General features: G+C 73.1%; 44 protein-coding genes, 1 tRNA gene and 1 pseudogene (1 of these 46 running past the window's edge). 28 read left to right on the top strand and 18 right to left on the bottom strand.

Annotated elements, in window-relative coordinates; genetic code table 11:
* Together AB0J72_RS43255 and AB0J72_RS43260 are read left to right on the top strand one after the other, a co-directional pair.
* Positions 1–420, top strand: a 420-nt coding sequence (locus AB0J72_RS43255) for a non-reducing end alpha-L-arabinofuranosidase family hydrolase (RefSeq protein ID WP_363410653.1), incomplete at its 5' end; no start/stop codon positions are given.
* Positions 421–572: 152 nt separating this feature from the next.
* Positions 573–2039, top strand: coding sequence for an endo-1,4-beta-xylanase (locus AB0J72_RS43260; protein WP_363410656.1), 1467 nt, complete (start codon positions 573–575; stop codon positions 2037–2039).
* A gap of 90 nt (positions 2040–2129) precedes the next feature.
* Here AB0J72_RS43260 and AB0J72_RS43265 read toward each other — a convergent pair whose 3' ends face one another.
* Positions 2130–2702, bottom strand: coding sequence for a methyltransferase domain-containing protein (locus tag AB0J72_RS43265; protein ID WP_363410659.1), 573 nt, complete (start codon positions 2700–2702; stop codon positions 2130–2132).
* A gap of 4 nt (positions 2703–2706) precedes the next feature.
* Positions 2707–2913: a 2TM domain-containing protein gene (locus tag AB0J72_RS43270; protein WP_363410662.1), complete on the bottom strand. Its 207-nt coding sequence runs from the start codon at positions 2911–2913 to the stop codon at positions 2707–2709.
* A 117-nt stretch (positions 2914–3030) separates the two neighbouring features.
* On the opposite strand from AB0J72_RS43270, the gene AB0J72_RS43275 reads away from it, so the two are divergent.
* From AB0J72_RS43275 to AB0J72_RS43325, 11 genes are all read left to right on the top strand, one after another.
* A complete protein-coding gene (locus tag AB0J72_RS43275; RefSeq protein ID WP_363410665.1) occupies positions 3031–3813 on the top strand; it encodes an alpha/beta hydrolase in 783 nt (260 codons plus the stop codon).
* Complete coding sequence (locus AB0J72_RS43280) at positions 3813–5960, top strand: MMPL family transporter (RefSeq protein WP_363410668.1); 2148 nt, start codon at positions 3813–3815, stop codon at positions 5958–5960. Before AB0J72_RS43275 ends, AB0J72_RS43280 begins: the two co-directional genes overlap by 1 nt.
* Positions 5960–7210, top strand: coding sequence for an MFS transporter (locus tag AB0J72_RS43285; RefSeq protein WP_363410671.1), 1251 nt, complete (start codon positions 5960–5962; stop codon positions 7208–7210). Before AB0J72_RS43280 ends, AB0J72_RS43285 begins: the two co-directional genes overlap by 1 nt.
* Positions 7207–8799 carry an FAD-dependent oxidoreductase gene (locus AB0J72_RS43290; RefSeq protein ID WP_363410674.1) on the top strand — a complete coding sequence of 531 codons (1593 nt, stop codon included), beginning with the start codon at positions 7207–7209 and terminating at the stop codon, positions 8797–8799. The genes AB0J72_RS43285 and AB0J72_RS43290 overlap by 4 nt, the downstream gene beginning before the upstream one ends.
* Positions 8800–8803: 4 nt before the next feature.
* The gene (locus AB0J72_RS43295; protein ID WP_363410677.1) at positions 8804–11188 is read left to right on the top strand and encodes a helix-turn-helix domain-containing protein; all 2385 of its coding nucleotides are present in this window, start codon (positions 8804–8806) and stop codon (positions 11186–11188) included.
* Positions 11189–11310: 122 nt separating this feature from the next.
* Positions 11311–11448: a hypothetical protein gene (locus AB0J72_RS43300; protein WP_363410680.1), complete on the top strand. Its 138-nt coding sequence runs from the start codon at positions 11311–11313 to the stop codon at positions 11446–11448.
* A gap of 43 nt (positions 11449–11491) precedes the next feature.
* Positions 11492–13735 (top strand): AAA family ATPase, encoded by a 2244-nt coding sequence (locus AB0J72_RS43305; protein ID WP_363410683.1) that lies wholly within the window; start codon positions 11492–11494, stop codon positions 13733–13735.
* Positions 13736–13771: 36 nt separating this feature from the next.
* Positions 13772–14113 (top strand): hypothetical protein, encoded by a 342-nt coding sequence (locus AB0J72_RS43310; RefSeq protein ID WP_363410686.1) that lies wholly within the window; start codon positions 13772–13774, stop codon positions 14111–14113.
* A complete protein-coding gene (locus AB0J72_RS43315; protein ID WP_363410689.1) occupies positions 14110–14661 on the top strand; it encodes a hypothetical protein in 552 nt (183 codons plus the stop codon). The genes AB0J72_RS43310 and AB0J72_RS43315 overlap by 4 nt, the downstream gene beginning before the upstream one ends.
* A gap of 101 nt (positions 14662–14762) precedes the next feature.
* Positions 14763–15098 (top strand): hypothetical protein, encoded by a 336-nt coding sequence (locus tag AB0J72_RS43320; RefSeq protein ID WP_363410692.1) that lies wholly within the window; start codon positions 14763–14765, stop codon positions 15096–15098.
* Positions 15099–15254: 156 nt separating this feature from the next.
* On the top strand, positions 15255–15668 hold the full coding sequence (locus tag AB0J72_RS43325; protein WP_363410695.1) for an STAS domain-containing protein: 414 nt from the start codon (positions 15255–15257) through the stop codon (positions 15666–15668).
* Between the two features lie 18 nt (positions 15669–15686).
* Here AB0J72_RS43325 and AB0J72_RS43330 read toward each other — a convergent pair whose 3' ends face one another.
* The 3 genes from AB0J72_RS43330 to AB0J72_RS43340 all read right to left on the bottom strand — a co-directional run bounded on the left by AB0J72_RS43330 (position 15687) and on the right by AB0J72_RS43340 (position 21659).
* Positions 15687–16877: an EAL domain-containing protein gene (locus AB0J72_RS43330; protein WP_363410698.1), complete on the bottom strand. Its 1191-nt coding sequence runs from the start codon at positions 16875–16877 to the stop codon at positions 15687–15689.
* A gap of 70 nt (positions 16878–16947) precedes the next feature.
* Positions 16948–21096, bottom strand: coding sequence for a PAS domain S-box protein (locus AB0J72_RS43335; RefSeq protein ID WP_363410701.1), 4149 nt, complete (start codon positions 21094–21096; stop codon positions 16948–16950).
* Between the two features lie 80 nt (positions 21097–21176).
* Positions 21177–21659: a MarR family transcriptional regulator gene (locus AB0J72_RS43340; protein ID WP_363410704.1), complete on the bottom strand. Its 483-nt coding sequence runs from the start codon at positions 21657–21659 to the stop codon at positions 21177–21179.
* An 86-nt stretch (positions 21660–21745) separates the two neighbouring features.
* Here AB0J72_RS43340 and AB0J72_RS43345 point away from each other — a divergent pair, with 86 nt between their 5' ends.
* Positions 21746–22324, top strand: a complete 579-nt coding sequence (locus AB0J72_RS43345) for an NAD(P)H-dependent oxidoreductase (RefSeq protein ID WP_363410707.1) — start codon at positions 21746–21748, stop codon at positions 22322–22324.
* Between the two features lie 71 nt (positions 22325–22395).
* A complete protein-coding gene (locus AB0J72_RS43350) occupies positions 22396–23400 on the top strand; it encodes a hypothetical protein (RefSeq protein WP_363410710.1) in 1005 nt (334 codons plus the stop codon).
* A gap of 76 nt (positions 23401–23476) precedes the next feature.
* On the opposite strand, the gene AB0J72_RS43355 is transcribed toward AB0J72_RS43350, so the two are convergent.
* Positions 23477–23731, bottom strand: a complete 255-nt coding sequence (locus tag AB0J72_RS43355; RefSeq protein ID WP_363410713.1) for a PspC domain-containing protein — start codon at positions 23729–23731, stop codon at positions 23477–23479.
* Positions 23732–23970: 239 nt separating this feature from the next.
* Between AB0J72_RS43355 and AB0J72_RS43360 the strand changes: the two genes are divergently transcribed.
* On the top strand, positions 23971–24393 hold the full coding sequence (locus AB0J72_RS43360; RefSeq protein ID WP_363410716.1) for a hypothetical protein: 423 nt from the start codon (positions 23971–23973) through the stop codon (positions 24391–24393).
* 131 nt (positions 24394–24524) lie between these two features.
* On the opposite strand, the gene AB0J72_RS43365 is transcribed toward AB0J72_RS43360, so the two are convergent.
* Positions 24525–25037, bottom strand: coding sequence for a hypothetical protein (locus AB0J72_RS43365; RefSeq protein WP_363410719.1), 513 nt, complete (start codon positions 25035–25037; stop codon positions 24525–24527).
* Positions 25037–26719 carry an Hsp70 family protein gene (locus AB0J72_RS43370; protein ID WP_363410722.1) on the bottom strand — a complete coding sequence of 561 codons (1683 nt, stop codon included), beginning with the start codon at positions 26717–26719 and terminating at the stop codon, positions 25037–25039. The genes AB0J72_RS43365 and AB0J72_RS43370 overlap by 1 nt, the downstream gene beginning before the upstream one ends.
* A gap of 299 nt (positions 26720–27018) precedes the next feature.
* Between AB0J72_RS43370 and AB0J72_RS43375 the strand changes: the two genes are divergently transcribed.
* Positions 27019–28830 (top strand): family 16 glycoside hydrolase, encoded by a 1812-nt coding sequence (locus tag AB0J72_RS43375; RefSeq protein WP_363410725.1) that lies wholly within the window; start codon positions 27019–27021, stop codon positions 28828–28830.
* Positions 28831–28881: 51 nt separating this feature from the next.
* Here the strand turns inward: AB0J72_RS43375 and AB0J72_RS43380 are convergent, their stop codons facing one another.
* From AB0J72_RS43380 to AB0J72_RS43390, 3 genes are all read right to left on the bottom strand, one after another.
* The gene (locus AB0J72_RS43380; protein ID WP_363410728.1) at positions 28882–29052 is read right to left on the bottom strand and encodes a hypothetical protein; all 171 of its coding nucleotides are present in this window, start codon (positions 29050–29052) and stop codon (positions 28882–28884) included.
* Between the two features lie 18 nt (positions 29053–29070).
* The gene (locus AB0J72_RS43385; protein ID WP_363410731.1) at positions 29071–29235 is read right to left on the bottom strand and encodes a hypothetical protein; all 165 of its coding nucleotides are present in this window, start codon (positions 29233–29235) and stop codon (positions 29071–29073) included.
* 81 nt (positions 29236–29316) lie between these two features.
* Positions 29317–30183, bottom strand: a complete 867-nt coding sequence (locus tag AB0J72_RS43390) for an aldo/keto reductase family oxidoreductase (protein WP_363410734.1) — start codon at positions 30181–30183, stop codon at positions 29317–29319.
* 117 nt (positions 30184–30300) lie between these two features.
* Here AB0J72_RS43390 and AB0J72_RS43395 point away from each other — a divergent pair, with 117 nt between their 5' ends.
* Positions 30301–30726: a helix-turn-helix domain-containing protein gene (locus AB0J72_RS43395; RefSeq protein ID WP_363410737.1), complete on the top strand. Its 426-nt coding sequence runs from the start codon at positions 30301–30303 to the stop codon at positions 30724–30726.
* 19 nt (positions 30727–30745) lie between these two features.
* Here the strand turns inward: AB0J72_RS43395 and AB0J72_RS43400 are convergent, their stop codons facing one another.
* Positions 30746–31042, bottom strand: a complete 297-nt coding sequence (locus tag AB0J72_RS43400; RefSeq protein WP_363410740.1) for a hypothetical protein — start codon at positions 31040–31042, stop codon at positions 30746–30748.
* A 196-nt stretch (positions 31043–31238) separates the two neighbouring features.
* On the opposite strand from AB0J72_RS43400, the gene AB0J72_RS43405 reads away from it, so the two are divergent.
* From AB0J72_RS43405 to AB0J72_RS43435, 7 genes are all read left to right on the top strand, one after another.
* Complete coding sequence (locus AB0J72_RS43405) at positions 31239–31868, top strand: hypothetical protein (protein WP_363410743.1); 630 nt, start codon at positions 31239–31241, stop codon at positions 31866–31868.
* On the top strand, positions 31865–37366 hold the full coding sequence (locus AB0J72_RS43410; protein ID WP_363410746.1) for an Ig-like domain-containing protein: 5502 nt from the start codon (positions 31865–31867) through the stop codon (positions 37364–37366). Before AB0J72_RS43405 ends, AB0J72_RS43410 begins: the two co-directional genes overlap by 4 nt.
* An 11-nt stretch (positions 37367–37377) precedes the next feature.
* On the top strand, positions 37378–40443 hold the full coding sequence (locus AB0J72_RS43415) for a family 43 glycosylhydrolase (protein ID WP_363410749.1): 3066 nt from the start codon (positions 37378–37380) through the stop codon (positions 40441–40443).
* A gap of 7 nt (positions 40444–40450) precedes the next feature.
* Positions 40451–41074, top strand: a complete 624-nt coding sequence (locus AB0J72_RS43420) for a hypothetical protein (protein WP_363410752.1) — start codon at positions 40451–40453, stop codon at positions 41072–41074.
* Entirely contained in the window at positions 41075–42055 is a 981-nt protein-coding gene (locus AB0J72_RS43425; protein WP_363410755.1) for a hypothetical protein, read from the top strand.
* Positions 42052–45384 carry a beta-L-arabinofuranosidase domain-containing protein gene (locus AB0J72_RS43430; RefSeq protein WP_363410758.1) on the top strand — a complete coding sequence of 1111 codons (3333 nt, stop codon included), beginning with the start codon at positions 42052–42054 and terminating at the stop codon, positions 45382–45384. Before AB0J72_RS43425 ends, AB0J72_RS43430 begins: the two co-directional genes overlap by 4 nt.
* A gap of 145 nt (positions 45385–45529) precedes the next feature.
* Positions 45530–47743: a DUF6055 domain-containing protein gene (locus tag AB0J72_RS43435; RefSeq protein WP_363410761.1), complete on the top strand. Its 2214-nt coding sequence runs from the start codon at positions 45530–45532 to the stop codon at positions 47741–47743.
* A 3-nt stretch (positions 47744–47746) separates the two neighbouring features.
* Here AB0J72_RS43435 and AB0J72_RS43440 read toward each other — a convergent pair whose 3' ends face one another.
* The gene (locus AB0J72_RS43440; RefSeq protein WP_363410764.1) at positions 47747–48430 is read right to left on the bottom strand and encodes a siderophore-interacting protein; all 684 of its coding nucleotides are present in this window, start codon (positions 48428–48430) and stop codon (positions 47747–47749) included.
* Positions 48431–48694: 264 nt separating this feature from the next.
* Here AB0J72_RS43440 and AB0J72_RS43445 point away from each other — a divergent pair, with 264 nt between their 5' ends.
* On the top strand, positions 48695–50224 hold the full coding sequence (locus AB0J72_RS43445) for a nucleoside hydrolase-like domain-containing protein (protein WP_363410767.1): 1530 nt from the start codon (positions 48695–48697) through the stop codon (positions 50222–50224).
* A gap of 129 nt (positions 50225–50353) precedes the next feature.
* A complete protein-coding gene (locus AB0J72_RS43450; protein WP_363410770.1) occupies positions 50354–52285 on the top strand; it encodes a HEAT repeat domain-containing protein in 1932 nt (643 codons plus the stop codon).
* A 58-nt stretch (positions 52286–52343) separates the two neighbouring features.
* Here AB0J72_RS43450 and AB0J72_RS43455 read toward each other — a convergent pair whose 3' ends face one another.
* Together AB0J72_RS43455 and AB0J72_RS43460 are read right to left on the bottom strand one after the other, a co-directional pair.
* Positions 52344–53792: a hypothetical protein gene (locus tag AB0J72_RS43455; RefSeq protein WP_363410773.1), complete on the bottom strand. Its 1449-nt coding sequence runs from the start codon at positions 53790–53792 to the stop codon at positions 52344–52346.
* A 33-nt stretch (positions 53793–53825) separates the two neighbouring features.
* A tRNA-Cys gene (locus AB0J72_RS43460) sits at positions 53826–53899 on the bottom strand.
* 139 nt (positions 53900–54038) lie between these two features.
* Between AB0J72_RS43460 and AB0J72_RS43465 the strand changes: the two genes are divergently transcribed.
* Positions 54039–55691 carry a DUF885 domain-containing protein gene (locus tag AB0J72_RS43465; RefSeq protein WP_363410776.1) on the top strand — a complete coding sequence of 551 codons (1653 nt, stop codon included), beginning with the start codon at positions 54039–54041 and terminating at the stop codon, positions 55689–55691.
* Positions 55692–55705: 14 nt separating this feature from the next.
* On the opposite strand, the gene AB0J72_RS43470 is transcribed toward AB0J72_RS43465, so the two are convergent.
* The 3 genes and pseudogenes from AB0J72_RS43470 to AB0J72_RS43480 all read right to left on the bottom strand — a co-directional run.
* Complete coding sequence (locus AB0J72_RS43470; RefSeq protein ID WP_363410779.1) at positions 55706–56422, bottom strand: hypothetical protein; 717 nt, start codon at positions 56420–56422, stop codon at positions 55706–55708.
* Positions 56392–57186 (bottom strand): hypothetical protein, encoded by a 795-nt coding sequence (locus AB0J72_RS43475; RefSeq protein WP_363410782.1) that lies wholly within the window; start codon positions 57184–57186, stop codon positions 56392–56394. The genes AB0J72_RS43470 and AB0J72_RS43475 overlap by 31 nt, the downstream gene beginning before the upstream one ends.
* A 251-nt stretch (positions 57187–57437) precedes the next feature.
* Positions 57438–57671: pseudogene (locus AB0J72_RS43480) on the bottom strand (IS6 family transposase); its annotated part runs 144 nt beyond the window's last position; the annotation flags it as partial.

The raw sequence follows: 57671 nt of genomic DNA on the forward strand, positions 1-57671 counted from the left end.
ATCGGGAACTTCCCCGGCAGCTTCGGCTCCAGCTACACGCAGATCATGAGCGACACGACGAACAACCTGTTCGAGGGCGTCGAGGTGTACAAGGTGCAGGGCCAGAACCAGTACCTGATGCTCGTCGAGGCCATCGGCAGCCAGGGCCGCTACTTCCGGTCGTTCACCTCCTCCAGCCTGAACGGCTCGTGGACGGCGAACGCCGCGACGGAGAGCAACCCGTTCGCCGGCAAGGCCAACAGCGGCGCCACCTGGACCAACGACATCAGCCACGGCGACCTCGTGCGCAGCAACCCCGACCAGACCAAGACCGTCGACCCGTGCAACCTGCAACTGCTGTACCAGGGCCGCAGCCCCAGCTCCGGCGGCGACTACGGCCTGCTGCCGTACCGCCCGGGTGTGCTGACCCTCCAGCGCTAGCAGTCCCCAGCGGCCGCACTGATCGAGTTTTTGCGAAAAACCTTGTCGGAACCGGTGCGGCCCCACATGATCGGTGTACATCAATCTCAATGCGACGTCCGGCCGTTTCCGCCGAAACGGCCGGGTGTCCCTGGTGACGTGAGGAGTTCAGGATGGCGGTAGCCCAGTTCGCGCATCGGCGGAGGGGGCGGCGGCGCCCGCTGGTGACCCGCGCGCTGATCGCCGGTGTGGTCGGTGTCGTGGCGGTGGCGGTGGCCGCGGTGATGGTGCCGGCGGCGGACGCGGCGGCGAGCACGCTGGGTGCGGCGGCGGCGCAGTCGGGCCGGTACTTCGGCACCGCGATCGCCGCCGGCAAGCTCGGCGATTCGGCGTACAGCACGATCGCCGGCCGTGAGTTCAACATGATCACGGCCGAGAACGAGATGAAGCCGGACACGACCGAGCCGCAGCGGGGGCAGTTCAACTTCAGCGCCGGCGACCAGATCTACAACTGGGCGACCCAGCGCGGCATGAAGGTCCGCGGTCACACGCTCGCCTGGCACTCGCAGCAGCCGAGCTGGTGGGGCGGGATCAGCGGCTCCACCCTGCGGCAGGCGATGATCGACCACATCAACGGGGTGATGGGCCACTACCGGGGCAAGCTCGCCTACTGGGACGTGGTGAACGAGGCGTTCAACGAGGACGGCAGTCGCCGGCAGTCGAACCTGCAGGGGACCGGCAACGACTGGATCGAGGTGGCGTTCCGTACCGCGAGGAACGCGGATCCGTCGGTGAAGCTGTGTTACAACGACTACAACATCGAGAACTGGTCGTACGGTAAGACGCAGGGCGTGTACCGGATGATCCAGGACTTCAAGTCCCGGGGTGTGCCGATCGACTGTGTCGGGCTGCAGACGCACTTCACGGGTGGTAGTTCGCTGCCGGGGAACTTCCAGACGACGCTGTCGAGCTTCGCCGCCCTGGGGGTGGACGTGGCGTTGACCGAGGTCGACGTGACGAACTCCTCGACGTCGCAGTACGGCGGGCTGACGCAGGCGTGCATGAACGTGCCGCGCTGTGTCGGGATCACCGTGTGGGGGGTGCGGGACAGCGACTCGTGGCGGTCCAACGAGAGCCCGCTGCTGTTCGACGGCGGCGGGAACAAGAAGGCCGCGTACACCTCGGTCCTCAACGCCCTCAACGGCCCCGGCCCCGGTCCGACGTCTGGCTCGCCGACCGGCGGCCAGTCGTCGCAGCCGCCCTCCGGCGCGAAGCGCATCGTCGGGGCCCAGTCCGGCCGGTGCATCGACGTGCCGAACAGCTCGCAGACCAACGGCACGCGGGTGCAGCTGTACGACTGCCACGGCCAGAGCAACCAGCAGTGGACGTACACCGGCAGCAAGCAGCTGACCGTGTACGGCAACATGTGCCTGGACGCCGCCGGGTCCGGCAACGGGTCGGCCGTGCAGATCTACAGCTGCAACGGCCAGGCCAACCAGCAGTGGAACGTCAACAGCAACGGCACCATCACCGGTGTGCAGTCCGGACGGTGCCTGGACGTCTGGGGCACCGGCAACGGCCAGCAGGTCCAGATCTACGCCTGCAACGGCCAGGCCAACCAGCGCTTCAGCCTCAGCTGAGCGCCCTGCAATGACATGTGGCCGTGCGGTTCTCCGCACGGCCACACTCATGAGGAGGTCGGCATGCTGCCTCATGACCGACCGCCCGGTTCATGTGGGTCGGCGGCAGTGGTACACCAGCGCCGGCGGAAGGTTCGTCCACACCGTCCGGCTGGTGACGACCTCGTCGAACAGCGACTCGAGCGAGCGCAGCAGGTTGCGGGCCGCTCGGGTGTGGCGCGCGTGCACGTAGGCGAACGTGGTGAACGCGCCCTGCGGCGACAACGCCTCGACCACGGCGGACAGCAGATCGCGCTGCCGCGCCGCGGTGAACGTCGCCCACGGCAGCCCGCTGACCACGACGTCGCTGCGGCCCAGGCCCCGCTGCGCGAGGACGCCGGCGAGGCCGGTCGCGTCCGCGTGCACGACGTCGACCGCCGGGTGGGTGGCCGCCAGCTGCCGCGCGAACCGTGCGTTGACCTCGACCGCGATGTGCCGGCCGCGGCCGGCGAGGCGCCGCTGGATGGCCGCGGTGAAGGCGCCGGTGCCCGGACCGAGCTCCACGACGAGCGGGGAACCGGTCCGGGGTACCGCCGTGGTCGCCATCCTCGCCAGTGCGGGACCGCTGGGTGTGATCGCGCCGACGGTCAGGGGATCGCGGACGAACTCCAGGATGAACGACACGGCATCAGCCGGTCCGGAGCGGCCTGGAGACTCCCCAGATGTGGAAGATCAACCCGATGCCCCAGGCCGCGATCGACCAGATGGGCCAGAAGTGGTTGTCGGAGTCGAAGATCCACCACACCAGCACCTGTACCACGTTGAGGACCACGTAGCAGAGCACGTGAATCCGAACGCCCCACTTCCGGGCCGCTTCGCTCTTCGTCGATGTCATGCCCGGCACGCTAGGCCGGCCGACTTCCTGGCGAGTGAATCGGCCGTTCACTGATCGTCAAGTGCCCGTCCTTAGGTTCAGCCGCACTCAGTCGGAGATGAACGAGAGGACACGACCATGACGACGACCCGCCGGGCCCTGCTGGCCGGAACCGCCGCGGCCGCCACCGGTGCCGTGCTCGCGGAACCCGCGGCGCTGGCACACCACCGACCCGATCCGACCGTGGTGCTCGTGCACGGCGCGTTCGCCGACGCCTCCGGCTGGAACGAGGTGGCCGCCGAGCTGACCCGCGCCGGCTATCCGGTGATCGCCCCGCCGAACCCGTTGCGTGGCGTCGCCGCCGACGCCGCGTACCTCGCGAGCATCCTCGCCACCCTCAGCGGCCCGCTCGTGCTCGTCGCGCACTCCTACGGCGGCATGGTCATGTCGAACGCCGCGACCGGCAACGCCAACGTGAAGGCGCTGGTCTATGTGGCGGCGTTCGCTCCCGACGAGGGCGACACCGTCCCGGGTCTGCAGTACCGCTTCCCGGGAAGCAGGGTCACCCCCGAGGCGCTCGACTTCCGCCCGCACCCGACGGGCGCCGACGCGTACATCAAGAAGGAGCTGTTCCGGGACGCGTTCGCGGGCGACCTGCCGAGGACGACGGCAGCGCTGATGTGGGCCGGCCAGCGGCCGCTGAACGCGAGCACGTTCGAGGAGCCGTCCGGGGTTCCGGCGTGGCGGACGATCCCGTCCTGGTATCTCGCCGCCCGCAACGACCAGGTGATTCCCGTCGCGGCGCAACGGTTCATGGCGCTCCGCGCCGGGTCGCGGATCACCGAGGTCGCCGCGTCGCACGTGGCGATGATGTCGCAGCCCGCCGCGACGGTCGACCTCATCAAGCGGGCGGCACGCTGATGTTCGAGCGTTGGGGACGCACCGTGGTGCGCCGCCGCTGGTGGGTGATCGGTGCCGCGCTGGCCTTCATGGCCTTCGGCGGCGTCTGGGGCACCCAGGTCTTCGGCGCGCTGACCACGGAGGGGTTCGACGACCCCCACAGTGAGAGCTCCCGTGCGGTCGTGCGGGCCGAGCAGACGCTGGGACGCACCGGCAACGACGTCGTGGTCCTCTACCGGAGCCCGACCATGACGGTCGACGACCCGGCGTTCGAGCGGGCGGTGAGCGGGACGCTGGCCGCGCTGCCGGCCGGCGAGGTGACGGCGACGGTCACCTACTGGAGCACGAACAGGAGTCCGGGCCTGGTCAGCCACGACCGGCGGGCCACCTACGCGGTGCTGACGCTGGCCGGCGCCGACGAGACCGAGCGCGGCGAGACGCTGGAGCGTGTCGCGGGTGGCCTGGCCGCGCCCGGCCTGGAGACGCAGGTCGGCGGCATCACCGCCGTCAGCAGCGACATCCGTGACCGGGTGGCGGCCGACATCGCCCTCGCCGAGACCATCAGCATCCCGGTGCTGCTGGCGCTGCTGGTCCTCGTCTTCGGCAGCGTGGCCGCGGCGAGCCTGCCCCTGGCGATCGGGGGCCTGGCCATCCTCGGTGCGTTCACCGCGCTGCGGGTGATGAGCGCCGTCACGGACGTGTCGGTGTTCTCCGTCAACGTGGTGACGATCCTCGGGCTGGGTCTGGCGATCGACTACGGCCTGTTCATGGTCGGCCGGTTCCGGGAGGAGATCGCCCGCGGGGCCGACGTCGAGGAGGCGGTGGCCCGCACGATGGCCACCGCCGGCCGTACCGTCGCGGTCTCCGGCGTCACTGTCGCGGTGTCGCTGGCCGGTCTCCTCATCTTCCCGATGACGTTCCTGCGCTCGATGGGGCTCGGCGGGCTGTCCGCGGTGCTGGTGGCGATGGTGGCGGCGCTGACCGTCCTGCCCGCCCTGCTCGGTGTGCTGGGCCATCGCGTCGACGCGCTGTCCGTGCGCCGGCGCCGGCCCGCTCCGAGACACGTTCAGCACGGCTTCTGGTACCGGCTGGCGCACAGCATCATGCGCCGCCCGGTCCTCTACGCGATCGGCGTGCTCGCCGTGCTCCTGCTGGCCGGCGCGCCGTTCCTCCGGGTCGAGTTCGGTGGTATCGACCCGCGGGTGCTCCCGGCCGGCACGCAGAGCCGCGTGGTCACCGAGACCGTCGACCGGGACTTCGTCCAGAACAGCCAGCTGCCGATCGAGGCGATCGTCACCGCGCCGGACCCGGCCACGCTGGAGCCCTACGTCGCCGCCGTCAGCGCCGTCGACGGGGTGGCCACCGCCGACGTCACCGGCCGGGCCGGCGACGTCTTCCGGGTGACCGTCACGTACCACAGTGACCCGATCTCGGCGCAGACCCGCGACCTCGTCGGCGACATCCGCGCCGTCCCGGTGCCGCCCGGCGGAGAGGTGCTCGTCGGTGGCCTCACCGCACGGCTGGCCGACCAGCTCGACGCCGTCGCCGACCGGCTGCCGTGGATGGCGCTCATCATCGTCGGCGCGACCTTCATCCTGCTGTTCCTGGCCTTCGGCTCGCTCGTGCTGCCGGTCAAGGCGATCGTGATGAACGTCCTGTCACTCGGCGCCTCGTTCGGCGCCCTGGTGCTGATCTTCCAGGACGGGCACCTGAGCGGCCTGCTGAACTTCACGTCCACGGGCACGCTGGAGGCCACGCAACCGATTCTCGTGCTCGCGGTCGTCTTCGGGTTGTCGATGGACTACGAGGTCTTCCTCATGTCGCGCATCCGCGAGGAGTACGACCGCACCGGCGACAACACCCAGGCGGTCGCGGTCGGGCTGCAGCGCAGCGGCCGGATCATCACCAGCGCGGCCCTGCTCATCCTGGTCGTCATCGGGCTGTTCTCCGTCTCCGGGATCACGTTCATCAAGCTGATCGGGGTCGCGCTCCTGATCGCGGTCCTGGTCGACGCCACCATCGTGCGGGCGTTGCTCGTGCCCGCGACGATGCGGCTGCTCGGCTCGGCGAACTGGTGGGCACCGGCACCACTGAAACGCTTCTACGACCGCCACGGCTTCAGCGAGTCCGAGGCACCACCGGCTCCGGTCCCCGTGGGCGTCTCGTGATGCACGGGCACGCGTACCACGGCCAATGCGTCGCGGAGGAGCGGCGGCACACCGCCGCGACCGCCCGCGTCCGCAGCCCGCGGCTGGCACTGTTCGCGCTGGCGCTGGGCACCTTCGCGATCGGCACCGGGGAGTTCGGCAGCAACGGCATCATCCAGCTGTTCGCCGCCGACTTCGACGTGTCGATCCCGGCGGCGACACACGCGATCACCGCCTACGCGGTCGGTGTGATGATCGGCTCCCCGGCGATCGTCGTGCTCGCCGCCCGGATCAACCGGCGAACGTTGCTGCTGGGCCTGATCGGGCTGTTCCTCCTCGGCAACGGGCTGTCGGCGGTGGCACCGGACGTCACCTCGCTCGTCGTCTTCCGGTTCCTCGCCGGCTCCGTGCAGGGCGCGTTCTTCGGTGCGGGTGCGGTCGTCGCCGCGTACGTGTACGGTCCGGGCCGCAGCGGCCGGGCGTTCGCGACCGTGATGAGCGGACTCACGGTCGCCGCGATCGCCGGATCGCCGGTGGGCACGCTCATCGGCCAGCACGCCGGTTGGCGGGCCCTGTTCTGGGTCGTCTCCGGGCTCGGCCTGCTCGCCGGTGCCGCGCTGCTGGCCTGGCTGCCCCGCACCGACGACCTCCGGGGACGCTCCATCGCCAACGAGGTCGACGCGCTGCGCCGAGGCGGGGTCTGGCTGATCGTCGCCGTCGCGGCGCTGGGCATATCCAGCATCTTCGCCGTGTACACGTTCATCGGCCCGTTCGTCACCGACGCGGCGCGGCGGGACGCGGCGCTCATCCCGGTGACGCTCGCCGTCTTCGGGATCGGCATGGCCGTGGGCAACCACGTGGGTGGACGCATCGCTGACCGGTACGAGCACCGCGGACTGGTCTGGGGCTACGGCGGGGCGCTGGTCTTCCTCGTGGTGATCGGCGTGGGCGGGAGCGACGTCACCGTCCTGCTGCCGTGCCTGTTCGGTGTCGGGGCGACCATGATGGCGGCGATCCCGACCATTCAGGTCAGTCTGACCCGGGTGGCGCCCGGGGCTCCGACCCTCAAGGGCGCGCTCAACCTGGCGGCCCTGAACCTGGCGAACGCGCTCGGCGCGGTCGGCGGCGCCGTCACACTCGACGCCGGGTGGGGAACCCTGTCCACCGTCTGGGCGGGCTTCGTCATGACCGCCGCCGGTCTGCTCCTGTACGTCGTGACCGTCGCGCGGGTGAAGCCGGTGCGCGCCGCGGTAGCGGTGGGCGCGACATGATGGCGCCACGGGGTCCGGTCCTCGACGACGAGCAGTTCCGGCGGCTCGCCACGTACGGCGACGTGGAGGACGTCGGCACCGGCCGGAACCTGTACGTCTCCGGCGACGGCTCCTACGACTTCTTCCTGGTCGTCACCGCGGAGGTCGACATCCTCCGGGACGCGACGGCGATCGAGCCCGAGCGCGTGATCTACCGGGGTGGCCCCGGCGACTTCCTCGGCGAGCTCAACCTGCTGACCGGACAGCACGTGTACCTGACCGCGCGGGTCGTGACGGCCGGCACCGTCGTGCGGATCGCGGCGGCGACGTTGCGCCGGGTCCTCGCCGAACAGGACGACATCGCCGACCTGCTGCTCGCGGCGTTCCGGAGCCGGCGCGAGGTGTTCCGTGCGATGGCCGGCAGCGCACTGGTCATCGTCGGCCGGCCGGACGCCGCCGAGACGCTGCGGTTGCGCGGCTACGTGACCCAGATGCTCCTGCCGCACTCCTCGCACGACGCGGACTCGGCGAGGGGACGCTCGGTGCTGGCGTCGGCCGGGCTGACACCCGACGATCTGCCCGTCGCCGCGGTCAACGGGTCGATGCTCCGGCGGGCGACACCGGGCACCGTCGGCGCGGCGCTGGGCCTCACCTACCGGGCCGACGGGCGGCCGGTCGACCTGGTCGTGGTGGGCGCCGGTCCGGCGGGGCTGGCCGCCGCCGTCTACGGGGCGTCCGAGGGCCTCGCCACGGTGCTCGTGGACCGCGACGGGGTCGGTGGCCAGGCCGCCCGCAGCGCCCGGATCGAGAACTACCTGGGTTTCCCGTCCGGGATCAGCGGCGAGGAGCTGACCCGGCTGGCGATGGTGCAGGCGCTCAAGTTCGGCGTGCGGATCCACGCCCCCTGCGCGGTGACCGGCCTCGACCTCGCCGACGAGCGGCGGCCCGCGGTGCTGCTGGCCGGCGGCGAGCGCATCGAGTGCCGCGCGGTCATCGCCGCCACGGGTGCGCACTACCGACGCCTCGACATTCCACAGTGGACCGCGTTCGAGCGGTTGGGCTGCATCCGGTACGCGGCAACCGAACAGGACGTGCGGAGCTTCGCCGGCGCGCCGGTGACGGTGGTCGGCGGCGCGAACTCGGCCGGGCAGGCGGCCCTGTCGCTGGCGGCGTGCGGCGCGACGGTCGACCTGGTCCTGCGCGGCGCGCACCTCGGTGCCCGGATGTCGTCGTACCTCACCGACCGGATCGGCGCGCATCCACGGATCCGGGTCCACACCGCCGGCACGGTACGCGAGCTGGCCGGCGGCGAGACCCTCACCTCGGTCGTCATCGAGCAGGCCGGCGGACGGTGGATCCGGCTGCACAGCCGGGCCCTGTTCTGTTTCATCGGGGCCACGCCGGCGTCGGCGTGGCTCACCGGTGTCGCCGCGGACGACGACGGGTTCGTCGTCACGGACAACGCGTCCCTGCCGTTCCAGACCAGCGCGGCGCGGGTCTTCGCCGTGGGCGACCTCCGCTCGGGCGCCACGAAACGCGTGGCCACCGCGGTGGGTGACGGCGCGGGCGCCGTCTCCTCCGTCCACCGGGCGATCGCCGATCTACCATGATGGGGTGCCAGGCCAGACGTCCCCGTTCGGCGACCGCCTCCGGGCGCTGCGGCGGTCCGCCGGCCTGACCATGGAGGAGCTGGCCGGCAGGTCCGGCGTCAGTGCCCGGGCCATCTCCGACATGGAACGCGGGTACAGCCGCGCACCGCAGGCCCGCACCCTCGCCGCGCTCGCCGACGGGTTGGGCCTCGACGATGACGCCCGGGCCGGCCTCACGGGCGCGGCGAAGGGGGCCCGCTCCCCGAGCGCGGCCGGCCGGCCCCGGCTGTGCGAGCCACCACGCGGTGTCACGGACTTCGTCGGCCGGCAGGCCGAGCTCGAGATCGTCCGGCACGCCGCGAAGCACGCCGTCGACGGCGACGACCCGCCGCCGGTCCTCGTCGTGCACGGGCAGCCGGGACTGGGCAAGACCGCGTTGGCGGTCCGGGCCGCGAACGAGCTGCGCGACGACTTCCCCGACGGTTGCCTGTACGTCGACCTGCGCGGGGTCGACGCCACGCCGCTCCCCACCGCAGACGCCCTGTTGCGCCTGCTGCGCGCGCTCGGCGTCAGGCCCGACCAGGTCGCCGACAGCGACGACGAACGCTGCGCCCACCTGCGCGGGGTCCTGCGTGATCGGCGATGCCTGCTGGTCCTCGACAACGCCGGTTCGGAGGCGCAGGTCCGGCCGCTGCTACCCGCGGGCGGCAGGTGCCTCGTCGTCGTGACCAGCCGGCGCGCGCTCGGTGGCCTCGAAGGGGTGCTGCGGATCGCGCTGCCGCCCCTCACACCGGAAGAGTCCGCCGGCCTGCTGCGTTCCATCGCCGCGCAGGCCGCCGACCCGCAGACGGCGCAGCAGGTCGACCGGGTCACCGACCTGTGCGGGCACCTGCCGCTGGCCCTGCGGATCGCCGGGACCCGCCTCGCCAGCCGTCCACAATGGACCGTCGGGCAGCTGGTCGACCGGCTCGCCGATGCCGGCCGCCGGCTGGCCGCGCTGTCCGCGGGCGACACCGGGGTGGCGACGGCGTTCGCGTTGTCGTACGCGCAACTGCCCGCCCCCACCGCCCAGCTGTTCCGCCGCCTCGCCCACGTGCCGGCCGCCGACTTCGCGGCGCCCCTCGCGGCGACGCTCATCGAGGCCGCGCTGCCGGACGCCCAGGACCGCCTGGAAGATCTGGTGGAGGTCGGGCTCCTGCAGACGGAGGGCGCCGACCGGTACCGGTTCCACGACCTGATCCGGCTCTACGCCGACGACCGGCTGCACGCCGAGGAGCCGCCCGACACCCGGACGGAGACCACCGAACGGATGAACACCTGGCTGCTGGACACCGTCGTCGTGGCCGGCCGGTGGTACGAACCCGGGTACGGCCGGCTGCCCGACGGCTGGGCCGGCCTGGCGCCCCTGGCCACCCTGGAGGAGGCCGACGCCTGGCTGCGGGCGGAGGTCGACAACTGGCTGCCGGCGTTGCGCACCGCCGCCGCCGAGGGCCGGCACCAACTCGTCGCCGACGTCGCCGCGTCGACCCGCTGGTACTCCGAGTCGACGCTGCGCTGGCGCGGCTGGTACGAGGTGCGCCGGATGGCCCGCGCCGCGGCCGACGCGCTGCCCGACCGGCGCCAGCAGGCCTTCCACACCAGCCTCTACGCCTGGACGGCGGTGTATCTGATGGCCCTGTACGAGGAGGCCGCGGAGGCGGCGATGGAGGCATACCGGCTCGCACAGTCGATCGGCGACCTCCAGGAGCAGGCCCGCGCCCTCGGCTCGGCCGGCGCCGCCTGGCTGAACCTCCGCCGATTCGACGACGCGCTGTGGGCCCACCGCACCGGATGCGAGCTGGCCGACCGGGCCGGCGACCACGCCCTGTACGCGGACCACGTGGTGGGCGTCGGCTACGCGTTGGAGTACCTGGGCCGCTACGACGAGGCGGTCGGCGAGTTCCGGCGGGCCCTGGCCGAGCTCGACCGGCGTCCGGTCGCCGCCCGCCCGGCCCTCACCACCCGGGCCGGTGCGGTGTACGGCGTGGCGGCCTCCTTCGACCACGCCGGGCGCCACGAGGAGTCGCTGCACGCGGTCGAGCTGGCGCTGCCGGTGCTGATCGAGAACCGCGACGAGGACGTGGTGGCCTTCGCGCTCGTCCTGCGGGGCAAGGCCCAGGCGGCGCTCGGCCGGCCCGCCGAGGCCCGCGCCGACCTGACCCGCGCCCTGGAGATGCTCGCCGACAGCCTGCCCAGCCGGCTCGAGGACGAGGCCCGGGCGATGCTGCCCACGCTGGACGGCACAGGTCAGGCCGAGGCCCGGGCCGACCTGACCCGCGCCCTGGAGGCGCTCGCCGACAGCCTGCCCAGCCGGATCGAGACCGAGGCCCGGGCGACCCGGGCCGTCCTGGACGGCACGGATCCTGCCTGACGTTCTGCGTATTTTCCTTCGTTGTCCGGCCCTGGCCACCTTGTTTGGATGGTCGCATGGTCACGTCACCGACTGTTGCCGGGACATCGCTCCACCGGGGGCTCGCGTCGGGGCAGATCGGGATGCTCACGGTGGCCGTGAGCATGCTGTTCGTCGAGCCGTTCCGGGTCGCGTGGACGGTCGGCGCGCCGACCGGGGTGGTGATCGTGCTGACGTATGTACTGACCCGGACGGCACGGCGCACGCGTGTCCACGATTAGCCGAACGGCCCCGGGCGACCGGATTCAGCCCGGCAACCCTGTCATGTCCATCGCGGGCCAGCAGTCCCTGCGGCTGCAGGTTCTCGGACCGCTACGGCTGTGGCGCGGCGGCGCCGAGGTGGACGCCGGCCCCCGGCAGCAGGCGTACCTGCTGGCCCTGCTCCTGGCCCGGGCCGGCCGGCCGACCAGCACCACCGAGCTGATCGACCTGATCTGGGGCGACGACGCTCCGGCCAGCGCCCTCAACGTCATCCACAAGTACGTCGGCTCGTTGCGCCGGGTGCTCGAACCGCAGCTCCCCGTCCGGGGAACCGGGGCGTTCGTGCACCGCCGCACGAACGCCTACCTGTTCACCGCCGGCCCCGGCACGCTGGACCTGGTCGCGTTCCGTGAGCTCGTCGCCCGGGCCAAGGCCGCCGCGGGGCACGCGGCGCTGGACCTGTACGCCGAGGCGCTCGGCCTCTGGCGGGGGCCGGCCGGCGGTGGCATCGCCACCGCGGCGGCGGCGCCGGTCTTCGCCGCGCTCGACGACGAGTTCCACGACGCGTGCGCGGCGGCGGCCGGGGTCGCGGCGGCGCTGGGCCAACCGGAGCGGGTGCTTCCGGCGGTGCAGCTGGCCGCGTCGATGGCGCCGTTCCATGAGCCCGTCCAGGCGAGCCTCGTCCGCGTCCTCGGCGCCGCCGGGCGCCAGGCGGAGGCACTGGCGGTGTTCTGCGCGGTCCGCGACCGCCTCGCCGACGAGCTCGGCGTCGATCCCGGCCCGGCGCTCGTGGACGCCCACCGGCAGGTCCTGACCTCGTCGTCGTTCCCTTCCGCCGGCCCGGCGCCGGTCCCGGTCGCCGCTCCGGCATCCTCCGCCGCGGCACCCACCGCCGCGCCGGCCGGCCTCGTCGGACGGACCGCGGAGCTCGCCGTGCTGCGGTGGACCGTGGAGCGGGCCCTCGCCGGACGGACGGCGATCGCCTTCGTCGAAGGCGAGCCCGGCGCGGGCAAGACCCGCCTGCTGGAAGAGACCGCCGCCTTCGCCGCCCGGCACGGCGCGCTCGTCGTCTGGGGCTCCGGCCTGCAGGGCGACGGCGTCCCGTCGATGTGGCCGTGGGAGCAGGCGCTCGGGCCGGTCGTCGACGGCCTGCCCGCGCCGGCACGGGAGAAGTGGCTCGCCGGTGAGCTCGGCGGCCTGCTGGAGCAGCGCGGCGAGGCCGCCGGCACCCGTTCGGTCCCCGACGGCAACGCCCAGTTCCGGCTGTTCGAGCAGGTCGTCGCCGTCATCGGTCAGGCGTCGGCGCAACGGCCGACCCTGCTCGTGTTCGACGACCTGCACTGGGCCGACGCCGCATCGCTGCAGCTGCTCGGCCACCTGGCGACCCGGCTCCCCGACCGGACCGCGATCGTCGGCGCGCTCCGCGACCGCGCGCCCCTGCCCAGCTCGGACCTGTCCCGGGTCCTGGCCGCGGCGGGCCGGTCGCCCGATCACCGCCGGTTCCGCCTCGGCCCGCTCGGCCTGGCCGACGTCGCCGAACTCATCCGCCACGAAACCGGCACCGATCCCGAGGACGGCGTCGCCCGCTCGATCTACGCCCGCACCGCCGGCAACCCGTTCTTCGTCCGGGAACTGTCCCGGCTGCTCGACGGCGACTCCCCGCCCGGCGCCGGGGTGCCGTCGACGGTCCGTGACGTCGTCCGGCGCCATGTGGCCGGCCTCGACCGCGACACGTCCGAGCTGCTGGACGTGGCCGCGCTCATCGGCCGCGACGTCGACCTGCGGCTGCTCTCCCGCGCCGCCGGCGTCGAGCCCGCCGACTGCTTCGAACGCCTCGAACCGCTGCATGCGCTCGGCCTGCTCGAGACCAGCCCGGACGACCCGTCGGCGGTGCGGTTCGCGCACGACCTGGTCCGCGAGTCGATCTCCGAGACCACGACCCAGCAGCGGGCCCTCCGGCTGCATCTGCGCGTCGCGGACGCGCTCGACCACATCCACGCCGGCGACGAGGCCGTCGCCGAGCGCCTCGCGTTCCACCTCTGGGCCGCCGGCCCCCTCGCCGACCCGGGCCGCACCGCGGAAGCGCTCGCCCGGGCCGGCCGCCGCGCCGCGTCGAAGCCGGCCTACCTCGCGGCCGACCGGCAGTTGCGGCAGTCCGCGCAGCCCGCGCGGGCGGCGGGAGTGATGGATCTGGAACTGTCCGCCGTGGTCAGAAGGCACTCCGGATACGACAGCTCCACCTTCGACCTGCTCGACCGCGCCGAGTACCTGGCCCGGACCCTGGGCCGGGACGCCGAGGCCGCCTGACCTTCTTTCATCCGGATGATGGGTGCCTTCACATCCGTGGAGCAGGATCGCGGGGCGTTGGCACGCCGGATGCACCGGCACGGCCAGGAGTCCTCCGATCCGGCCGTACAGGCGTACGGCTGGAACGCCTGGGGCCTGCACCAGTGGGACACCGGCCACATCGGCGCCGCCTACCGGTCGTTCACGGCCGCCGACAGCGCCCGTCCGGACGCCCGGGATGCCGCCGCGCCGGACCACGACACCCCGCTCCGGCGGGACGGCAGCATCCCGGGCGAGGGACCCGGCTGGCGGGCCGTGACGACCGCCCTGCACGGCGACGTCGCGACGGCCCTGACCTTCGTCGACACCTGGGACCGGCCGGCGACCCGTACGCCTTGACCGTCTGGGTCTACTACACCACCATGATCGCCTCCATGGCCGGCGACCCGGCGGTGGCGAGGCAGGCGTGCGAGCGGTGGGCCGAGGCCGGTCTCGACCGCCTCCACACCCTGACCGACGAGTACATCCGCCAGTACCGGTGCTGGGCGCGCGCCCTCACCGGCGACGACCCGGCCGCCGCCGCGGCCGAGGCCGAACAGCTCCTCGTCGCCGGCCTGCTCAACCCCCCGCAGTGGGGCATCGCCTACCACTACGGGCTGATCGCCGAGATGTGGCTGGCCGCCGGGAGGCACGAGGAGGCCACCGTCTCGCTGAAGCGGGCCGACCAGGCCGTTCGGGACCACGGTCAGCGGTACGCCGAGGGGCTGATCCTGCTGTTGCGGGCACGTCTGCTGCAGGCCCGCGGCGAACCGGCGGCCGCGGTCCGGGCCTCGGCAGAGCTGGCCCGGGCCCGGTCGGCCCAGCGCGAGGCCCACCTCTTCGCGGAGCGGGCCACGAGACTCCTGGCGAACCTCGACCGCAGGAGATCTGTGGAGAGCGCCTCTTGACTTTCGCGCCCGTCGAGCCGGCGAGCAGGCGCCCCGGTCGAGTGGTTCGGCTTCCACGCTGCGCTGCGGGCGTTCGGGCCGGCGGCGGCTCCAGTGGTGCCGTGGCTGCTCGCGACGCCGCTCGACGGCCGGTCCGCCACCACGCTGGGCGGCATCGGCGCGGCCGCCGCCGAGGCGGTGCCGGCGCTCCGGACCGCCGCGGCCGGCAAGGATGCGAGCGGGTCGCGCCGGCGCTGAGCGGCGCGTGGCGCGGTCATCCGGCCACCCGCCCCGAGATCGCCGCCGCTGCCGCGACCGACGGTGGGCTCGCCGGCGCGCTGGAGCCGTTGCTCCGCGCCGAGATCGCCGTGCCGCGCCGGTTCGGTGGGTTCGCCGGCCGGGTGACCGAGGACGAGCGCCTGCTCGTCGCCTGCCGCACCGCCCTCACCGCGGGATGAGGGCCCGGGAAGAACAGGTGGCGGCGGGTGCGCGGGCGGTGGGTTCGCCGGGTTGGCGAACGCGGTGAGCGCCGTCATGCGGTAGGTCGGTTCGGCGGTCGTGTCCTTCAACCACGTGGGAGCGGTCCACCACCTCACCGCGAGGGGCCACCCCGCATGGACTCGCAGCGCGCACCCACCACGTTCATCTCCGCCTCGGACCACCTGCAGGTGCAATCGCTCGCGGCGCCGCCCGGTGAGTGGCGGCACCGGCTGCTGATCGCCGGTGACCTGGACTCGCCGACGGCGGCGGCGCTGCTGGTGGCGGGTGCCGACACGCTGAGGCTCGTCCCGCGGGCGGTCGTCGCCGTCGACATCGCCGAGGTGCGGCTGCTCGGCTCGCAGGGCATCCGCTGCCTGCTGAATTTCCGCAAGTACGTGGAGCATCGCGGCGGCCGGATGATCGTCGTCGGCCCGACGACGATCGTGCGGCAGGTCCTGGAGCTCACCGGGCTGCTCGACCTGTTCGAGGTGCCGGCCGAGGCCGAGCCGGACGGTGTCGGGCCGGTCGGGGCCGCGGCAAGGGGTTGAGCGGCGCACCGGGCCGGGTCAGACGAACGAGTTGAGCAGCGCCCGGCCGAGCTGGACCGCGAGGGCCAGGTCGTCGGTGAAGGTGATGTCGAACGCGCCGTCCGGTCTGGGCCTGGCGCGCAGCACGACGGCGCTGTGCGCGGTGACGGCGACGGCGGTGAGCGCGTCGTCGTCGGTGGTGACGAGGTCGGGGTGGCAGACGCGGACGCCCGGCACGGCCGCGGGCAGCGCGCCGGCGACGCCGCGGAAGGCCAGGTCCACGCCGCCGAGGGCGGCCGCCCAGCGGGTGAGGGTGGTCGTGTCGCGGCCGGCGCACAGCACCGACGCGGGGGTGTGCCAGCGCCGTGCGCGGCGCAGCAGCGCCTGCCACAGGTCGTCGACCGTGTCGGCGCCGCCGGTGTGCGTCACCGGGACCACGCCGGCGGCCGGTTCGGCGGTGTGGAGGTCGACGGCGCCGGCGAACCTGGCGCTGTCGAGCGCGTCGAGCGGTCCCGGACGGCCGAAGAGCCAGCCCTGTCCCCAGTCGGCGCCGAGCGCGGCGGCGGTCGCGCGGTCCGCCTCGGTCTCGATGCCCTCGGCGATGACGGTCGCGCCCACCCGGTGCGCGTAGCCGGCGACGGCGACGGCCGTGTCCACGGTGTCGGGCCGGTGCGGGGAGCGCAGCAGGCTCATGTCGAGCTTGACGACGTCGGGCGCGACGAGCGGCATGAACGCCAGCGACGCCGGCTCGACGCCCACGTCGTCCAGGGCGATCCGGTTGCCCCAGGAGCGGGTCACGTCGGCGATCTGCAGCATCCGGGCGGGCTGCCGGGTCAGGGCGCGCTCGGTGAACTCCAGCACGATCTTGAACGGCAGGCCGCTGTTGATGACGGCGATGAGCTCCGGGGTGAGCGGCCGGTCCAGGACCGCCGGTTCGGCGTTGACGAACACCAGCGGCGGGGTGGCGGCGGCGTCGCGGGCCTGCTCCAGCGCGCGGGTCGCGCACAGCTGGTCGATCTCCGGCAGCAGGCCCGCCGCCGCGGCGGCCGCGAACAGCTGGGCGGGCATGTGCAGGTCGGAGCCGGCGGGCCCGCGGGCGAGCGCCTCGACCCCGACGACGTCGCCGGTGGTGAGGTCGACGATCGGCTGGTAGATCGGGCACACGTCGCGGTCGCGCAGCAGCCGTACGACGGCGGCATCGGCAACCGGGAGGGTCGTGCTGCGAGTCAAGGTGCCCACCAATCGTCCGCGGGTTCGTGCAGGCTCGACATCGTCCGCCGATGCAGCGACCTGAGGGATGTTACGAGACGGGCGCCTCGAGGGTGACGACGAACACGGACCCACCGCCGGGGTTGGGCTCGTGGTGGACGTCGCCGCCGTTGGCGCGCACGAGGCTGTGCACGATGTAGAGGCCCAGTCCGGTGCCCTTGACCCGGCTGGCGTCGCGGTCGGCGCGGGCGAGCCGCTGGAACAGCCGGTCGCGGAACTCCTCGGGCACGCCCGGCCCCTCGTCCTCGACCCGGATCTGGACGCGCCCGTCGCCGGGGTCGACGACGCGCACCGCGGTGGCGCCGCCGCCGTACTTGCCGGCGTTGGAGATCAGGTTGGTGAGGATGTGCTGGAGGTGACCGGCGTTGACCAGCGCGTCGACCGAGGGCCCGAGGGCCGGGACGTCGGCGCCGGCGGCGGTGAGCGCGGTGTGGATCTGCTCGTGCAGCCGCACCGGCTCGCGGTGGGCGTGGATGGCGCCGGCGTCGATGCGCACCATCGTGAGGACCTCCTGCACGATGTCGTCGAGGCGGTGCGCCTGCCGCGAGATCCCGGTGATGATCTTCGTCTTGCGGGCGTCGTCGAGGGCGGCCCAGTCGTCGAGGAAGATCTCGGTGTAGCCGAGGATCGCGGCGAGCGGGTTGCCGATCTCGTGCCCGAGCATGCCGATGAGGTCGAGCTTGAGCCGGTTGGCGTCCTCCAGCTCGGTGTTGCGGTCGGCGAGCTCGGTGGCGGCGGCGTCCCGGGCCCGTTCGGCGGCGCGGCGGCGGGTGGTGTCGGTGACGACGCCGATGAAGTGGTCCGGCCGGCCGTCGGGGTCGCGGACGAGGGTGACGCTGGCCTCCACGTCGACCCAGTGCCCGCGGGCGTGCCGGATCCGGCCCTCCAGGGTGAACGCGGCCCGGCGACCGGCGAGCAGGTCGTCGAGGCGGCTCGCGACGGCGGGCAGGTCGGCGGGGTGCATGCTGTGCAGGCTGTTCGTGCCGAGCAGCTGGTCGGGCGGGTAGCCGAGCATCGCGGCGTAGGCGGCGTTGACCTCGGCGAGGCTGCCGTCGAGGTTGCGGACGATCTGGCCGACGGCGGAGTTGTGGAACTGGGCCCGGAAGCGGGCCTCGCTCGCCGCCAGGGCGTCCTCGGCGGCGCGTTCCGCGGTGACGTCGGTGTTGACCTCCAGGACGGTCCCGGCGAGCCCGGGCTGGTCGTCGTGCTGCAGTACCTGCCGGCTGAGCACGATGGCGGTGCGGCCGGCGGCGGTCACGTGCTTGAGCTGGCCCTCCCACCGGCCGTCGCGCAGCAGGGCGGCGGTCTGGCCGGTCTCGTTGCCGCCGTCGGGGAAGCCGGTCGCGAGCAGTTCGTGGGTGACCTCGCCGGTGGCGGCGGCGAGCGGCCACCCGTAGAGGTCCTCCGCGCCCTGGTTCCACCACAGGATGCGGCCGTCGAGGCCGCGGACGATGACGGCCGCGGGGATCAGTTGCAGCAGCGTCGCCTGGCGGTGCAGCTGGGCGAGCTCGGCCCGGCGCTGGGTGACGTCCTCGACCTGGTTGACCAGGTAGCGCGGGATGCCGTGCTCGCGGACGATCGCGACGTGCACGTTGGCCCAGATGGTGTGGCCGTCCTTGTGCCGGTACCGGCGTTCGACCATGAGCGTCTCGCGCTCGCCGGAGAGCAGCTGGGCGGTGAGCCCGTCGGTGCTGGCCACGTCGTCGGTGTGCTGCAGGTCCCGGAACGTCATCGTCATCAGCTCGGCGGTGCTGTAGCCGGTGATGGTTGCCATGGCCGCGTTGGCGTGCAGGTAGCGGCCGACCTGGCCGGGGTCGAGGCTGGCCAGGACGACGCCGAGCGGCGAGTTGTCGAACGCGAGCTTGAACCGGGTCTCGCTGACCTCCAGCGCGGCGAGGGCCCGGGTGCGTTCGGCGAGCAGCTCCGCGCTGTGCGCCGCGTCGTCGGCGTGGCGCAGCGCCGAGCTGAGGCTGTCGGCGAGCAGCGCCAGCTGCTGCTCGTCGGTGTCGTCGAAGGCGCGGGGGTGGACCGCGGCGACCTTCAGCGCGCCGATGACGGTGTCGCCGGCGAGCAGCGGCGCGATGAGCATGGAGCCGATGCCGAGCCGGGCGCAGGTGGCCCGGTTGACCCGCGGGTCGTCGCTGGTGTCGGCGCAGGCCGCGGGGGCGCCGGTGGCCAGGACGGTGCCGCTGAGCGAGCCGACGACCGGCACCCGGGTGCCCAGCGACCGGCCGAGCGTGCCGGCGGTCGCGGCGTAGTACAGCGCGTCGCCGTCGAGGAGCTCGACGACCGCGCCGTCCGCGGCCGGGAACAGGTGCACCGCGCGGTCCGCGACGACCCGGATCGCCCCGTCGCGGTCGGCGGCGGCCGCGGTCACCTCCCGCTGCACCAGCAGCGTGTCGCGCAGGCGCTGGAACTCCCGCTCCGTCGAGCGGGCGGCGGCCCGCTCGGCGCTGACGTCGAGCATCTGCAGCACCGCGGACGCCGGCCCGCGGGCGTCGGTGATGACCGACGTGTGGGTGGCGACCTCGATCCGGTGGCCGTCGCGGTGACGCAGCACCGACTGGCGCACGGCGCGGCTCGCCCGGCCGTCGGCGAGCGCGGTCAGCGCCTGTTCGAGGGCCGCCGACGGCTCGGCGAGCAGGTCGATGACGGTCAGCGCGGCGGCCTCGCCGGCGCTGTACCCGAGCAGCCGCGCGAACGCGGGGTTGGCCAGGGTGATCCGGCCCCGGTCCGCGCCGCGCAGCCCGACGACGACCTTCGCGACCGGGCTGTGGTCGAACACGTCGGCGAAGCGCCGCTCGCTGTGCTCGAGCCGCTCCACGGCGGCGAGGGCCTCGCCGCGCTGCGCCTGCAGCTGCGCGTTCGCGGCGGTCGTCGCGCGCAGCAGCGCCTGGTTGCGGGCCGCGTCGTCGGCGTGGCGCAGCGCGCCGGCGAGGGCGTCGGCGAGCAGGGTCAGTTGCTGCTCGTCGGCGTCGTTGAACGCCCCCGGCGCCGGGCTGCTGACCAGCAGCGCCCCGAGCGGGCCGGAGACGCCGAGCAGCGGCGCCACGATCAGCGCCCGGACGCCGACGGCCGCGCTCACCGCGGCCGAGATCCGCTCGTCGGCGCGGGTGTCGTCGCAGCGCTGCGTCGAGCCGGTCAGGATCGCCAGGCCGGACAGCGACCCGTTCACCGGGATCCGCGGCTCGTCGGCGCCGGCCGTGCCGGACCCGGCCGCGACCTGCAGCGCCGCCCCGTCGGCGTCGAGCAGCGCGACGACGGCGGCGTCGCCGCCCGGGATCACCTGCAGTGTCCGCTCCGCCATCAGCCGCAGCACCGCGGCCCGGTCGTCGGCGGCGGCGGTCACCTCGCGCTGCACGGCGATGGTCGTGCGCAGCCTCGCCGTCTCCCGCTCGGCGCGCCGCTGCGCCTCGACGGCCGCGGTCACGTCCCGGGCGATGCCGACGACGAGATCCTGGCCGGGCAGCTCGGCGCCGTTCCACTGCAGCCACAGGTAGTCGCCGCCGCGGGTCCGGTACCGGTTGCGCAGCCCGACGGCCGGCCTGCCGCTGTCCGCGGTCGCCCGGGCCGCCGCCATGCTCGAGGCGACGTCGTCCGGGTGGATCAGCGTGGTGACGTCCATGCCCCGCAGGTCGGCCTCGGTCCAGCCGAGCAGCCGCTCCCACGAGTCGTTCGCCCGCACCACCTGCCCCTCGGGCGTGCTCACCAGCAACAGGTCGGGGGTGGCGGACACGATCGCGTCCAGCAGCGCCTCGGTGTGACCGCCGGGGGCCGTGGTCGCCGTGGCCGCTGTGGTCCGTGCGGCGAACTCGGCGGCCACGTGCGCCCCGCCGAGCGCGTCGTGGATCACCGTGGCCCGGATCGTGACCGGGACCAGCTCGCCGTCCTGCCTGCGCAGCTGCCCGTCGAGCACCAGCTCCCGCCGCTCGTCCCGGGCCAGGGCCGCCAGCGCCGCCACGACCGGCGGCCGGTCCGCGGCGTCGAACAGCACGGCGCAGGACCGTCCGAGCAGCTCGTCGCGGCCGTGCCCGACGAGGTCGCAGAGGGCGGCGTTCACCTCGACGAGGTCGCCCAGCGCCCCCTCGACGAGCGCGGCGACCGCCTTCGCCGCCATGCCGCGCTCGAACGCCTGGGCGAGCAGCCGCAACCGCGCCTGCTCACCGAGCCGCCCCAGCACGCCGACTCCCACTATGACGTCATCGGCGTGGGAGCGGCCGACCTGAGCAGGTCCGGCCCGATGTCAGGGCACGGTGCCGCTCAGGTGGGGCCGCCGGTGCGGGCGGTGCCGGCCGAGCCGGCGACCTCGACGACCCGCTCGGCGATCGCGGTGAGCCGGACGAGGTCGTCGGGGTCCAGCTGGTCGAGCAGGACCCGGCGGACGGTCGCCACGTGCCCGGGCGCGGCGGCGGTGATCATCGCGCGCCCCTGCTCGGTGAGCCTGACCATCGTGCCGCGCCCGTCGGTGCGGCACTCGGACCGCGCGACGAGCCCGCGCTGCTCCATCCGCCGCAGGTGGTGGGCGATCCGGCTGCGGTCCCAGCCGATGCCCGCGGCCAGGTCCCGCACGCGCAGCACCTGCCCGTCGCTCTCGGACAGCGGCGCGAGCACGTCGTAGTCGGCGGCCGACAGGCCCGCCTCGGCGAGCTGCCCGTCGATCGCCACGTCGAGCGTCCGGCGCATCCGCAGGAACGCCAGCCACATGCGCTCCTCGTCCCGGTCCAGCCACCGTGGTTCGGTCATGCGTCACATCGTACCGATGGATGCTGACACGTCAGCAAAACCCGGCTACATTTGTTGACACGTCAGCAATTGAACGAGGGAGAACCGTGCAAACCCTGCAGATCATCATCGCCAGCACCCGCCCGGGGCGGGTCGGCCTGCCGGTCGCCGAGTGGATCCACGCCGCGGCGGTCAAGCACGGCGGCTTCGCGCAGGTGGAGCTCATCGACCTCGCCGAGCGGAACCTGCCGCTCATGGACGAGCCCAACCACCCGCGGCTGCGCCGCTACGAGCACCAGCACACCCTCGACTGGAGCGCGACCGTCGACCGGGGCGACGCCTTCGTGATCGTCATGCCCGAGTACAACCACGGCTACACCGCGCCGCTGAAGAACGCCCTCGACTACCTCTCCCAGGAGTGGGCCCACAAGCCTGTCGGCCTGGTCAGCTACGGCGGCGTCGCGGCCGGCGCCCGCGCCGTGCAGTCGCTGAAGCCGGTGCTGACCGTCCTGAAGATGATGCCGATCCCCGAGGGCGTGCACATCCCGTTCGTCGCCCAGTTCGTGGACGAGGACGGCACGCTGCGCCCCAACGAGACGATGGAGGCCGGCGCCGTCACGATGCTCGACGAGCTGGTGCGCTGGGCCGGCGCCCTGGCCCCGCTGCGCGCCCCCGCGGCCGGGTGACCGCCGCCGCCCGCCGTTGATACCGTCGCGGGGCGCCGGGCCGCCGGTCGCCGACCGCTGGGAGTGTGCCCGTGCGCGATCCGCTCGGCCCGCCGTTCGCCGTCCGTGACGGGTGCTGGGGCGACGCCCAGGACGGGCTGTTCGGCGCCGTCGCCCACGGCCGCCCCGTGCTCGTCCGGGTGGGCACGGCACTCCCGGGTCGCCAGATCACGGTGTACGACGCGGCGACCGGCGTGACGATCGGGGCGGCGGGTGTCGGCGAGTGGCACTCGATGGGCGGATTCATCACGTCGCACGTCCGTCCTGACCGCGGCGGGCCGGTGCTCGTGACCGCCCTCGACGGTGAGGTCGTCCGGCAGTGGCGGCTGCCGCACCCGGCGCCCGCGGCGCCCGAGCTCCGGCTGGCCGAGCCCGGCGATCTGAAGGCGCCGTGGGTCTGCGCGGTGACGTCGTACGTCCACGACGGCCGCACGGTCCTCGTGCTCGGCGACTCCGACGGGGCGGTCCGGCGGTTCGACGCGGCCTCCGGGGCCGAGGTCGCCCCGCCGCTGGTGCACGACGGCGGCATCCACCGGATCGCCGCTTACACCGCGGGAGGCCGGACCCACCTCGCGTGCGGCGAGGACACCGGCCGCCTGTGGCGCTGGGACGCCGTCACCGGCGCGCCGGTGGGCCCGCCGGTGTCCGCGCACCTGGAGCTGTACCACGCGATCGTGCCGTTCGAGACCGGCGGGCGCACCCTGCTCGCGACGTCCAGCGGCGACCAGTCGATCCGGCGCGTGGACCCGGTCAGCGGCGACCTGGTCGGCGACTTCCGGGCCTTCGCGGACGGCGCCGCCGTGTGCCTGGCGCCCGGTCCGGTCCTGGCCGTGGTCGAGGGCGGCAACCTGTGGCGCTTCGACGCCGCCACGTTCGAGCCGGTCGCCGCCCCGGTGTCCTTCGGCGCCGAGTGCCTCGAGGCGGTCTGTGCGCTCGACGTGGACGGCCGCGCCGCGCTGTTCGTCGCCGGCGAGAAGGCGATCCACCGCTTCGACGCGACCACGGGCGAGCCGTGGCCCACGGACCCGGCAGCCTGACCGGCTCCGGCCCGGCGGCAGCGGTGGCGGCAGCGGTGGCGGCAGCGCGGCGGTGGCGCGGCGGTGGCGGTAGCGGTCAGACGCTCGTCAGGGTCGGCTCCGGCTCGGCGAGCTTCGGCGCGGTCTCGGCCGGCATGAGGATCCACAGGATCGGGTAGGCGAGGATCTGCGTCCCGGGAATCGCCAGCAGGATCAGCGCGAACAGCAGCCGCGCCGGCCACGGGTCGATGCCGAAGCGCCGCCCCAGCCCGGCGCAGACGCCGCCGAGCACCCGCCCCTGCACCGGCCGCACCAGGTCGTGCTGGCGCATCGTGCCGTGAACGGTCTCCATCTCGTTTTCTCCTTCGCTCGTGTTCGACCGTTCAACTGTCGCGTCCGGGAGGGGGCCCAGGCATCGGGGAGCGCCCCGGGCCACCCCCGGATCCGGACCACCTACGGGTCGGCCGTGCGGCCGGGGGTGCGCGGCACGTAAGGTCTATTTCCGGCATTTAGGGCATGGCTGCGGAGGGGTCCGTGGTGTCCTCGTGGGGAGGAGGCGTCGACGGCGACGCCGGACACGGGGGAGACACCATGGGACGCATCGCCCGCAACACCATCGTGACGCTGGTCGCGGCCTGCGGGGTCGCGGCGCTCGCGCCGGCCGCGCCGGCCGCGGCTTCACCGGTGCCGTTCGGCTCCGCCACCAAGATCGTGCTGGACCGGTCGGGCGGCTTCGCGGGGCAGAAGGACTCGTTCGTGGTGGACCGCACGACGGTCGGCGGCCGGCCGGTGCTGCGGACGGCCGGGAGCTGGAAGTTCAGGTGGCTGCGCAATTCGTACCAGCCGCAGAACCCCTGCTGCGACCGCTACAGCTACCGGGTGACGGTGTCCTACCGCGGCGGCCACCGCAAGACGGTCACGACCGTCCAGGGCGCGAAGGCCCCGCGGATCCTGTGGGACGTCATCAACGAGACGGAGCGAGTCGGCGTCCGCCCGTTCACGCCGGCACCCTGACAGCGGTGCGGCCTGACAAGCGGTGTGGCCGGACCGTCGCCGGCCCGGCCACACCGAACTCACACCGCTACTGCGGCAGAATCCAGAATTGCGCGACGGTGTTGGCGACGCAGTCGTAGATCTGCAGGGCGCTACCGGGGCTGGGCCGGCTGCTGCCGCCAGGACAGGCCCGCCACCAGCGCGAGCGCGCCGCCGCCGGCGAAGCCGACGAGCAACGGGCCCCACCAGTCGAGCTCGTCGAAGCCGTCGTACAGGGCCACGACGCACGCGCCGCCGAACAGGCCGCAGGCCGGCACGAGGGCGAGGACGCGGGTCAGGCGGTCGAGCACGGCCGGTCCGGGCCGGGCCAAGCGATACCCGCGGAGCGCGGCGGCGGCGAGCAGCAGGATCGCGGACACCTCCTGGACGGACTCCAAGTGCGTGTCGGGCGGCAGCACGAACGCCACGAGCGCGGCGATCAGGGCCGCGACGAGGCCGACGGTCTCGGCGGGCCGCTTCGGCAGTTTCGGCAGTTTCGGCAGGGTCACCGGTGGGTCCGCGGGCGCGGGCCGGGCGGTGGTCGCCGCCCACGCGACGACGGCGCTCGTCGCGGTGACGGCGGCGGCCGCGGAGGCCACGTCGTAGGACGAGATTCCGGCAGCCATCAGACCATCCCCGAGATGCGCATGAAGGTGTGCACGACGAGCAGCAGGGCGCCGGCCGCCGCCGCCGAGAACGCCAGCCAGTCGGCGCCGCGGGGGCCGTGGTGACGCAGGCGCCAGCCGCGCCACAGCAGGCCGGCGGTGAGCAGGCCGCCGCCGATGAGCCAGAACCCGTTGCCGCTGGCTTCCAGGTAGCCCACGAGCAGGACCAGCACGGCGAAGCAGGCGGCCACGAGTCCGAACAGCTCGCGTGTCCCGGTCCCGACCCCGGCCACGGGTACGGCCGCCGCGGGTACGGGCGCGGTGATGGGGGCCGACGGCGGCCAGGACGGCTCGTCGACCGGCCCCGCGGTGGCGGCGGTGACGACCGGCGCCGAGGACGGGACGGTGCCCTGCATCGGCGCGACGACGGGAGGCGCGGAGACGGGCGGTGCGGAAACAGACGGTGCGGAGACCGGTGGTGCGGAAACAGGCGGCGCGGAGATGGGTGACGCGGAGACGGGCGCGGCGGCGAATGGGGGCGCTGCGAAGGTCGCGGGCTCGGCGGAGACAGGCGCGGCGGCGACCGAGGGCGCCGCGAAGGTCGCGGGCGTGGCAGCGGGTGGGGCGGTCGCGGTCAGGCTCGCCAGGTTCAGGGCGCCCTCGGCCACCACCAGCTGCGGCTCCTCCAGGACCGTCGGTGCCACCCCGGTCGCCCGGTGCAGCATCGTCGCGATGAGCGGGGTACGGGTGCCGCCGCCGACGAGGAACCAGCCCGCGACCGCCTCGGGCCGCACGCGGGCCTCCTTCAGCGTCGTCAGGGCCAGGTCGACGGTGCGGCGCAGCAGCGGCTCGGCGGCCGTCTCGAACTGCTGCCGGGTCAGCAGCACCTCCTCGTCGGCCGCGGGGATGAACAGGCTGGCGGACGACTCCCGCGACAGCGCCTCACGCAGGTGCTTCGCGTCGGTCCACAGCATGGTCGTGTGGCGCAGGTCCGCGGCCGACGACGGCGCCTCCAGCCGCTGCCACAGCTCCGGCGCGCGGGCCGCGACGACCGTGCGCGCGTGGGCGACGACCAGCGCGTCGAGGTCGATGCCGCCGACGTCGTCCAGGCCGCGGCAGGACAGGTCGCGGAACCCGTCGGCGGTGCGCTGCACGACGCTCGCGTCGAACGTGCCGGCGCCCAGGTCGTACACGACGACGCACTGCCCCGGCGCCACGGCGTGGCCGAGGACGGAGGCGAAGTAGGTGGCGGCGGCGACGGGCTCGGCCACCAGCGCCGGCACCGGGAGCCCGGCGAGGGCGGCGGCGTCAAGGAGCACCTGGCGGCGGGCGGCGCCCCAGGTCGCGGGGCACGTCATGGTGATCGTCGCCGGTGGGCCGCCGAGGGTCCGCAGGGCCTCGGCGCGGACCCGGGTGAGCACGGCCGAGATCAGCTCGGGCACCGGCACGCCGCGGTCGCCGAGCAGCACGTCGAGCTCGTCGATGCGTCGCTTGGGGTGCGGCTCGTAGCGGGCCGGGTCGAGCCGCGCGGAGTTCTCCGCGTCCCGACCGACGAGGAGCCGACCGGCGCTGTTGGCGAACACGGCGGACGGCAGTAGCGGCGACGAGTCGAACAGCAGCGGCCGGATCCGGCCGTCGGTGTGGCGGACGACGGCGACCGTGCTGGAGGTCCCGTAGTCGATTCCGAGGGCGGTGTCCGGCACCCCCGCAGCCTAGGAAGCCTGGGATCCGCCCGCGATCGTGCGAACGGATCACGCCCGCTGCCCCGTTCGGCGGCGAATCGGGGCCGTGTCGGAGGTTCCGCGACCCGCCCGGCCGAGCCGGACGCTGCCGGTACATCCTGCAACAAACCTGCACACGTCACGCCTTGTCCTCAGGAAAGCGCTTGCCTTACGGTGACGGGCGTCGATGTGGATCCGCCCCGCTCCCGCCGCCCCGGAAGCGCCGCCGATCGCACTGCCGCACGCCCGTAGTGCGTGCGCGCCTGTCTTCCGGAGGAACCATGAGTGCACAAGTCCGAACCCGGCCGCGGGCGCGCCGGTGGCTGGCCGCGTCCGCGGCGGTGGCCGCGGTCACCGGTGTCGCGCTGGCGGCGCAGGTCGCGTTCGCCGACACGGCGTTCAGCGCGACGTTCGAGGACGGCTCCACCAGTGCCTGGTCCAAGTCCGGCGGCACCTGGAGCGTCGTCACCGACGGCAGCAAGGTGCTGCAGCAGTCCAACGCTGGCAGCGAGAACGCCCGCGACTTCGCCGGCGACAGCGGCTGGACCAACTACACGGTGCAGGCCGCGGTGAAGCCGCTGTCGCTGGGCTCGGGCGGCTTCGTCGGCCTGCTCGCCCGGTCGACCGGGGCCACCACGTTCTACCGGCTCGCGCTGCTGCCCGGCAACCAGGTGCAGCTGCAGGCGGTCAACAGCGGCTCCGTGACGGTGCTCGGCAGCGCCTCCCGGACCGTGTCCACCGGCACCTGGTACACCCTGGCCATCACCGTCAACGGCGGCGCCATCAGCGGCTCCGTCGACGGCACCCAGGTCGCGGCCGCGAGCAACGCGTCGATCGCGAAGGGCCGCATCGGCCTGCAGACGGCGTACGCCAGCGCCAACTTCGACAACGTCACCGTCACCACCGGCGGGACCACCCCGACCCCGACGGCGACCGTGTCACCGACGCCGTCCCGCTCGCCCTCGGGCTCGCCTTCGAGCTCGCCGTCGCAGTCACAGCCGCCGTCGTCCGCGCTGTACGTGGCGCCGAACGGCAGCGCGGGCAACCCGGGCACGCAGGCCAGCCCGACGACGCTCGCGTCGGCGATCACCAGGGTCACCGCCGGCGGCACGATCACCATGCGCGGCGGCACCTACAGCCTGTCCTCGACCGTCACCATCGCGGTCGGCAACAACGGCACGTCGGGCGCGCCGAAGCGGATCACCGCGTACCCCGGCGAGACCCCGGTGCTGAACTTCGCCGCACAGAGCGAGGACCCGGCGAACCGCGGCCTCGCGGTGAACGGCAACTACTGGCACATCACCGGCATCGTCGTGGAGCGGGCCGGCGACAACGGCATCTTCGTCGGCGGCAGCAACAACACCATCGAACGGGTCGTGACCCGCTTCAACCGCGACAGCGGCCTGCAGATCTCCCGTGCCGCCTCCGACACCCCGCAGTCCCAGTGGCCGGCCAACAACCTCATCCTCTCCTCGGAGTCGCACGACAACGCCGACTCCGACGGCGAGGACGCGGACGGCTTCGCCGCCAAGCTGACCAGCGGCCCCGGCAACGTGTTCCGCTACACCGTCTCGCACAACAACATCGACGACGGCTGGGACCTCTACACGAAGACCGACACCGGCCCGATCGGCGCGGTCACCATCCAGGACTCGCTGTCCTACAACAACGGCACCCTGAGCAACGGCACCGTCAACACCAACGGCGACCGCAACGGCTACAAGCTCGGCGGCGAGGGCATCGGCGTCAACCACGTCGTCCAGCGCAGCATCGCCTACCGCAACGGGCACCACGGCTTCACGTACAACAACAACCCCGGCTCGATGGCGATCTCCAGCAACCTGTCCATCGACAACGCCGAACGCAACTTCTCGTTCGACGCGGGCACCCACACGTACCGCAGCAACACCTCCTGCCGGTTCAGCAGCGGCGGCTCCAACGACAAGACCGTCGGCAACGCCGACAGCAGCAACCAGTTCTGGACCGGCACGAACGGCTCCCGCTGCGCAACCTACAGCGGCGCCCTGGCCTGGTCGTTCGCCTCCGACGGTCACCTCGTGGTGACCCTCGGCGGCCGCACGGTCAGCCTGTAGCACCTGCTCCCGGGGCGGGCCGTGGTTGACGGCCCGCCCCTTTGCGCGGCCTCAGCCGATGGGGTCGCCGCCGGGGCCGCTAGGGCCCCCTGGGTCGCCGTTGACGAGCGCCACTTTGGGATTCGGGTCAGGGTCGCTCTCGTGCTTCGGATCGATGGCATACATGGACGCGATGGACAACGCGACCAGCGCCGCGACGGTGAGCCGTCTCGCTGGGATCATGCCGCTCTCCTTCAGGCCTCAGCCGACAGGGTCGCTGCCGCTCGGGCCGATCGGGTCGCCGTTGCTGAGCGCAACGGTGGGGTTCGGATCGCCGGTGGTCTCGTGCTTCGGGTCGCTGGCGTACAGGGTCGCGACGGCCAACGCGACCAGCGCCGCGACGGTGAGCCGTCTGGTACGAACCATGTTCGTTCTCCTCGATGAGTTGCGCGTTTCCCGGCATTCTCGGTGACCCGGTCCAACGCCCGCGTGCAATCCGGTTGCAGCTCAGCGGCCGATCTTGTCGAGCTCGGCCAGGTCGTCGCCGGAGAGCTGAAGTCCCGCGCCGGCGGCGTTCTCGCGCAGGTGGGCCGTGGCCGAGGTACCGGGGATCAGCAGGATGTTCGGCGAGCGGTGCAGGAGCCAGGCCAGGGCGACGGACTTCGGGGTCGTCCCTAGGCGCGCGGCGACGCCGGAGAGCGCCGAGGACTGCAGCGGGGTGAAGCCACCGAGCGGGAAGAACGGCACGTAGGCGACACCTCGCTCGGCCAGGCGGTCGATCAGGTCGTCGTCGTGGCGGTGGGCCAGGTTGTACAGGTTCTGCACGCACACGATCGGCGTGATCGTCAGGGCCTCCTCGACCTGCTCCGGGGTCGCGTTGCTCACGCCGAGGTGCCGGATCAGGCCCTGCTGTCGCAGTTCGGCGAGCGTCCCGAGGGCCTCGGCGAGCGAGCCGGGCCGGGGACCCTCGGCGTCGCCGAGCCGGAGGTTGACCACGTCGAGCGCGTCGAGCCCGAGGCTCTCGAGGTTGTCGTGGACGGCCCGGCGCAGGCTCTGCGGGTCCCTGGCCGGCGGCCAGCCGCCCTGCTCGTCGCGGGTCGCCCCGACCTTGGTCACGATGTGCAGGTCCGCCGGGTACGGGTGCAGCGCCTCCCGGATGAGCTGGTTGGTGATCCGCGGCCCGTACGCGTCGGCGGTGTCGATGTGGGTGATGCCGAGCTCGACGGCCGCGCGGAGGACGGCGACGGCGCCGTCACGGTCGGCGGGCGGCCCCATGACCCACGGGCCGGCGAGCTGCATGGCGCCGTAGCCGAAACGGCTGACGGTCAGATCCCCCAGCGTCCAGGTGCCGCCGGGAAGTGCAGTGGACGACATGCGTGCTCCTCTGTTCTGCTTCCTGACAGGTGCCGCTCCACTCTCAGGGGGTAACTTCCTATTGGGAAGTACGCACCTCAAGGTGCGTAACACACCCCGCGGTTGGAGGAAGGGTCGATGGCGACGACGACGGCGGCGCAGCAGCGGGCACAGACCAAGGCGGAGTACGACGCCTTCCTCGCGGTGTGCCCGAGCCACAAGCTGCTCGAGCGGATCTCCGGCAAGTGGGTCGCGCTGATCCTGACCGCCCTGGGCAGCGGCCCGGACTGCGGCGGCGACCCCCGCCCGATGCGCTACTCGGAGCTGTCCCGCCTGCTCGCCGGCGTCAGCCAGAAGATGCTCACCCAGACGCTGCGCGCACTGGAGCGCGACGGCCTGATCAGCCGCACCGTGACGCCGACCGTCCCCGTCACGGTCACCTACGAGCTGACCGACCTGGGCCTGTCGATGTACGGCCTGGTCCGCGGCCTGAAACTCTGGGCGCAGACCCACATGGACGACGTGCTCGCCCACCGTGCCTCGTACGACGAGACCACCGCCTGAAGCAGGAGCGCCGGGGCCGTCAGTCGCAGCCTTCCAGCTTGCCCGTCAGGGGGTGGAAGGTCAGGCGGAGGTCCTCGGTGGGGGAGTCGAACCGGGCCTCGGTGGGAGTGGTCAGGGTCATGGTGCCGCGGACGTATTCGGGGCCGCGGTCGACGAACCTGGGGTGGTAGTTCGGCTGGACCTGGTCGGCCTGCCACGGGGAGCGGCCGAAGTCGGCGTACCGGATGCCGCATGACCTTGACGGGCCAACCCGGCTTTCGCGGTAAAAGCGGCGAATCCGGCGCGCAATGGGGTGCTGATACATATTCGCGGACATCGGTGCCACCCGTCCGTCGCCCGGCGCATCGGGGCACGTCAACGCGGTCGCCCGAAAAGTTTTCGGCCAGCGCTCACAGAAAGATGGCTGTCACTCTTGTAACAAGCGGCTCGAACGGCTGAAACGAACCGTTGACACGGCCGCAATGTGTTGCAACCATTCCCGAAAAGGTTTTCGACAATGGAGTTGGTGGTCGATGGCGGTGCGCCGGATGCTGGCCGTGCTCGTGGTGGCGGCCGTGGTCCTCGCCGGGTGCACGGCCGGCCCGAAGCCCACGCCGTCACCGCCCGTCGACGGCGCCGACAGCGGGGGCCGGCTCGCGCTGTGGACCCGGTCGCAGCTGGAGGTGCAGGCGACCCTGCTCGTCGACGCGTACAACGCGACCCACACCAACCAGGTCGAGCTGACCCTCGTGCCCGACCTGCCGGCCCGCGTCGACGCCGCCGCCGGCACCGGTGCGCTGCCCGACCTGGTCGCCGGGCCCGTCGGCGACGTGCCGGGCTGGACGGGTCGCGGGCTCTACCAGGACCTGGACGGCAGGATCGCGCGGCTGCCCTTCGCCGGGCAGCTCGACGAGCCGTCGGTGCGGGCCGGGACGAAGGACGGTGCCCGGCACGCGCTGCCGTTCGTGCTCAACCGGCTGGGTGCCGACGGCATCGGCATCACCCGCGACTCAAGGAAGGCCGACCAGGCCTGGAACTTCATCGCCTGGGTGCTCTCCGAGGAGGCCCAGATCCAGGTGCTCGCCCGCAACGGGGACGCGGTCGCGCGGGCCGACCTGCACGCCAACGAATTCGCAACCCCGCAGAAAGGTGCCAGCTCGTGAGATCCCGCGCCGCGGCCGCCGCCGCGATCGCCGGCCTGCTGCTGACCGCCCTCACCCCGGTGCCGGCGCACGCCGCACCCAACACCGCCACCCCCTACCCGACCTTCACCGGCAGCGCCGACCCCGTGCCGGACGAGCGGACCGGATACCACGCCCGCAACCAGCTCCAGGCGATCTTCGACGCCGACGTCGCGGCCGGGGCGGGATCCGCACCGGGCAACGACTTCTGGATCGACCGCATGCTCGCCCGGACCGGCAACCAGCCGGGCGGCTCCAACGGCGACGCCAACCAGTACCTGTTCAGCCGCGGCCGGGCCGCGTTCATGAAGACGCACGCCCCGGGCGTGCTCGGCTTCGGCGGCGAGGTCGCCTACATCGAGTCCATCGCGGGCGGCCAGGGCGCGTACACCATCACCGCCTCCGTCAACGGCGCCGACCTCGCGCTGACCGAGGACGTCACCGCGCGCCGGCAGACCCCGAGCTACTTCCGCACGGTGTTCACCAACGCGGCGAACGGGCTGCGGGTCACCGAGACGAAGTTCATCACCGACGCCAACGTCGCCGTGACGAACCTGGAGCTGGCCAGCACCAACGGCGCGGCCAAGACCGTCACCCTGACCGCGGGCTCGGCGTTCGCCAGGACGGTCGCGGACGACAGCGGCGAGCTGACCGGCGCGGCCCGCGCGTTCAACCAGCTCACCACGCTCTTCCCGCGCTTCTCCGGCGACGGGTTCGCGGCCGTCGACGGCACCCTCAGGCAGGCGGTCGCGGTCCCGGCGACCGGCGCCGCCACGACGAAGGTGCAGCTGGGCTTCGTCACCAGGGAGCAGCCGGCGTCGGCGGCGGAGTACGCGCGCTACCGGGCGCTGTCCCCGGCGGCGGCCTACACCGACCAGGTCACCCGGTACAACCGGTGGTGGGCCGACAACGTGCCCTACCTGGACACGCCCGAGAACAACATCGACAAGACGCTGTTCTACCGCTGGTGGCTCATGCGGTACAACTTCCTCGACGCCGACCTGCCCGGCAACGACTACCAGTTCCCGACGTCGATGGAGGGCGTGCTCGGCTACAACAACGCGATCGTGCTGACGGTCGGCATGTTCGTCGACGACCTCAAGTACTTCCGCGACCCCGTCTACTCCTACGGCCCGTGGGTCTCCGCCGGCGAGGTGTCGAAGAGCTCGAAGTACGTCGACAACCCCGGCGACCCGGCGAACTGGTCCAACTCCTACACCGAGTACATCTCCGAGGCCGCCTGGCGCTCGTACCAGCTGCACGGCGGGCCGAAGGCGATCGCCCGGAACCTCGCCGGCTACGCAGAGAACGACGTGAAGGGGCTGCAGCAGGCGTACGACTTCGACGGCAACGGCCTCATCGAGTACAACTGGGGCGCCATGACGGGCAACGACGCTGACGCGGTGTCGTTCCACTGGAAGCCCGGCTACATGGACCGCACCGAGAACGCGTACCTGTACTCCAACGCCAAGGCAGCCGCGGCCGCGTACCGCACCGCCGGCGACACGGCCAAGGCCGCGGAGATGGAGGCGTTCGCCGCCCGGATCAAGGCGGCCGTGCTGCAGTACCTGTGGGAGCCCGCCCGCACCACCCCCGACGAGATGGGGCTCAGCGGCAACCTGCTCAAGCACCGCCTGGTCACCGGCAACCAGCTCGTGCCGTGGAAGGAGATCAACAACTACTACCCGTTCTCGGTCGGGCTGATGCCGAAGCCGGGCGACGCCGACTACACCCAGCCCTACGTCGAGGCGCTGCGGCTGTTCGGCGACAGCGCGCAGTACCCCATCTTCCCGTTCACCACCGCCAACCAGGCCGACAAGGCCGCGGCCGCGGCGGCGGGGGAGCCGGGCAGCAACAACTTCTCCGTCATCAACTCCACGGTGACGTTCCGGATGCTGTCGTCGGTACTGCGGAACTACCCGACGAGCGCCATCGACGCCTCCTGGTACAAGAAGCTGCTGTACTGGAACGCCTGGGCGCAGTACCAGAACAACGGCGACAACCGCTACCCGGACCAGAACGAGTTCTGGGCCGACGGCTCGGCGGGCGCCGGGACGATCGGCTACCGCTCCTGGATCCACCACACGATCCTGGGCGCCACCAACTTCACCGTCATCGAGGACGCGATGGGCCTGCGCCCGCGCGCCGACGCGAAGGTGGAGCTCGACCCGATCGACATCGGCTGGGACCACTTCACCGCCAACAACATCCGCTACCGCGACCGCGATCTCAGCATCGTCTGGGACGCGCCCGGCGGCACGCGGTACTACGGCACCGACGTCCCGGAGGGCTACTCCGTCTACCTGGACGGGCAGCTCGCGTTCACCGCGGACCGCCTCGGCAAGCTCGTCTACGACCCGGCCACCGGCACGGTCGAGGCCGCGCCCGGCGTGCAGGTGCTCGCCCACACGGCGATCGCGGTGAAGGCGCCGCAGGACGTCACCTACGCCGCCGACGCGCGGATCGTCGACGTGATGGCCAAGGCGGGCGCCGACATCAGCCCCGCCAGCACCGGCTCGGAGAACTTCGCCCAGGGCCGCCCGGCCACCGCGACGTTCTCGGCGGCGGGCCGCGCCCCGGCCGGCGCTGTCAACGGCACGACCGTCAACGAGCCCTTCTGGGGCACCGCCGGGTCGCCCAACGCGACCGACTCGATCGACGTCGACCTGCAGGGCGAGCGGTCGGTCGACGACGTGCGGGTGTACTTCTACAACACCACGACGACCGCGACGGTCCAGGGCTACGCGCCGCCGGCCCAGTTCACGGTGTCGTACGACGACGGCTCCGGCTGGAAGCTGGTCCCGCAGGAGTTCCGGGCGCCCGCGTACCCGCGCGGCAACCTCAACCAGGTCCGGTTCCCCGCCGTCACGGCGAAGAAGCTGCGCATCACCGTGCAGCACGCGCCGGGCGCGAAGACCGGCGTCAAGGAGGTGCAGGCGTTCGGCACCGGCGTCGCGGCACCGGCGGCCGTGAACCACCCGCCGCTGGCCGACGCGTGGCTGGACTCCTCCTACAGCCAGGCCGGCTCGGCCCGGCTCATCGGCCTCGCCCAGGACGACGGCGACCCGGGCGCGGCGCTGACCTCGGCGTGGACGGTCGCCGACGCACCCGACGGCGGCTCCGTCGCCTTCGACCCCGCGAACGCGCCCGGCACCGTGGCCCGCTTCACGAAGTCCGGCCGGTACACGCTGCGCCTGACCGTCTCCAACGGCCAGGCGACGTCCACCAAGGACGTCGTGGTCAACGCGACCGCCCTCGCCGAGGGCGAGATCAACGTGGCGTCGACCGCGACCCCGTCGGCGAGCTTCACGGCCGGCTGGAACGCCGTCAACGCCGTCAACGACGGCAAGCCCGCCCTCTTCAGCGGCGGCGCGCAGACCGACCTGTGGGGCACGTGGACCGGCAGCGAGCCGGCCACCCGCTGGCTGCAGTACGACTTCCCGTCGGCGGTGCGGGTCGACCGCGCCTCGATCGACTTCTGGTCCGACAGCACCACCGGCGGATCCGGCGTCGCGGTGCCGAGGTCGTGGAAGCTGCAGTACTGGGACGGCACCGCCTGGCAGGACGTGACCAACGCGGCCGGCTTCGACCCGGCGGTGCGCGGACGGACCAACCCGGTCACGTTCGACCCGGTCACCACCACCCGGCTGCGGGCCACGTTCAACGCGCTGCCCAACGCCGCCGGCACCGCGTACTCGGCGGTCGGCGTCTCCGAGTGGCGGGTCTTCGCCGCCGCCGCGAGCTCCGTGCGGGGCGTCGACGCGCGGACCCAGGTCGGCGTCGTGCCCACCCTGCCGTCCACGGTGGACGTCACCTACGCCGACGGCACCACGCTGCCGGTCGCGGTGGCCTGGGGCGCGGTCGACCCGGCGAAGGTGGCGGCGGTCGGCGACTTCACGGTCTCCGGCTTCGTCGCCGGCACCACGCTCACCGCCACCGCCCACGTCTGGGTGCGCGGCCCCGACCCGGTGCAGATCAACACCATCGACCCGGTCGCCGTGCAGACCAAGGTGGGCGTCGCCCCACGGCTGCCGGCCGGGGTCACCGTCGGGTACAACGACGGCTCCCGGCAGAGCGGCATCGCGGTCACCTGGGCGGCGATCGACCCCGCGAAGTACGCCGCGGCCGGCACCTTCGAGGTGAGCGGCCAGGTCGCCGGCACCGACAAGACGGCCACCGCGACCGTCACCGTCGGCAGCGGCGGGCCCAGCGACACCGCCCCGCCGGTCGCGGCGCTGGCCGCCGACCCGGCCCCGGCGAGCGGCTGGACGACGGCCAACGTCACGGTGACCGCCACCGCGACCGACAACGCCGACCCGTCGCCGAAGCTCGAGCTCGCCGTCGGCGCCGGCGCGTTCCAGGCGTACACCGGACCGGTCACGATCACGGCGGAGGGCTCGACGACCGTGCGGGCACGCGCCACCGACAAGGCCGGCAACGTCTCCGCGGTGACCGAGCGGGCGGTCGGCATCGACCGGACCGCGCCGACCGCCTCCGCGGCGCTCGACACGGCCAGCCGCGCCGTGAGCATCACCGGCGCCGACGCGCTGTCCGGCGTCGGGGCGGTCCAGTTCCGGCTCACCGTCGGCGGCGTGGTGACCCAGGACTGGACGGCCGCGAGCGGCGCCGTCCCGATCGGCTCGCCGGCCACCACGGTCGACTACCGGGCCGTGGACAAGGCCGGCAACACCTCCGCCGTCGGCACGCTGCAGGTCGCGGCGGGCCAGGCGCCGGTGAACGTGGCCCGCACGGCGACGGCGTCCGCGTCGTACACCCCGGGCTGGCTCACCGCCGACAACCTCAACGACGGGGTCCAGCCCACGGGGCCGGTCGGGCCGAACACCGACGTGTGGAACACCTGGCCGCAGGTCGGCGAGCAGTGGATCCAGCTGGACTGGTCCGGGCCGGTCACCGTCGACCGCTCGCGGATCTGGTTCACCCAGGACGTCGACGAGTCCGGCGCCGGGGTGGCCCCGCCGAGCGGCTGGAGGCTGCAGTACTGGACCGCCGCCGGCGCCTGGGCCGACGTCGAGCAGCCCACGGCGTACGGCACCTCCGCCACCGAGTGGAACACCGTGACGTTCAAGGCGGTCACGACCACGAAGCTGCGGGCGCTGCTGACCGCGAGCGGGACCGAGGAGGGCAAGGGCGCACCCGGCGTCCAGGAGTGGGAGGTGTACGACGTGCCGGGCACCCCGGCGCCGCAGTACCACGTCGAGGTCCAGGCGAAGACGCAGTGCATCGCCGGCACCGCCTACGTGTCCGTCACCGCCCGCAACGCCGACAGCCAGTCGCTCACCGTCGAGCTGGTCACGCCGTACGGGACGCGGACGGTGACCGGGGTCGCCCCGGGCAAGACCGCCTACCAGTCGTTCAACGCCCGCGCCGCCGCGGTGCCGGCCGGCACCGTCACGGTGAAGGTCACCGGCTCCGGCGGCAGCGCCGAGATCAAGGCCCCCTACACCGCCTCCACCTGTTAGGACGGCAACTCTTGAAACCCCTCCGCCTCGCGGCGGTGGCGGGGATCGTGCTGGCCGGGCTGCTCGTCAGCCCGGCCGGCCCGGCCCACGCCGCCGGATCCTCCACGTTCACGCACCAGTTCACGCATCAGGGCAACCCGATCCTGGCCGACGGCAGCTACTACTCGGCCGACCCGGCCCCGCTGGTCGCCGGCGACGACCTGTACATCTTCACCGGCCACGACGAGGCCGGGCCGACCACCAACGACTTCCAGATGAACGAGTGGGGCGCGTTCCGCACCGCTGACGTCCAGAGTGGACAGTGGACCCACTTCCCGTCGCTGGCCCGCCCGGAGACGCTGTTCGCGTGGGCCACGCCCGGGCGGGCGTACGCCGGGCAGGCCGTCCAGGGCCCCGACGGGCGCTACTACTGGTACCTGCCGGTCAGCGAGCGCACCAGCACCGCCGCCGACAAGTTCGCGATCGGCCTGGCCGTGTCCGACGGCCCGGCCGGCCCGTGGACCGACTACCTCGGCGGCCCGCTCATCTCGCAGCGGGTGCCCACCGCCAACGACATCCAGAACATCGACCCGACCGTCCTCGTCGAGAACGGCCACGTCTACGTCTACTGGGGCACCTTCGGCCAGCTGCGGATGCTCGAGTACGCCGCCGACATGAAGACCCCGGTCGGCACCCAGCGGACCGTCACCGGGCTCACCGGCTTCTTCGAGGCGCCGTGGCTCTTCGCCCGCAACGGCACGTACTACCTGGCCTACGCCGGCAACAACGCCGGCCCGACCTCGCCGTGCACGCCGGCGAACTACCACGCCTGCATCGCCTACGCGACCGCGTCGTCGCCGGCCGGCCCGTGGACCTACCGCGGCACCGTGCTCGCGCCGGTGTCCTCGACGACCAGCCATCCGGGCATCATCCAGTTCAAGGGCCAGTGGTACATCACGTACCACACCGCGGACGCCGCCGGCGGCGGGCACTTCCGCCGCTCCGTCGCCATCGACCCGGTGGAGTGGGACGACACCCAGTCCCCGCCGCGGATGAAACCGGTCGTCCAGACGCCGGTCAGGCAGCGCGACCGCACCCCGCGGGCGAACATCGCCCAGGAGGCGAAGGTCACCGTCTCCAACGACCCGGTGCCGACCCAGTACTGGGTGAAGGCGCTCAACGACGAGATCGTGCGCGCCAACCCACTCCCGCCGGACATGTGGGGCACCTGGACCGGCAACAACCCCGCGCAGCAGTGGGTGCAGTACACGTGGGACCAGCCGATGCGGGTCAGCGGCTCGCAGATCGACTTCTGGAACGACCAGCCGCAGGGCAGCGGCGTCGGCGTCGCCGCCCCGGCGCGGTGGCGGATCCAGTACTGGGACCTCGCCGCCGGGCAGTGGGCCGACGTGCCCAACCCCAGCGGATACCCCACGTCGACCGCCGGCCCGCAGACCACCACGTTCGACCCGGTCACCACCACCCAGGTGCGGGCCACGTTCGACGCCTCGACCAACGGCAGCACCTACTCGGCCGTCGCCGTCGAGGAGTGGAAGGTCCTCGCCGCACAGCCGGCGCAGGTCGCCGCGCCGGCGGTCACCGTCGAGGTCGGCGAGACCGAGCTGCCCGGCACCGTCCCGGTCACCTTCGGCGCCGAGACGCTGCGGGTGCCGGTGTACTGGGACCCGGTCACCGCCGCCGACGTCGCCGAGCCGCGCCGGTTCACGGTGCAGGGCACGGTGCTCGGGTACGCCGCCGGGAAGGTCACGGCCGAGGTCACCGTGGTCTCGCCCGGCGACACCGCCGGGGACGTGACGGCGCCGGCGGTGACGCTCACCCCGAGCGGCAGCGCCGGGACCGGCGGCTGGTTCCGCTCCGCGGTCAAGGTGCGGGTCGCGGCCGCCGACGACCGCGGCGGGCGGATGACGCTGGAGTCCATCGTGGACGGTGGCACCCCGGTGAGCGCGTCGCCGGTGCGGTACACCGACGTCACCGTGACCGGCGACGGGCAGCACACCGTCACCGCGACCGCCACCGACCGGGCCGGGAACGTCTCCGCCCCGGCGAGCCTGCCGGTGCGCATCGACGCCACCGCGCCCGACGGCACGGCCACCGTCGACGGCCGGTCGGTGACGCTCGCCGCGTCCGACGCCACCTCCGGCGTGGCCCGCATCGAGTACGCGGTCGACACCGGCGCGTGGACGGCCTACACCGGCCCGATCGCCGCGCCCGACGCCGCGAAGCACACGGTGTCGTTCCGGGCCGTGGACAACGCCGGCAACGTCGAGCCCGCGAAGACGGCCACCATCCCGGCCGACCTGTCCGGGCCGCTGTCCGGCAACGTCGCCGCGATCGCGACGCCGGCGGCGTCGTACACCGCGGCGTGGAACAGCGTCGCCGCGCTCAACGACAACGCCGACCCGGCCGTCCCGGCCCAGGCCCAGCTCTGGGGCACCTGGTCCGGCAGCCGCCCGGCGACGCAGTGGGTGCAGTACGAGTGGGCGCGGCCGATCCGGCTCACCGGCGCCGAGCTGAAGTTCTGGAAGGACTCCGCGCGCGGCACCGGCGACGGCGTCGCCGAACCCGACGGGTGGAAGCTGCAGTACTGGGACGGCACCGCCTGGCTCGACGTCGCCGCCGCCGGCGCCTACGGCACGTCCACGACGGCGTTCAACACCGTGTCGTTCACCCCGGTGACGACCAGCCGGCTGCGGGCGACCGTCAACGCCAACGGCAACGGCACCACGTTCTCCGCGGTGGCCGTCACCGAATGGCGGGTCTTCGCCGACGACCCCGGCGCCCAGCCGGTCACCGTCCCGATCACCGTGACCGTCCAGCCCCGGTGCATCGCCGGCGCCGCGTACCTCGCCGTGCAGGCGCGCAACGACCACGACGCGGCGGTGCGCATCGCCGTCGAGTCCGCCTACGGCACCCGGACGTTCCCGGCCGTCGCCCCGGGCGCCAACGCCTACCAGTCCTTCGCGGTCCGCGCCGCGTCGGTCCCGGCCGGCACCGTCACCGTCCGCGCCACCGGCACCGTCGGCGGGGCGGCCGTCACGACCACCGTCACCGCCGATCACGGCACCCTCACCTGTTAGGAGCAGCATGAACGCACGCGCTCGACTGCACGTGGCCACCGCGGCCGCGGTGCTGGCCGGGACCGCCGCCTTCCCCGGCGTCGCCGCGGCGGATCCCGGGGACTCCAGCGACATCCAGGTCTCCGTCGACATCCCCGTCATCCACCAGCCCGGCGTGCTGGCCCTCACCGTCGCCGGCAACGCCGTCACCCTGTCGGAGAACGGCTCCACCGCCCTGGTGCGGCAGTTCACCGGCACCCTGCCGACGGTCACCGTCACCGACACCCGCACCGCGCAGGAGATCCCGGCCGGGGCCGCGTGGGCGGTGCTGGGCACGTCGAGCGACTTCGCCGGCACGGCCGGGCAGCCCGTGATCTCCGCCGGTCACCTCGGCTGGCGGCCGCGGCTGATCGACGGTGGCGGCACCGGTCAGGTCGCGGAGGGCGAGGAGGTCGTGACCGTGCTGGACGACCCGACCCAGCCGGGCAACAACGTCGGCCTCACCGACCAGGAGCTGCTGGTGTCCACGTACGACTCGGCGGCGGTCACCGGCGGCTCGTACGACGTGAACGCCGACCTGTTCCTGCGCACCCCGGCCGGCGTCGCCGCGGGCTCCTACCACGCGACCGTGACCATCTCCCTGTTCGAGTAGATGTCTCCCCGTCACGCGCGCCGGACCGCGGCGGTGCTCGCCGCGGTCCTGGCCGTGCCCCTCTCCGTGCCCCTGCTACCGGCCCCGGCGTTCGCCGATGCCGTCACGTGGACGGTGCAGCCGGCCACCGAGGCCGGCCCCGACGGCCGCCGCTGGGTCGAGCGGACCCTCGACCCGGGCCAGGCCGTCACCGAGCACCTGGCCGTGCGCAACATCGGCACGGCGTCGACCGTCTTCGCCCTGACCGCCGCCGACGGTTACCTCACCGACAAGGGCCGCTTCAACATGCTCCCCGCCGACCAGCGGTCCAAGGACGGCGGCACCTGGATCACCGTGCAGCGCAGCGTCACCGTCGGCCCCAACGAGACCAAGGTGGTGCCCTTCACCATCACGGTGCCCCGCGACGCCGCCCCGGGCGACCACCCGGCCGGCATCGCCGCGTCGGTGCTCAGCAGCTCCGGCACGGTGTCGGTGGACAGCCGGGTCGGCTTCCGGGTGATGCTGCGGGCCAGCGGCACCGTCACCCCGGCGGTCGCCGCCGGCCGCCTCACCGTGCGCTACGAACGGTCGTGGAACCCGCTGCGCTCCGGGACCGTCCACATCGGATACTCCACCACCAACACCGGCAACGTCCGGGTCGAGCCGCACGCCCGCGCCGAGGTCTCGGAGCTGTTCGGGGCCAACGTCCGGGCCGGCGACGCCGGCGGCGGCGAGCTGCTGCCCGGCGGCGCCCGCTCCGACGGGGCGACCGTCCACGGCGTGTGGGCGCTGGGCCGCGTCCGGACCGCGGTCACCGTCACCGGCGCCGGCCCGCCCGTCACCGTCGCGGTGAGCTCCTGGCTCGTGCCGTGGCCGCAGCTGCTCGTCGTCCTGACACTCGTCGCGCTGGTCCTCGCCTGGCGCCTGCTCCGCCGCCGCTTCGACCGGCTGCTGGAGCGGGCCCGCCAGGAAGGCCGGCGCTCCGCGGAAGGAAGTACATGACCGCCTTCAACCGCCGCACGTTGCTGCGGACCTCGGCGCTGGGCGCCGCGACCGCCGCGCTCGCACCGGAGCTCGCCGCGGCGCCCGCGTCGGCCGGGCCGGCGCCGCAGACCGCCGCTGCCGCCGTGCCGCCCCAGCCCGGGCCCGGCGGCACCGCGCCAGTCCGCCCGTTCCAGCTCGGTGAGGTCCGGCTCGGCGCCGGGCTGCTGCAGGAGAAGCGCGACCGCACGAAGGCGTTCCTGCGCGCCTACGACGAGCGCCGGTTCCTGGTGCTGTTCAACAACCAGGCGGGCCGGCCGAACCCGGCGGGCGTCGCGGTGCCGGGCGGCTGGGAGGACGGCGGGCTGCTCAGCGGCCACTGGGCCGGGCACCACATGACCGCGCTCGCGCAGGCGTACGCCGACCAGGGCGAGGCCGTCTACAAGTCCAAGCTCGACTGGATGGTGGGCGAGCTGGCCGCGTGCCAGGCCGCCATCACCGCCCGGATGGGCACCGAGCCGGGCGGCGGCGGGGAGCAGCCGCCGCCGTCGATCGGGCGGGTGCCGGGCCGCTTCGGCACCGCGCTCAAGCTCAACGGCACCAGCAAGGCGCAGTACTGCACCCTGCCCCAGGAGGCGATCAACCAGCTCACCGACTTCACCATCGCGGTCTGGGTCAACCTCGCCTCCACGGCCGGCTGGACCCGGCTCTTCGACTTCGGCCAGAGCACCGCCGTGAACATGTTCCTGACCCCGCGGGCGGGCGTCACCGGCAACGTGCCGCGCTTCGCCATCACCGTCGGCGGCTCCGGGCAGGAGCAGCGGATCAACGGCTCCGCCGCGCTGCCGGTCAACCAGTGGGTGCACCTCGCGGTGACACTGTCGGGCACGACCGGCACGCTGTACGTGGACGGGCAGCCGGCCGGCACCAACACCGCCATGACGCTCAACCCGACCAGCCTCGGCAACCCGGGCAACCGGTGGATCGGGCGGTCGCAGTACGGCGACCCGTTCCTGGACGCCACCCTCGACGAGCTGCACATCTTCGACCGGGCGCTGAGCCAGGCCGAGCTGGCGACGCTGCTGGAGTCCCCGGCCGGGAGCACCGGCGGCGGCAACATCGCGTGGTACCGGTTCGAGGAGACCGGCGGCACCGCGCTCAAGGACGCCTCGCCCAACGGCCGCGACGCCGGCATCGTGGCCGCCTCGACGGCCGGTGCCGCGGACTGGGTGCCGACCTTCGCGGGCTACCTCGGCGCGATCCCGGAGGACGCGGTGCTGCGCCTCGGCCCGCCCCGCTGGGCGGTCTACGGCGGCAACGCCGAGACGAACACGTGGGCGCCCTGGTACACCCAGCACAAGATCATGCGCGGGCTGCTCGACGCGTACTACCACACCGGCAACGCCCAGGCCCTCGAGGTCGTCACGAAGATGGCCGACTGGGCGCACCTCGCGCTCACCGTCGGGGACAAGAACCACCCCGGCTACCCGGGCCCGCTGACCCGCGACGACCTCAACTACATGTGGGACCTGTACATCGGCGGCGAGTTCGGCGGCGCCAACGAGGTCTTCCCCGAGATCCACCAGCTCACCGGCGACGACCGGCACCTGCAGACGGCGAAGTGCTTCGACAACCGCGAGTCGCTCTTCGGCGCGTGCGTCGAGGACCGCGACATCCTCGTCGTGACCCCGCAGCAGCGGCCGGGCCGCCGCCGCGCCGAGCGCCTGCACGCCAACACCCACGTGCCGCAGTTCATCGGCTACCTGCGGGTCTTCGAGCAGGGCGGGGGAGCGGAGTACTTCACCGCCGCCAAGAACTTCTACGGCATGGTGGTGCCGCACCGCATGTTCGCCCACGGCGGCACCGGCGGCAACTACCCGGGCTCCAACAACAACCTCGAGCTGTTCCAGAACCGCGGCAACATCGCCAACGCGGTGGCGACCAGCGGCGCGGAGACCTGCACGACGTACAACGTGATGAAGCTGGCCCGCAACCTGTTCCTGCACGAGCAGGACCCCGCGTACATGGACTACTACGAGCGCGCCCTGCTGAACATGATCCCCGGGTCGCGGGCCGACACCGCGTCCACCGGTGACCCGCAGGTGACCTACTTCCAGCCGGTCGCCTCCGGCACCGTGCGCAGCTACGGCAACACCGGCACCTGCTGCGGCGGCACCGGGCTGGAGACCCACACCAAGTACCAGGAGGGCATCTACCTCAAGTCGGCCGACGGCGGCACGCTGTGGGTCAACCTCTACCTGCCCTCGACGCTCACCTGGGCCGAGAAGGGCTTTACCGTCACGCAGGCGACGGCGTTCCCGCGCGAGGACCGCACCAGGCTGACGGTCGACGGCACCGGGCCGCTCGACCTGCGGCTGCGGGTGCCGGGCTGGGCACGGCGCGGCTTCACCGTCACCGTCAACGGCGCCGACCAGCACGTGGACGCGCGGCCCGGCTCGTACGTGACGCTGCACCGCACCTGGAGCCCCGGCGACGTGGTGGAGATCCGGATGCCCTTCAGCGTCCGCGTCGAGCGGGCCGCCGACCGGCCCGACACGCAGGCGCTGTTCTGGGGGCCGCTGCTGCTGCAGATCCTCGGCAACCCGGGCGGCGGGGCGTGGCGGGAGCTGTCGCTGTACAGCTTCCTGAAGCGCGACGGCGACTACAGCCGCGCCGCCGTCACGGCCGGGGCGGTCACCGCGGCCGGCGACCAGACGTTCGCGGCGGGCGGGTTCACCCTGCGGCCCTACCACATCGCCGACGGGCAGGCCGCGTCGTCGTACTTCCGGCGGGTCGAGCCGACGATCGTCTTCGGCTCGGCCGACACCGGCGTGCCCAACCGCAGGCGCGACGACGGGCTGCCGCGCTACGACGTGCCCGTCACCGGCGTCACGTCGCCCGGCACCGACGGCCCGACGTTCCTGGACCTGCTGTGGGACCGGGCGCCGTTCGCGACGCACGCACAGTTCGTCGCCGCCGTCACCGAGCTCGCCGGGGCGCTGCTGAGCGCGGCGGAGCGGGACACGGTGCTGGCGGCGGCGGTCGCGGCCGAGCGGGATCTGGCGACCGGGCCGGCGCTCGCCGTCGAGGTCGAGGCGCGCATGCAGCGCATCGGCGCGACGGTGTTCGTGTCGGTCAACGCGCGCAACGCCGACCGGGTGCCGCTCACGTTGGAGCTCGTCACGGTGTACGGGTCGCGCACGGTCACCGGGGTGGCGCCCGGCAGGTCGGCGTACCAGTCGTTCAACTCCCGCCTCGCGTCGGTCCCGGCCGGCACGGTGACGGTCAGGGCCACCGGCGTGGTCGACGGGCAGACGGTCACGGCGCAGGTCGAGGCCGCGTACACCTGATGAAAGTTTCGGGCCCCGGGACGCGCACGGCGGGCGTCCCGGGGCCTTCGTATTGCCGCCGGGGTGCGGCTTAAGGGTCCGAAAAGCAACCGCAAAAGGAGACTTCAGTTGCTCCGAAAAGGTTTTCGGGGCAGGGTGTGTTGCCATGACCCCCATCAATCTCCGATCGCGCCGGCTGTGGCTGGCGCCGCTGGTCGCGCTCGTCGTGATCGCCGGGGTGCTCGTCGCCCTGCAGACCCGGCCGGCCGCCGCCGCCGCGAAGTCGCTCTACATCCCCGCCCGCTGGACCCAGACCGGCGAGGTGCCGTGGGCCCAGAACCGCACCCGGGAGTCGACGAACTTCATCCTGCTGTGGGGCGAGAAGTCGGGCACCAACCCCGCCTCGGCGCCCTCGCCGTACAACTTCGACCCGAACAGCATCATCGCCCAGCTGGAGAACCTGTACTCGTTCTACGTGAACACGATGCAGTTCACGCCGGAGCAGGGGCTGCTCGCCCAGTACAAGATCATCGTGATCGTCACGAACACGTGGAACCGCACCGAGCTCAACGCCTGGGCGACCGGCGGCTCCGTCGACGGCAAGGTCGGCGTCATCAACATCGACCCCAAGGCCGCGCTGCCCGGCTCCTGGGGCCTCGCGCACGAGCTCGGGCACGTGTTCCAGAACTACACGTTCCTGGGCCGCTCCGGGTACGGCTTCACCGACGCCAGCGCGGGCACCTTCTGGGAGACCAGCGCGGAGTTCATGGCCATGCAGGCGCTGCCCACCACCGCCGCGGGCGACCTGAGCCGCTGGCTGCGCTCGGAGAACCTGTACTACAGCTCCAGCCGCCACCACTACGGCAACTGGATGCTGATGCAGTACATCAAGGACCGCGACGGCCTCGCGATGTTCAACCGCATCTGGAACGAGGCCCGCAACAACGAGCATCCACTGGAGACGTACCGGCGGATCACCGGCATCACCCAGGCGGAGCTGAACCGGCGCGTGGGCGAATACGCGACCCGCACCGTGACCTACGACTTCGGCAACAAGTCGACGCTGATGCCGTTCATCAACGGGGTGTACGGCGCCGGCTTCCTCAACAACGCCTACAACGGCGGCAGCGTCGAGGCGGTCGACGCCTCGCTCGGCCACTACCGCATCAACGCCCGCGTCGCCCCGTCCGACTACGGCTTCAACAAGATCAAGCTGGTGGCCGCGGCCGACGGCGGGCTCGTCAAGGTCCGGCTCAAGGGCCACGCCGAGACCGGCGCCACCGGCTGGACCTTCGGCCTCGTCGCCGTGCGCAACGGCACGCCGCGGTACTCGCCGCTGACGACCGGCACCGACGGCCAGATCGACTTCCAGCTGCAGGCCGGCGAGCGCGAGGTGTGGCTCGTCGTCACCGGCACCCCGTCCGCCGTGCCGCACTACGCGTTCCTCGACGGCTACAACAAGGCGCGGCGCTTCCCGTACGAGTTCCGCGTCGCCGGCGCGGCGCCGTCAGGGTTCGAGCCCGGCTACGTGAAGCCGGCCGCCACCAACGGCGGGCACTGGCACAGCAACGGCGGCGGCTGGGTCGCCGGCAACGCCAACGTCGCCGCCACCGCCTACGTCGGGCCGAAGGCGGCGGTCTTCGCCGGCACGGTCACCGGCAACGCCCGCATCGAAGGCCTCGGCTGGGTCAACGGCGGCACCGTCGGCGGCACCGCCGTCGTCAAGGACAACGCGCTCATCCAGAACGGCGCCAACCTCTCCGGCAGCGTCGTGGTCGGCGGCGACGCCGAGTTCGCGATCGCCTGCTCGTCGGGCACCTACCTGGCGTTCAACCCGGACCGCCGCTGCGACGGCGCCGGCGGCGAGGCCGACGTGAACCCGTCGTTCAGCGCGTTCCCGAGCGCGGACCTCGCCATCGGCGGCACCACCCCGCCCCCGCCGACCGGCGGCGTCAACGTGGCCGGCTCCGCGACGCCGTCGGCGTCCTACACCTCGGCGTGGGAGTCGGTCGCCGCCATCAACGACGGCATCGACCCGCCGTCGTCCAACGACACCGTCAACCGCCGCTGGGGCACCTGGCCCAACAGCGGCCAGCAGTGGGCGGAGCTCACCTGGCCGAGCGCCGTGCAGCTCAACAAGGCGCAGGTGTACCTCTTCGACGACAACCAGGGCATCGACCTGCCGTCGAGCTGGAAGCTGCAGTACTGGACCGGCAGCGCCTACGCCGACGTGCCGGGCGCGTCCGCCTACACCGTGACCGCGAACGCGTACAACACGGTCACGTTCACCGCGGTGAGCACCACCCGGCTGCGCGTGGTGCTGCAGTCCAACGGCACCAGCTCGGTCGGGCTGCTGGAGGTGAAGGCCTTCACCGCCTGACGCTCAGTCGAGGCCGGTTTTGCCGGCCGCCCAGTACGCCTTGCCGGTCACCTTGGCGGGCGGCGCGGACCACGTGCGGATCTCCCGCCGCACGGCGTGGACCGTGGCCGCGTTGCCCGTCACGACCAGCCGGTACGGCCCCGCCATGCCGGCCCCGACGGTCCGCAGCCGGTCGAGCAGCGCGGCCGGCTCGCAGACCTCGGCGCCCGGCCGCAGGCCCTCCAGCGCCGCCGGCCGCTCCGCCTCGAACAGGCAGGTGAGCGCCGCACCCGTGGTCTCGAACGCCCGGGCCAGCGCCACGCTGGTGGCGTCGCCGACGAACAGGACCGGGTCCCCGGCGGCCGGCGGATCGATCGACCGGCGCGGCCCCATCAGCTTGACCCGGTCGCCGGCCTGGACCCGCCGGAACCAGACGCTCGCCGGCCCGTCGCCGTGCAGGTAGGCGAGCAGACTGGTCCGCCCTCCGTCGACGTCCCAGCTCGTGGGCGTGAACGTGCGCAGCCCCCGACCGGCCCCCGGCGGGCGGATCTGCACCTTGGCCCCGGCCGCCCACTTGGCGGCCCGGAACGCCGGCGCCACGAGGTCGACCCGGACGAAGTCGTCGCCGACCCCGTCGACGGCCGCGACCTCGGCCTCCGTCAGCAGGGCGGCCTCGGCCATGTCGATCAGACGACCCGCGATCCCCACAGGGGCTCCTCCCACTCCGGTGCTTGCCCGTATCTTGCAGCACCCGCCCGACGGGGCGTTCAGCGACGGCCTTGACTTTTGTGTCGTGCTGATTAACGCTATATATCAAGTCAGATCTGAATAGATATTCATGCCGCGCGCGTGGCACTGAAGACCGATGACCGTCCCAGGCGGGCATTCCCCCTGGGGTTCGAGGAGGATCTGTTGCGAAAACTTCCTGGTCCGACCGCAGGGCGCCGCATGCGCCGGCCCGCGCTGCGCACCATGACGGCAGCCGTGCTCGCGGGAGTCATGATCGCGGCCAGCGGCGCATCCGCGTTCGCCGGCGACGCTGACAGCCAGCCCGGCGGTGAAAACGCCAAGCCCCGCGTCATCCTCATGCACGACCCGGAGCTCGACGACCAGAACACGCTCGTGCGCTATCTGATGTACAGCAACGAGTTCGACACCGAGGGCCTCGTCTACTCCAGCAGCGGTGTGCACTGGGCCGGCGACGGCAAGGGCACGCTGTGGCACGTGGCGGGGCGTGAGTACACCCGGTTCGGGCTGAACATCTGCCCGTGCACATCGTGGCGCTGGAAGCCGGGCGAGCGGTTCATCGACGATGCGGTCGACATCTACGCGCAGGTCTACCCCAACCTGCGCAAGCACGCCGGCGGCTACCCCTCGCCCAAGGAACTGCAGTCGAAGATCTACACCGGGAACATCGAGTTCGACGGTGACATCTCCAAGGACTCGCCCGGCTCGGACCTGATCAGGAAGAGCCTGCTCGACAACCGTCCCGGCCCCGTCTACCTGCTCACCGGCGCCGGCCAGAGCACGATCGCCAGGGCACTGAAGTCCATCAAGGACGAGTACGAGAACACGCCGCAGTGGGCGCAGATCTCCACGAAGGTGTCGCAGAAGGCGATCATCCAGTCGTTCGGCGACCAGGACGGCACCTACGCCGGCTACATCGGCAAGAACTGGCCCGGCATCGAGTTCCGTCAGATGTCGACCAGCATCTGGGGCTACGGTGCCCGCAACGCCGTGCTTCCCCAGGACGCGAAGTACCTGTCCGCCGAATGGACCAAGGCGAACGTGTCCGACGTAGGACCGTTCGGCGCCTACTACCGGGTCTGGGGCGACGGCAAGCAGATGGTCCCCGGCGACATCTTCGACCACTTCGGCTTCTCCGGGCTCACCACCGAACAGCTCAAGGCGATGGGGTACGTCGTCTGGACACCCCCGCAGGCGAAGGGCTCCTGGATCTCCGAGGGCGACACGTCGATCTTCATGAACCTCATCGACAACGGTCTGCGCGGATACGTCGATGCCGGCTACGGCGGCTGGGGCGGGCGCAAGGGAAGCGACACCGATCCGAACGGCGTCCCGTCGGGCAACTACGCCGCCAGCCGCTGGTTCGGCACGGCTCAGCAGGACTTCGCCGCCAGGCTGCAGTGGACCGTGGCCGCGCGCTACTCGGAGGCCAACCACGAGCCGACGGCCAAGGTCGCCGGCCAGGTGGACCGCACCGTCTCGCGCGGTCAGACGGTCACGCTCACCGGCCTCACCGGCGACCCGGACCGGGACCAGGTCACCAGCAGCTGGTGGCAGTACGCGGACGCCGACACCTACCCGGGAACCGTCACGATCAACCAGGTCCCCGGCGGACAGCAGCAGCACGTCGTGAAGGTCCGTGTCCCGGACGATGCCGCACCCGGCCAGACGATCCACCTCATCCTCCAGGTGACGGACAACGGATCGCCGGCGCTGACGTCGTACCAGCGCGTCGTGCTCACCGTCAGCGGCTGAACCACAAGCCGTCCCACCACCCGTAAGGATCAGGCAGCGGCCTGACCCGACGGCCGGTCGCGCATCAGCCGCGACCGGCCGTCGTGGTCGCGGTTCCGGCTCCCGTGCCGGTGGTATTGGATACGGGGCATGGGACTTGCCAAGGCCCGGCGGATCGCGGCGCGGGCGCACCGGGGACAGCTGTTCGCCGGTGGTGGGCTGCTGCTCGGCCATCTCGAACGCGTGGACCGGATCCTTGCCGGGCCCGGTGCAGGGGCGGACGCGACCGTCCGGCAGGCGGCATTGCTGCACCTCGTGCCCGGACGTGGCGTGTCCGCCGTGGACCTGGCCCGTGCGGGGGTACCGCAGCGGGTCGTCCACCTCGTCGAGGCCATGTCGTGGCGCCCGGGGGACGACCGGGCGCGGTTCACGGAGCGGCTCGTGCGGACGCCCGGGGCGGCGGCGATCCGGCACGCGGTGCTCACGGACCTGCACGACCACCTCGCCGGGCAGCACGCCTACGAGTGGTGGCGGGAGCAGCACGTCCGTCTCGCTGATGCGCTCGGCCTGCCGCACCCGCCGGAGCCCGCGGACGAGACGGTGGCGCCTGAGCCGCCGGGCCGGGACGGGCACCTCGGCGGCTACGCGCGGCGCCTCGCCGCGATCGGCACCGACGAGGCACTGACGACGCTGCTCGCGGCGTACGAGGCGGAGAAGGCCGGACCGGCGCGGTCATGCTGCCTCAGCGAGTTGCGCTCCGGCGTGTACGCCATCGCCACCCGGCCCGAGACGGCGTCGCGCCGGCTCGCCGTCGCGTGGTGGGACTCGGCCGACTTGTGGGAGCGCATGGTTGCCGTGATGACCCAGGTGGCGAGCGGCGAACCGGTGGACAGTGACCGGCTGCTGGACGTCGTCGAGCGGGAGACGGGATGGCTGGCCGTGGCCGCGATCCGGGGGCTGACCGGGCCGGCCGGCGACCGGGAGCTCCGCCTGCTTGCCGCGGCCGCTGCGACCGCCAGGCCGGAGGACCGGTGGGTCCGCCGTGCGGCGGTGGCCCGGCTGCGGGCGGTCGGCGGGCCGGCGGCCGAGGCCGCGCTGCACGGCCGGTTCCTCGATCCGCACGAACCACCGTGGCGGGACGATCCGGGCTGGCTCACCGAGCACGGGGCCGGACATGTCGCGTTCTTCATCGAGAAGACCACGGATCCGGCGTGGGCGGAGTCGGCGCCCCACGCGCTCGGCGAGCTCCGCGCGGTCGAGGCGGTGCCCGCCCTGTGCCGGATGGCGCGGGAGGCGCGGTGGGTGCCGATCGCCCTCATCGCGGCGCTCGGGAAGATCGGTGCACCCGACGCCGTGCCGACGCTGACCGACCTGGCCGGGCACGCGCGCGCCGACGTCCGCGACCACAGCCTCCGGGCGCTGGCACACATCGACGACCCCCGGGTGCCCGACGTCGCCCTCGCGACCTGCGACGATCCGGACCCCGCGGTCCGTGACCGGGCTGCCCGGTTGCTCACCCGCACCGGCGACCGGCGGCACGTCGGCGGGCTGATCAGGCTGTGCGACACCGCGCACGCCGGCCGGGCGGCGGCGGCGCTGGGCCGCATCGGCGATCCGGCGGCGGTGCCGACGTTGCGGCACGTGTTCCTGACCTCGCCGGACGCCGCGGTCTGGCGCGCCGCCGGCCGCGCGCTCGCCGCCATCCCCGACGCCGCGAGGCACTGGTACGGGGTGTCCGGCAGCGACATCTTCCGGCAACGCGCGTACATCTGGATCCTGGGTCACCAGCAGGGCTCGGAGGTGCGTGACCAGCTCGCCGGCGCGCTCACCCACGAGGACCCGGGCATGCGGGCGAACGCGGCCGCCGCGGTGGCCCGCCGCGCCGACCGGGACCACCTGCCCGCCGTCCGCGCCCTGCTCGACGATCCGGCGCCGCGGGTGCGGGCCAGGGCCGCCGCGGCGCTGCGGGCGCTGGCCGACCCCGACGCCCGCGACCGCCTCGAAGCGCTCCGGTCCTCGGATCCGGACCCGCGGGTCCGCTCCGCCGCGTCCGCCGCCGGACGAGTGGACCCGGACCGCTGACCTGCCGCTCGGCAACGGCGCCGCGGACAAGACCCGGCTGCGGACCACGGCCGTGGTGCTACTGCAGCGCGCTGAGGATCGCCACGGAGGCACCCGTCGCCTGCGCCGCCCGCAGAGCAGTGTGTCCGTGGCCATCCGGCACGGTGGGGTCGACGCCGGCCGCCCGCAGCCGCCGGATCAGGGCGACGTCGCCGATGAGGTGGGCCATGTGCAGCAGTGATCGGCGCTGCACGCCGCGGACACCGCGAGGGTCGACCCCGGCGTCCAGCAGCCGGTGCACCTCGGCGACGTCGCCGTGGCCGGCCGCGAGCAGCATGTGGCGGGCGACCGTCCGGATCTGCCGCGGCAACGGTCCGGTCCGGGCCGACCAGTTGTCCAGCACGGCGAAGCAGCCTGCTGACCTGCCGCCCAGCGCTTGCAGGGCGCGTTCGCGGCGCACGTCGTCCGGGGTGTGGCTCAACGCCTCCAACCTGCCGTCGCGCCACCCCACGTAGTGCCGCCGGTGGCCGCACTGGACGTGGATGCGCTCGGGCACCCGCACACCGGCCGCCGGGACGTACGGAGTGTCCGGGGCGTCCGGGAACATCGCGGCGCGTACCAGCGGATGCACGGCGCTGATGGGCAGCCACCCGCGGCGCAGCGCCTCGACGAACCACGGCAGGTTCATGGCGGTCTCCAGCACCGCAGGCAGGCGCTGCGCCCGGCGCCATCTGTCCACCCGCAGCACCGCGCCCGTGCCGGGGCCCAGCGTGAGCGTCAAAGCCTGTTCCGGCAACTGCGGCAGCCGGGTCACCAGGACGGTGCCCGACCTCGTGCCGGCGCCGAGCAGGTCCCAGGCGGCCGGCACGACCAGGCTCATCCGGAGGAACGGGTACATCGCCCCGGGAGCGTTGAACGCCGCCGTGACCGTCGGGTCGATCTCGACCCCGGCCGCACGCCATCCGGCGACGCGGTCGTCGAGGAGCAGCCGCTGCTCCCACTCGGCGCTCGCCGCACGGTCGTCAATCGGCGGCGCAGCCTGCGGCAGGTCCCCGTGGTCCAGGCGGCGGCCGTCGCGGTGGAAGCCGGGTGTGCGGTCGCCGCCGCCCAGCCGGTGCAGCAGCCGCGTGGCGTGGCGCGCGTCCCACAGATGCCGGCTGCTGTCCCACCGGCTGCGCACCCAGGCGGTGTCCGTCGACAGCCGCAGCCGGTGCGGCCCGTACGTCTCGAAGTGGGGATGCACGACGAGCGCCAGTCCTCTGGGGTACTGCGCCAGCAGCAGTGGCAACTGGACGCCGCGCGCGAACTTCAGGCCACCGTCGAGCAGATGCCAGCGGAGCAGATCCGGCGCCAGGTGCCGCAGGTCGTCCAGCATCCGGGGCTCCCACGCGAGCACCGACGCGTCGACCTCGACGCCGGCCGCCGCGCACGCGCCCTGCCAGTCGCCCGCGAGCCGGCGTTCGGTGGCGGCCCGCACGGCGGCCGCCGGAAGGTCGTACCTGCGCAGCACCGGCTCGGTCAGCGCCATCAGCGTCCCCCGGACACGCGACGACAGGACGATGACGGGCGGCCGGATTCGAACCGGCGTCCTCAGGAATTGCAGTCCCGCCGCGACGACCTCTGCGCTACACCCGTCGCGGCGCATGCTACCGGCCGGCGAGCACCGGCCGGGACACCGCGCTCAGCGGAGCCGATGCGCTACGGACGGTGCACCCTTGGCCGCGAAACCAGTAGCATCGGCGCACCGATCGATGCGCGGCGACAGGGAGACGACATGTCCACTGCCAACCAGCTCGCTGAAGACCTGCTCGACGTGATGCTCGACGTGTTCCCCATCGGCGCCTCCCTGCTCGGCATCCCCGGCCGCGACGACCAGATGCGGGACTACAGCGAGGCCGGCGACGCCGCGATCAGGGACCGCGCGCTCGCGATCGCCGCCCGTGCCGGGGCGCTGGACCCCGCCGGTCTCAGCGACGACGACCAGCTCACCCTCGGCGTCGTCCTGCAGCAGGCGCAGTCCATCGTGGACACCGTGGACCTGCGCTCCACCGAGTATGCGATCACCGACACCTGGACCGCGCCGGCCGCGGCGCTGCTGGTCCAGCTGCCGATGGTCGGGCTGACCGACGCCACACGCGCCGACGGCTATCTCGCCCGGCTCGGGAAGCTGCCGGAGGCGTTCGCGCAGATCGCCCAGCGCCACCGAGACGGCATCGCCGCCGGCCGGCGGCCGGTCCGGCGCCTTGTCGAAGGTGCCGTCGCGCACCTCGACCGCTACCTGGCCAACGCCGACGGCGACCCGCTGCGCAAGCCCGCGCCGGCCGAGGACAACGGGTTCGCCGCCGAACGTGACCGGCTGATCGACGAGGTCGTCCGGCCCGCCGTCGCCGCCTACCGCGACACGCTCGCCACCGAGATCGCCCCCGCCTCCCGCGGCCTGGAGGAGGCCGGCCTGTGCTTCCTGCCCGGCGGCGACGAGCTGTACCTGCGCCAGGTGCGCCTGCACACCACCACCGACCGCACACCCGACGAGCTGCACCGCATCGGCCTCGACCTGATCGCCGGGCTCGCCAGGGAGTTCGCGGAGATCGGCGCGGAGGCGTTCGGCACCTCCGACACCGCCGACGTGCTGCACCGTCTGCGCACCGACCCGGCGCTGCGCTGGCGCGACGGCGACGAGCTCCTCGACGCGGCGCGCGACGCGATCGAGCGCGCCGAGAAGGCCGCACCCGAGTGGTTCGGCACGCTGCCGGCGCAGCGGTGCACGGTCGCGCCGGTCCCCGCCGACGAGGCTCCCGGCGCTCCCGCCGCGTACTACCTGGCCCCGGCGATCGACGGCAGCCGCCCAGGTATCTACTTCGCCAACACCTTCCAGCCCGGCGACCGCGACCGCACGGTCGCCGAGGCGACCGCCTTCCACGAGGCCGTCCCCGGCCACCACCTGCAGATCAGCCTCGCGCAGGAGCTGACCGGCCTGCCGCTGCTGCGGCGCATCGCGCAGTTCACCGCCTATGGCGAGGGCTGGGGGCTGTACGCGGAGCGCCTCGCCGACGAGATGGGCCTCTACTCCAGCCCGCTCACCCGGCTCGGCATGCTCGCCACCGACTCGATGCGCGCCGCCCGTCTCGTCGTGGACACCGGTATCCACGCGAAGGGCTGGAGCCGCCAGCAGGTCGTGGACTACCTACGGGCCAACACCGCCATGGCGGAGGTCGAGATCCAGTCCGAGACCGACCGGTACATCGCCGACCCCGGCCAGGCCCTCGCGTACATGGTGGGCCGCCTGGAGATCCAGCGGCTCCGCGAGCAGGCCCGTGCCACGATGGGCGACCGGTTCGACATCCGCGCCTTCCACGACACCGTCCTCACCTCCGGCCCGCTGCCCCTCGGCACCCTCGCCGAGCGCGTCCAACGCTGGGCGGCGTAAGCGGGCACGCACGGCTACTCGCGGGTGGGTCCGATCGGGATGGGCAGGGTGGCGGCGACGCGTTTCACCAGCTTGACCGGGTCGGCCCAGCCGGGGACCAGGGCCTGCAGGAGTTCGACGGCGGTCTGGCCGTTGGAGGCCGCGGCCGGGGAGTACTTGAGCAGCTGCCAGCCGGCGCGGCGGGGCGGGTCGTCGCGGGGTTCGGTGGGGTACTGCCAGCCCTGGTTGGTGCCGAAGAACAGGTGCTCGTCGCCGACCGGGAGGACGCCGCGGATGCCCCAGTTGCAGGCGTTGTTGAACCCGGTGGTGGTGAGCGGCCAGGCGGGGCTGTCGGCGTCGTCGAACACCCAGACCTGCCCGGCGGTGCGGTTGTCCCGCAACACCAGCCGGGCCGCCAGCTGCCGCCACATCGTGGTCTCCACCGCGGTGACGGGCCGGCCGACGAGCTGCGAGAGTATCCCGGTGGCCGGGTTGAGGGTGATGTCGCGGAACACCCGTTCGGCGTTGAAGGTGCCGAGGTACAGCTTGCCGCGGAAGACGGCCGCACCCCAGCCGACGTAGTCGTTGAACCGGTTGCCGAACCCGCCGCCGCCGAACTTCGGATCCTGGTGCAGCAGGTTGTCCTGCTGCCGCCAGTCGCTGGTGCCAGGGTCGTAGACCCAGTAGCGGCGCTCCCCGTAGAGGAGCTCGACCTGCTGGTTCAGCTCACCGGGGTCCTTGATCCGGTACACCACCCCGCCGGGCGAGCTGCGCAGGTAGGCCCCGACCCGCTGCCCGGCGCGCCGGTCTCGGCCAGACCGACCCCGAAGTAGAGCCGGCCGTCGGCGACGACGAAGTTCTTGATGTTGTCCCACTCCGGGAACCGCTGCCAGCCCAGGAACGTGCCGTCGACGTGGTACGCCAGCAGCATCACGACGCCGCTGGCCTGCGCCCCGCCGGTGAGCGCGGTCTCGATCCCGCCGAGCAGCACCACGTCACCGATCGATCCGGCCGCCCGGAGCCCGACGACCCGGTTGAGGTCGGGGCACTGGTCCTCGTCGGGGGTACGGTTGGTGGCCGTGCCGGACGCGATGTCGTACTGCCACACCTGCACCGGCACCGCATCACCGGCGACGCTCTGCGCCGGCGGGATGTCGTGGACGGCGTTGTAAGAGGAGGCGAACTCGCAGCTGACGGTGTCCGGGTCGTCCCACGGCTGCACCGGCGGGGTCAGGCCCGAGCCGGCGAACTCCCCGGCCAGGGTCGCGATCCCGCCGGCGGTCGCGTTGGACACCGTGCCCCACCACACGCTGCGCTGGGCCTCGTCCGCGGTGAACGCCCACACGTAGCCCTGCACCGTCTGTGCGCGGGCACCCTCCGGGGCGCCTTCACCGGCCTCGATCGGACGGGTCGGCTGCCCCAGCCCGAACCACCACCGGTCCGGCTGCGCCTGCGCCGCGACCGTCACCCCGTTGCGGCGGTCCTCGCCCGGCACCACCGGCCGGGTGTCAAGCATCGTCGAACGCATACCGCCTCCAGCACAGACCTGCCGCGGACGCCCTTGCGACCGATGGAGCCGCAGGTCTACCCGGGACGGCAGCCCCAAACCCGCGCCCCGTCGGGATCATCCGGCCGCACCGTCCCGCTGGGCGCAGGTACACCACGACCCGGCGCAAACTCGACCCGTTCGGCAACACCCGCGGCGCGGACCCGGCCTGGCCCAACACCCGCGGCAACCCGTTCGCGCCGCTGCCCGAAAAGACTAACGCGCCGGAAGAACCGGCGGGCCGCGGAGGCGTCGCGGCGGGCAGCGACGAGTACGTCGATGACCAGGCCGTACTGGTCGACGGCGCGGTACACGTGCCGCCAGACGCCACCGACCTTCACGTACGTTTCATCGACGAACCACCGGTCACCCGGCGAGTGCCGGCAGAACCTGGCCGCGTCCGCCAGCAGCGGCGTGAACCGCTGCACCCACCGGAAGATCGTGACGTGGTCGAC

This window comes from Dactylosporangium sp. NPDC049742 (assembly GCF_040674675.1).
GTDB classification, from domain to species: domain Bacteria; phylum Actinomycetota; class Actinomycetes; order Mycobacteriales; family Micromonosporaceae; genus Dactylosporangium; species Dactylosporangium maewongense.

What these genes read in the sequence shown, in the direction of transcription:
- AB0J72_RS43455 (WP_363410773.1), bottom strand. Translation starts at nt 53,792, where the DNA reads ATGGCGCTGACCGAGCCGGTGCTGCGCAGGTACGACCTTCCGGCGGCC.
- AB0J72_RS43270 (WP_363410662.1), bottom strand. Translation starts at nt 2,913, where the DNA reads ATGACATCGACGAAGAGCGAAGCGGCCCGGAAGTGGGGCGTTCGGATT.
- AB0J72_RS43325 (WP_363410695.1), top strand. Translation starts at nt 15,255, where the DNA reads ATGGACTCGCAGCGCGCACCCACCACGTTCATCTCCGCCTCGGACCAC.
- AB0J72_RS43375 (WP_363410725.1), top strand. Translation starts at nt 27,019, where the DNA reads ATGAGTGCACAAGTCCGAACCCGGCCGCGGGCGCGCCGGTGGCTGGCC.
- AB0J72_RS43280 (WP_363410668.1), top strand. Translation starts at nt 3,813, where the DNA reads ATGTTCGAGCGTTGGGGACGCACCGTGGTGCGCCGCCGCTGGTGGGTG.
- AB0J72_RS43420 (WP_363410752.1), top strand. Translation starts at nt 40,451, where the DNA reads ATGAACGCACGCGCTCGACTGCACGTGGCCACCGCGGCCGCGGTGCTG.
- AB0J72_RS43365 (WP_363410719.1), bottom strand. Translation starts at nt 25,037, where the DNA reads ATGGCTGCCGGAATCTCGTCCTACGACGTGGCCTCCGCGGCCGCCGCC.
- AB0J72_RS43340 (WP_363410704.1), bottom strand. Translation starts at nt 21,659, where the DNA reads ATGACCGAACCACGGTGGCTGGACCGGGACGAGGAGCGCATGTGGCTG.
- AB0J72_RS43430 (WP_363410758.1), top strand. Translation starts at nt 42,052, where the DNA reads ATGACCGCCTTCAACCGCCGCACGTTGCTGCGGACCTCGGCGCTGGGC.
- AB0J72_RS43390 (WP_363410734.1), bottom strand. Translation starts at nt 30,183, where the DNA reads ATGTCGTCCACTGCACTTCCCGGCGGCACCTGGACGCTGGGGGATCTG.
- AB0J72_RS43435 (WP_363410761.1), top strand. Translation starts at nt 45,530, where the DNA reads ATGACCCCCATCAATCTCCGATCGCGCCGGCTGTGGCTGGCGCCGCTG.
- AB0J72_RS43395 (WP_363410737.1), top strand. Translation starts at nt 30,301, where the DNA reads ATGGCGACGACGACGGCGGCGCAGCAGCGGGCACAGACCAAGGCGGAG.
- AB0J72_RS43465 (WP_363410776.1), top strand. Translation starts at nt 54,039, where the DNA reads ATGTCCACTGCCAACCAGCTCGCTGAAGACCTGCTCGACGTGATGCTC.
- AB0J72_RS43445 (WP_363410767.1), top strand. Translation starts at nt 48,695, where the DNA reads ATGACGGCAGCCGTGCTCGCGGGAGTCATGATCGCGGCCAGCGGCGCA.
- AB0J72_RS43360 (WP_363410716.1), top strand. Translation starts at nt 23,971, where the DNA reads ATGGGACGCATCGCCCGCAACACCATCGTGACGCTGGTCGCGGCCTGC.
- AB0J72_RS43260 (WP_363410656.1), top strand. Translation starts at nt 573, where the DNA reads ATGGCGGTAGCCCAGTTCGCGCATCGGCGGAGGGGGCGGCGGCGCCCG.
- AB0J72_RS43425 (WP_363410755.1), top strand. Translation starts at nt 41,075, where the DNA reads ATGTCTCCCCGTCACGCGCGCCGGACCGCGGCGGTGCTCGCCGCGGTC.
- AB0J72_RS43285 (WP_363410671.1), top strand. Translation starts at nt 5,960, where the DNA reads ATGCACGGGCACGCGTACCACGGCCAATGCGTCGCGGAGGAGCGGCGG.
- AB0J72_RS43405 (WP_363410743.1), top strand. Translation starts at nt 31,239, where the DNA reads ATGGCGGTGCGCCGGATGCTGGCCGTGCTCGTGGTGGCGGCCGTGGTC.
- AB0J72_RS43300 (WP_363410680.1), top strand. Translation starts at nt 11,311, where the DNA reads ATGCTCACGGTGGCCGTGAGCATGCTGTTCGTCGAGCCGTTCCGGGTC.
- AB0J72_RS43475 (WP_363410782.1), bottom strand. Translation starts at nt 57,186, where the DNA reads ATGCTTGACACCCGGCCGGTGGTGCCGGGCGAGGACCGCCGCAACGGG.
- AB0J72_RS43380 (WP_363410728.1), bottom strand. Translation starts at nt 29,052, where the DNA reads ATGATCCCAGCGAGACGGCTCACCGTCGCGGCGCTGGTCGCGTTGTCC.
- AB0J72_RS43305 (WP_363410683.1), top strand. Translation starts at nt 11,492, where the DNA reads ATGTCCATCGCGGGCCAGCAGTCCCTGCGGCTGCAGGTTCTCGGACCG.
- AB0J72_RS43385 (WP_363410731.1), bottom strand. Translation starts at nt 29,235, where the DNA reads ATGGTTCGTACCAGACGGCTCACCGTCGCGGCGCTGGTCGCGTTGGCC.
- AB0J72_RS43400 (WP_363410740.1), bottom strand. Translation starts at nt 31,042, where the DNA reads ATGTCCGCGAATATGTATCAGCACCCCATTGCGCGCCGGATTCGCCGC.
- AB0J72_RS43290 (WP_363410674.1), top strand. Translation starts at nt 7,207, where the DNA reads ATGATGGCGCCACGGGGTCCGGTCCTCGACGACGAGCAGTTCCGGCGG.
- AB0J72_RS43275 (WP_363410665.1), top strand. Translation starts at nt 3,031, where the DNA reads ATGACGACGACCCGCCGGGCCCTGCTGGCCGGAACCGCCGCGGCCGCC.
- AB0J72_RS43355 (WP_363410713.1), bottom strand. Translation starts at nt 23,731, where the DNA reads ATGGAGACCGTTCACGGCACGATGCGCCAGCACGACCTGGTGCGGCCG.
- AB0J72_RS43450 (WP_363410770.1), top strand. Translation starts at nt 50,354, where the DNA reads ATGGGACTTGCCAAGGCCCGGCGGATCGCGGCGCGGGCGCACCGGGGA.